Below are 56,803 nucleotides of genomic sequence, written 5' to 3'. Positions count from 1 at the left end.
AGCTCACCTTGAGCCGCGCCAATAAATCGGTCCGCATGTTCGAGCATGTGGTCGGCCGTCTTGCCGGGGGCAGCCAGCCCGACGCCGCGATGGTCAACAGCATCGGCTATGTCATGCGCACGACAGCGGTCTATGGCAACGGGAAATTCGGCATCGGTGACCGTGACCGGCTGAGAGAAAGCGACGCCATGCCGGGGCCGTTTCAGGTGGAAATGCTCACCGTCTATCTGATCCGTCATTTCTCGCTTGAACTCATCGATCATCTGGCCCGGCACCGAGGCGGCGAGAAAGCCGTTCCCCTTGAGCGAAACCTGGCCCGCCATTTCGGTATCGGCAACGCCACCGGACTTGGCATGGCGCCGTTTCTTGTCAACCATCAGGCCCTTTTGCATCGCTGGATGCAGGCGCGGGAAACGGCCCTTGCCCGGGTGCTCAGCTTGCCGCAACTCGAGGCGGGCAAGGCAGAAGAGATTGCAGGCTACCTCGCCCGGGCGCAGATCTATTGCGCGCAATGGCGAGTCGATGATGCCATTCAGGCAGCGCGTATCACCGAGCTTGAAGGCGATCTTGCCGCTATCGCCTCCTGGCTGGATGATCCGGCCTGGGCGGAGAGGGACTTCCCCCTCAAGGAGATGTTCGACCGGGTATCTTCGTCCTGTTCGGTGGAGGCAGAGGAGATGATGGTGTCGATCCTGCTTGAGCCCTTTGGCGAGATGATCGATGACCTCGGCGAAGAAATGGGCGCAAAAGAGCATATAAGCGTGCCGGTCACCGCTACGGTTGCGGCGGCAAGGGCTGCGCTTGAGGCGCATTACCGCTGGGCGCTTGATCTTGATCTCAATGATGCGGCGGCGGATACATTGTTCTGGTATGTCTCGGAGGCCAAGCTCGAACCCCGTCTTGGGCAGCGCCATGAAGAGGACGGCGCGGAAAGGGAGATGCCGTTCGATATTCCGCATCAGATCCAGCGTCTTGATGCTGATCTTAAGGCCGCTGACGAGACCGAGACCCTCGCCGCTTTCATGATGCGTCACCCCCGGCACCGGCATATGCTGCGCCGGGTCATGCAGACGGCCGAAACCCCCTATGGCGAGATCAGGGACAACCTGGTGGCGGCAACCACCCGCCCCATCGACATGCTGCGCTGCAAGCTGAGTTTCTTCGGGGCATCGAAATTCGATCCGAAATCAGATCTGTGGACGCGCATCTCGCTGTTTCAGGGTGCCCCGCTTGCCGACGAGCTGAACGGCGCTGGTGCGGATAACTGGCTTCTGGCAACGATCAGCACTGACCGATGACATGATCTGCCTGTCCCGAAACGAAATTCGTGCCGAATGCGAAAAGGCCCTGCGCGGTGCTGGCCTGCCCTGGGGGCTTGCCCGCGATGGCGGCATCATGGCCTCCTGGCTCGGTGGCATGGGGCTGCCTTTTCTCGGCGCGATCAACCGCGCGGCCGAAACGGTTCTCCGCCATGGAGAATGCGCAGGTGATATCAATGCCATCTCCCGCGCGGCGGGCCCCGTGCCTGCGCCTGCCTATGGGCTTGTTCTGGCCGAACAGGTTGCCGCTGCCGGCACGAGCTGGACAGGGGGTGTCATTGCCCCCAGATATCTGCTGGCCAGCATCGCGATCCTGGCAAGAGAACAGGGTATCGGGCTCAAGATTTCAAGCCGCGGAACGCTGATGGCGTGGGCTGTGGCAGACCAGATTCATGCCCGAAAAGAGGGCTGGCAGGACGGGGAATATACCCTTGAGCGTATTGACGCGGAAGGATCATCGCAAGAGAGATTTCCCCCGGATCTGACCCGGCTTGGGGCGTATCCGGATATGACCGCCACGGTGCCCGACGCCTGCTGGCGGCAGCTCGGCCTCTACGCCAAGGAAACCTATGTGCCGGAAACCGAAGAAAAACGAGCCCGCGGCGCCGGGGCCGGGAATATCGATAATTCGTGAATTTTATGGCTCAAGCCGCAGGTATTCAGGTCACGGGGCAGTCGCCGAGATCAGGCCAGGCGCTGGTCCGCCGCCGCCAGATCAAGGGTGAAAAGCCTGCCGCCTGCCGGCGGAGATGCGCTGCATCCGGCCAGCCGCAGGGCCATCCACAGGGTGGCCTGATTGCTTGAGATGACGGGGCGGCCAAGGCGATCTTCCAGCGCCGGGATGACCGAGACCGCCGGCAGGGCGGTACAGGAGAGAAACATCGCCTCCGCCTCCGGATGGCAGGCATTTACCGCCGCCTCGATCAGCGCCGCTCTCTCCACCCGTGCAATGTCGACATCATGGCTGATGCCAAGGCAGTGATGACTTATGATACGGACCCCCTGGCGGTCAAAATAGGTTGCAACCTCTTGGCTTGCCGCCGCCGGATAGGGGGTCAACAGGCTGAGTTTTTCAACGTTCAGCGCGCGCATCGCGGCCAGCGCGGCGCGGGCAGGATTGGTGGTGACCGTGCCGGGCTTGCCCTTGTCGAGGGCCGCATCGATGCCTTCATCGCCGATGGTGGCTGACGCCGCCGTGCAGCCATAACACAGCGCATCGAGATCTTCCCCCGGCAGGATAAGCGCCGCCGCCGCCGCGATATCCGGCTCCATGCGGCGCAGATTTTCCACGGTCACGGGATTGATGAACTCCACACGGCTGACATAAAGCCCGACATCCTCATGGGGCAGAAGGCGGGCGAAATCGACTTCGATCATGTGATCGGTCGAAAGCGCAACAAGCCCGATACGATATTTCACAGGACCGCTGCCCAGGCGAACCTGATCCCCGATATCCACCGCATCCGGCACAGATAGAGCCATGGCTGACCTCATTCACGTAATCTTGAACTATTTCAGATCAATCACGCTTGGCAGTCAACCGGAATTGAGATAAGATGATTTCCGTTCACAGCGTCGGCTGGGAGAGAGTGGCAAAAGCCACCGCCGAAGGAGCAACCGCCCCGGAAACTCTCAGGCAAAGCGTACTAGTCGATCAGAACACTCTGGAAAGAGGCTGGAAAAGGTCCACCGAAGGGGAAAGTCCGACGCCGACGATCAGTCGGCAGGATGAATATCTCAGGTTCCGCGACAGAGGGGGCATTGCATCCATCGGGATGCAATGATTTCGTTTGTTCTGGGGGACCAAACTAATGACCGCATCTTTGCAGCCGAGCAGGACGGCACTCCACGACTGGCACCAGAAACATGGTGGCAGGCTGGTGGATTTTGCCGGCTGGATGCTGCCTGTCCAGTACAAGGACGGGATCAAGGCTGAACATCTCGCCACCCGCCAGTCGGCGGGGCTGTTCGATATCTCGCATATGGGGCAGGCAATCATCCGGGCCGGGGCCGGGATCGATGCTGCCGCCACCTTCCTTGAGACTATACTGCCGCTTGATACAGGGACGCTTGCTTCGGGGCGGACGCGATATAGCGTCATCCTTGATGAGAAGGGCGGCATCCTCGATGATCTGATGGTCAGCCGGGCTGAAGATCATTTCTTTCTGGTGGTCAATGCCGCAAGGGCGGAACATGATCTGACCTGGATCCGCGAACGGCTTCCTGCCGGGGTGACGCTCGAGCCGCTCAAGGCAAGATCGATGCTGGCCCTGCAAGGGCCTGAGGCGGGGGATGTCATGGCCAGGCTGATACCAGAGACCGATGGCATGATCTTCATGGATTTCATGCAAACGGACTGGCAGGGGCATGCCCTGACCTTGTGCCGGAGCGGCTATACCGGCGAGGACGGGTTTGAGATCGGCCTGCCCGATGCCGCGGTGGAAGCTTTTGCCGATATGCTGATGGCGGATGAACGTGTCGCTGCCGCTGGTCTCGGGGCGCGGGATTCGCTGAGGCTCGAGGCAGGTCTGCCGCTCTGGGGCCATGATATCGACGAGACCACAACGCCGGTTGCCGCCGATCTCGGCTTTGCCATCAACAAGCGGCGGCGGCAGGAGGGCGGCTACCCTGGGGCCGGGGTGGTCAATCCGGAATTCGATACCCCGCCCGGCCGGAAACGGGTCGGCCTCATCGGGGAGACGCGCCAGCCCGTCCGGGAGGGTGCGCCGCTCATCCATGATGGCCGAAAGGTGGGCACGGTTACCTCCGGCGGGTTCAGCCCGTCGCTCGAGGTGCCGGTTGCCATGGGATATGTCGAACGCGAGATGGCAATACCCGGAACTATCATCAACGCGGATGTCCGGGGCAGAATGGTGCCGATGCGCCTTGCTGATCTGCCCCTGGTTCCGCATCGATATAAAAGGCGGTAGCAGGCAACTGATACCGGAAGAAAGAAGACTGAAATGCAAACTGCACCAAGGTAATGGAGGGAGAGAGCCATGAAAAAATATGCAGAAACACATGAATGGATTGACAATGCCAGCGGCGAGGTCGGTATCACGGCCCATGCGATCGAGCTTTTGGGGGATATCGTTTTTCTCGAACTGCCGGAAGTCGGCCGCAGTGTCACCAAAGGCGACGGGGTGGCGGTGATCGAATCGGTCAAAGCCGCATCGGATATCTATGCGCCGGTTTCAGGTGAAGTGGTGGCGGTCAACAGCGATGCCGCCGACAACCCGGAAAGCCTCGGGGACAATCCCGAAACCTGGCTTTTCAAGATCGCGATTGCCGATGAAGGTGATCTCGACGGCCTGATGGATGAGAATGCCTATACCGCGTCTCTTGACGCGTAAGGAGGCGGTGATGACAGAAATATCGATGTTCCGTGATCGTCATATCGGGCCTTCTGCCCGGGATGTCGAAACGCTCCTTGGCGTGGTTGGATATCCGTCGATGGAAGCGCTGATTGATGCGGTGGTGCCGTCCCGGATCCGGCGTCACGATGCGATGCCTATTCCGGCCGCTCTCAGCGAAGAAGAGGCGCTGGAAAAGATCGCCGGATATGCCGCGCGCAACAAGGTGGTCACCTCCATGATCGGGATGGGGTATTACGGCACCCATACGCCGAACGTCATCCTCCGCAACGTGCTTGAAAACCCGGCCTGGTATACCGCCTATACACCCTACCAGCCCGAGATCAGCCAGGGTCGGCTTGAGGCATTGCTCAATTTCCAGACGATGGTGGCTGACCTGACCGGAATGGATGTCGCCAATGCCTCGATGCTCGATGAGGCGACAGCGGTGGCCGAAGCCGTGGTCATGGCGCACCGGTTCTCCGGGGGCGGCAACACGGTGATGGTGGACCCCGACACCCATCCGCAGACGGTGGCGGTCCTGAAGACGAGGCTTGAGCCGCTCGGCATTTCCATCGCCGAGGGCACGGCCGGGGATATTCTGCCCGAGGGGCTGAGCGCCGTGGTGGTGCAGTATCCCGGATCAAGTGGTGCCATCCGCGACATTTCGGCCGAGATTGACGCGATCCATGAAGCCGGCAGCCTTGTGGTGGTGGCAACCGATCTTCTGGCGCTTACGCTTCTCACCCCGCCGGGGGAGATGGGGGCGGATATCGTGGTCGGCTCCACCCAGCGTTTCGGTGTTCCGATGGGATTCGGCGGCCCGCATGCCGCCTTTCTTGCAACGCGGGAGAAATTCCAGCGCCGCATGCCCGGCCGTCTTGTCGGCGTGTCCGTCGATACCCAGGGCCGCCCGGCCTATCGGCTTGCCCTGCAGACACGGGAGCAGCATATCCGCCGGGAAAAGGCGACGTCGAATATCTGCACCGCGCAGGTGCTGCTGGCGGTCATGGCCGGTCTCTACGCGGTATGGCACGGCGCCGACGGGCTGAAAGCGATCGCCGGGCGCGTCCATGACCTGACCTCACGCCTTGCGGCCGGGCTCACGGCATCCGGCCACCGGCTCCGGCATCAGGCGTTCTTTGACACGCTGATGGTGGAAACAGGCGCGAAGACCGATGCCGTCATGGCTGAGGCACTGGCCGCCGGGTTCAATCTGCGCAAAACCAACGGCGCGGTGGGGATCAGCCTTGATGAAACCACCAGCCTTGATGACTGCGAGCGGCTGCTGGCGGTGTTCGGCGCCGAGATGCCGGCCGCGGCAGCGATGGCCCTGCCGTCGGCGCTACGGCGGCGGTCGCAAATTCTGGCCCATCCGGTTTTCAGCCGCTATCGTTCCGAAACCGAAATGCTCCGCTATCTCCGGCGCATGGCGGATAAGGACCTGGCGCTTGACCGGACCATGATCCCGCTTGGCTCCTGCACGATGAAACTCAATGCCACGGCAGAGATGATCCCCATCACCTGGCCCGGATTCGGCCAGTTGCATCCCTTCGCGCCGGAAGATCAGGCCGAAGGCTACAGGGATCTTGTCAGGGAGCTGGAAAACTGGCTTTGTGCGGCAACGGGATATGATGCGATGTCGCTTCAGCCCAATGCCGGCTCCCAAGGGGAATTTGCCGGGCTGATGGCGATCCGTGCCTGGCACCGGTCCCGTGACGAAGGGCATCGCAATGTCTGTCTTATTCCGGCCTCGGCCCATGGCACCAATCCGGCCTCCGCGGCGATGGCCGGCATGAAGGTCGTGGTGGTGGACTGTGATGGCGATGGCAATGTCGATCTCGAGGATCTCAACGCCAGAGCGGACGAGCACGCGGATAACCTGGCCGCGCTCATGGTGACCTATCCTTCCACCCATGGCGTGTTCGAGGAGGCCATCCGCGATATCTGCCAGATCATTCATGATCGGGGCGGGCAGGTCTATGTGGACGGGGCGAATCTCAATGCGCTGGTCGGGCTTGCATCCCTGCCCGGGTTCGGTGCGGATGTCAGCCATCTCAACCTGCACAAGACTTTCTGCATTCCCCATGGCGGCGGCGGCCCCGGCGTCGGCCCGATCGGGGTGGCCAAGCACCTGGCGCCGTTTCTGCCCGGCCATCCGCTGACCGGGGAAAGCGCGGTCTCGGCCGCGCCCGAAGGCAGTGCCAGCATTCTGCCGATTTCATGGATGTATATCGCCATGATGGGGGCGGAAGGGCTGAAAGAGGCATCCAGCGTGGCGATCCTGAGCGCCAATTACATTGCCGCCCGGCTCAAGGAGTATTACCCGGTGCTCTACACGGGCAAGAACGGGCTGGTGGCCCATGAGTGCATTATCGATATCCGTTCAATCAAGGACGAAACCGGCATTTCCAACGAGGATATCGCCAAGCGCCTGATGGATTACGGGTTTCATGCGCCGACCATGTCCTTTCCGGTTGCCGGTACGCTGATGATCGAGCCGACGGAATCGGAATCTCTTCATGAACTGGACCGGTTCTGTGATGCCATGATCGCCATTCATGGAGAGATCGACCAGGTACGCAAAGGCGTCTGGCCAAAGGACAACAACCCGCTTGTCCACGCGCCGCATACAGCCGAAGCGGTGACCGATGCCGCCTGGGACAGACCCTATAGCCGGCAACTCGGGGCATTCCCCGCCGGAATGGCGGATAAATACTGGCCGCCGGTAAGCCGAATCGACAATGTCTGGGGGGACCGCAACCTGCATTGCTCCTGCCCATCGGTGGATGAATGGAAGGATGTTGCCGAATAAATCAGGTTTTTGAAGCCTGATCGGCTCGATTCCACCCCAAATCAAGTCTTTTGCAGCCATTTGCGGCAAACATGTTTGCGTTTTGGCATGCAAAAGATTTGACGTGGCCACAGAATGCTACATATTTATAGCTTGATTATGACGAGCTTTCGCTTGAATTCGGTAAGGTGATATTCCCTTGATGAAGACGGCTGGTTCAACATTACATGGTGCGGCATTGAGTGCTGCACGCAACTAAGGTGAGGAGAAAGACATGAAACGTCGTGACTTTATGACTAAGGCTGGTATTGGCGGGGTGGCAACAGCTACCGCGCTTGCTACGCCTGCTATTGCCCAGGATCGCATCGAGATCGCCATGGTATCCACCTGGCCACGCGACTTCCCGGGTCTCGGGACAGGCGCCCAGCGTTTTGCTGCCCGTCTTGGGGATGTATCCGATGGCCGCATCCAGGTAACCTACTATGCCGCGGGCGAACGTGTCGGGGCTTTCGACAGTTTCGATGAAGTCGCATCCGGCAACGCGCAAGCTTACCATGCCGCGGACTATTACTGGAAAGGCAAGCATCCGGGCTGGGCCTATTTCACCGCCGTGCCATTCGGGCTCAGCTACGTGGAAATGACGGCCTGGATTCACTGGATGGGTGGTCAGCAGCTCTGGGACGAACTGGCTGGCGAGTTTGGCCTCAAGTGTCTGGCCTGCGGCAATACCGGCGTTCAGTGGGGCGGCTGGTTCAACAAGGAAATCAACTCCGCCGACGATATCAAGGGCCTGAAGATGCGTATCCCGGGTCTTGGTGGTGACGTCATGGCCAAGCTTGGTGCCTCCCCTGTCTCCCTGCCGGGTGGCCAGATCTACGAAAACCTGGTTTCCGGCGCCATCGAGGCAACCGAATGGGTGGGCCCATGGAACGACGAAGCGATGAAGTTCTATGAAGCTGCCAAATACTACTACTATCCTGGCATGCATGAGCCGGCATCCCAGCTGGCCGCCGGCTTCAACGCATCGTTCTGGGGCACGCTCTCCGAGACCGATCAAAACCTGATCACGGCTGTCGCCCAGGCAGAGAACGACAACATCATGGCCGAGTACAACGCCAAGAACGGCGCGGCGCTCGAGCGTCTGGTCAATGATCAGGGTGTCGTTGTGCGTGAATTCAACGAAGACGTCTATGAAGCCTTTGGTCGCGGGTCGGCGGAAGTCTATGCCGAAGTGGTCGAGCATTCCGCTCTTGCTCGCCGCATCCACGAATCCATGGTTGCTGCACGCAAGACCGTTGGTGAATACCAGCAGCTCAACGACGTGGAATACGTCCTCAAGCGTAACGCGGTGCTTGAAGGCTAACACTACCGGAAAGGCGGGGTTACATGCCCCGCCTTTTTTCTGTTCTTTTCCAGAAGGCCCACCATGAGTGACCGTCAGTTCCTAAACCCCCTCGTTGTTCTGATTTGCCGGTTTGCCGGAATTGCCAGCGTCGGGCTGGCTCTTGCTTTTGTTGTGAACAACTTTCTGACCTATTCCTTTGGATTGCCCGGGATCGCGCCGACACTTGACAGCGCCGGGCTGTTTGGCCTTGACGCACCCAAAGGTGGTGCAAGTGGTGCCGGCTGGCTTCAGGTTCTGCTGGCGGCAGGTGCTGTTGCCGGCGCCGGATATTATGCTTTGCGTCGCGGATCGCTTGAGGCGGATGCAATCCGGATGGATGCGTTGTCTTCGGCTATCATCCGCATTGCCTTCTGGTCGGTGCTGCTGATCGGGGTGGCGGATGCGGTGCTTTCCTTTCTCCGGGTGGAGGATCTCCATACCGTGATGTTCGACAAGGATCTCGCCACCAAGATAGGCCTTTCCTCCTGGCGGGGGATGCATATTCATCTGCCTCTGATGGGGCTGGCGGTGCTGATCGGGCTCCGGGACAAATCGGTTTCGGTCGTCTGGCTGATTTTCCTTGTCGTGATTGCCGAGCTGCTGATTGTGCTGGCGCGCTTCATCTTCGCCTATGAGCAGACTTTCATGGGTGATCTGGTCCGGTTCTGGTATGCGTCGCTGTTTCTTTTTGCCAGTGCCTATACGCTGAAAGAAGAAGGCCATGTCCGGGTGGACGTGATTTTCGCCGCTTTCCGTGAACGCACGAAAGCCTGGGTCAATGCCACCGGAACGCTGTTCTTCGGCATCCCGCTCTGCTGGATGATCCTGACGCGCGGGCTTGCCGGGAAATCAAGTCTGATCAACAGCCCGATGCTGAATTTTGAAACCTCGATGAGCGGGTTCGGCATGTATGTCAAATACCTGATGGCATCCTTCCTGCTTGTCTTCGCCTTGTCGATGCTGGCGCAGTTCACCAGTTACTTCTTTCATGCCCTTTCGGTCATGAACAGGACTGACCCTGACGCCGCTGCCGATCCAGAGGGGGCCTAAGCCGTGGAACTTCTATTTCTGGCCATTCTTTTTCTGACCATGATGTATGCCCTCGGCTCGGGCTATCCGGTGGCCTTTGCCCTGCCGGGCTCGGCGATCCTGACGATCCTGCTCGCCGGTGCGGCGGGATACATGTTTGCCGGGGATTCGGGTGCGTATTTCACCCAGGACGGACCCTGGGAATGGCTCACCGCAGGGGTCACCAATTTCAGGGGCATTTACTGGGAGGTGGAGCGAGATACGCTGATTGCCATTCCGCTTTTCATCTTCATGGGTATCATGCTGCAACGCTCTCGGATTGCGGAAGATCTTCTGGTCACCATGGCCCAGCTCTTCGGGCCGATACCGGGCGGGCTCGGGATTTCGGTTGTCTTTGTGGGGGCGCTTCTTGCCGCTACCACGGGGATTGTCGGGGCGACGGTTGTCGCGATGGGGCTGATCTCCCTGCCGGCCATGCTGCGCAACAATTACTCAAAACCTCTTGCCACGGGGACGATCTGTGCCTCGGGCACGCTTGGTCAGATCATTCCGCCATCGATCGTGCTGATCATTCTGGCAGACCAGCTGGCCAGCGCTGCCGATCAGGCCGCCTCGGAACGCAAGTCGCTCTATAAGGAAGCCACGGGCGAATTTTCGATGCCGTCAAGCCTCGATATTGTGTCCACCAGCGCTGGCGACATGTTCCTCGGCGCGTTTCTGCCCGGGCTTGTGCTGGTCGGGCTTTACATGGCCTATATCCTGATCTCGGCGCTGATCAAACCGTCCACCGCGCCGGCTGTGCCTTATGACGGCAAACTCCTCGAGCGGGCGTTTCTTACCAAGGTGATGCTTGCGCTGGTGCCGCCGCTGGTGCTGATCTTTGCCGTGCTGGGTTCAATCATTGCCGGTATTGCCACCGTCAACCAGGCCGGCGCCATCGGCGCCATCGGCGCGACAATCATGGCAGGATACCGGTTGCGTGAAGGCGAGAAAGACGCCTATTACCCGGCCATTCTTTCCATTGTCTCACTGGTTGCGATCCTTGTTCTTTTGAACATGTTCAACCTCAATATCCGGACGATCGAGACCGGCGTCGATAAACTCGGTATCTTCCTCGCTATTGTTGCGGTGGCCGGATTTGTGGTGTCCGTGGGCTGGTCGTTCTGGCGCACCTTCAAGATCGAGGACACGCTCAACGGGGTGATGGTGGAAAGCGCCAAGACCACCTCGATGGTCTTTATCATCCTTCTTGGTGCCGCGATGCTGACCGCCGCCTTCCGCGGCTTTGGCGGGGAGGAGATCGTCAAGCATTTCCTCACCGGCCTGCCGGGGGGATTCTGGTCTCAGTTCATCGTCGTCATGCTGGTGATTTTCCTGCTCGGGTTCTTCCTCGATTTCATCGAGATTGCCGTGGTGGTGGTGCCGATTGTCTCCCCCATTCTGCTGGCAGATCCATCATCGAACGTGACGGCGGTATGGCTCGGGGTGATGATCGGCCTCAACATCCAGACATCCTTCCTGACCCCGCCTTTCGGCTTTGCGCTCTTCTACCTGCGCGGGGTGGCATCGAGCGCGGTCCGCACCCTCGATATCTATAAAGGTGTGGTGCCGTTTATCGCGCTCCAGCTGCTGGGGCTGACCATTGTCGGTTTCTACCCGCCGCTGGTGAATTTTCTGCCGGTCCGCACCTACCTGACCAGCGAGACCGCGCCGCCACCGAAAAACCCGCGGCTGCAGGCATGTCTTGAGGATTATCTCTTTTCCTATTACACCGAAGAACGGGCGGAAATCGAAGCCATGGCCGCCAGGGTCACGGCGCTTGATCTCGACGCATTGCCAGCCGGGGTGCGCCGCCAGATCAATGGAACGGTTGACGTTGTCAACGGTGTCTTCGGCCAGATCGAGGCGATCCGTGCGGCTGAAGCTGAACTTGAGCGGGCATCGGTTGAATATCGCCCCGTGCATGGAATGGTCCGGGACATCGAGCGTGACATCCGCCGCCTGAACCGTGAGATCACCACCCTTGGCAAGGATATCCGCGGGCTCGACAGCGAAGAAGACAAGGCGGCCATGCAGGCGAAGATCGACGCGCTCGAAATCGAGGTCGAAGAGATGAAAGCGCAGATCCCGGCGGAATGGAAAAGCGTCAACAAATCCTACAAAACCTTGCAGAAAGCGCTGGAAAAGGAGCAGAACAGCTACCGGCGCGGGGTAGACGATGCCTATAGTGAACTTATTGATGTCATTACCACCCTGAAGGACGCCGATGCGCTGGCCGGCCTGCGGCCCATGCTGGAGGCGCTGCCTGCCCTGATCACGGATGACGGCCCCCATGACGAGGCGCGTGACGCGATCAAGGATGCGATATCGGCGCTGCGCGAAGTTGCGGGGACGGATGAGATCGTCTCCAAACTCGAGGGGGCAACAAAAGACATCAGAAAGCGCAAGCCCAAGCCCGCGAAAGCCAGAAAGTCGCTGAGCTCGGCGATGAAAGAATTTGAGAAGGATCTCAAGGGACGTCAGGCTGGCGTGGCGATGCTGCCCGAACTCGAAAGGTTTGAAGCGGATATCCGGAACAATATCGGGCTGAGACAGCAGGACCGCCTGACCAAGGAGCAGGCGTCGGCGATTTCAGGATGTCTTGCGCAGCACCGGAATATATCGCTTAACTTCTAAGGCCGACCCGGCGCAGGCTGCTCTCATAATCCTCGCGGTTGAGGTAGCAGCCTGCCATCTTGCGGTGACCGCGGAACGCGGCGCGGCCATGAAGGATCCGCCAGTTGTCAAAGATCAGCATCTGGCCGGGGGAAAGGACCTGACGCCACTGCATGTCGGGATCGTTGGCTTTCTGGTCAAAGAGACGGCTGGCGGCGTAGAACCCGGCCATATCCGCATCATTGAGCCGGAACGGAGCCCGGTCATAGTTGTTGAAGGTCACCTGCGCCAGCTCGCCGCGCGCATCGTGCCGGAAAACAGGTCGTTCCGCGCGCAGAACAACCCCGTCGCCAATATACTGCCCCGGAACATTGATGCGGCTGAGATCCGCCAGCGCCTCAGGGGCGTTTTCCTGCATCCACCGATAGATGGCGAACCCGTCCACCATGATTGAATCCCCGCCTTCGGCATCGTATTCGCAGCAGAGCAGGAGCTGAAGCCCCGGCGCATCATGGCTGTAGGTGCCATCGGTATGGGGGCGGAGCTCTTTCGGCGTATAGGCGCTGTCATCCATGCCTTCATTGGCGGCAAATTCCCAGAGCCCCCCGAAGATCGTCTCACGCACATAGCCGATGGCATGGGCAACCGCGGCGACGCTTTCCTGCCCGACAGGGACATTGTCCAGCACGGCAAAGCCATGGGTATGGATGGTTTCCAGAAGCCTTTTCCGGCCATCATCGGTGAGGGAGGAATTGCTCGTGATCTCCTGCCATGGAACGAGCAGGCCCTTGCGGTCAGCCGTGCCGGCATCCCAGATATGGCGCGGGGCGGAAAGATCGGTTTCGGCCCGGGCAAAGCGGTAGAGAAAACTTGCGGGATAAGAGATCGGTCCGCGCTGATCAGGCCAGGACATCATCAGATTGCTGCCATCGGCATCGAGCTGCACGTCGGACGGGCTGATATCCGGATCCGCCGCGGCGGTGAAAAATTCCCGCTGGTGACTGCGATGATCCCAGCTTTCGTCATCCTGGGCGTGGTCACGCAACCAGAAAAAGGGAAAGCCGGATGATGTGGCATCGTCAAAGGTAAGATGAACAGCGCCGTCCTCTGTTCTGGCGTCGATCAATTTGGTCATTCGTCTCTCCATAACCTCTTTGCGGTCTGCCCCTGAGCATGGCGCAAAAGAACCCCATCTGGCAAGCCCGCACCCGGGCGGGGTGATTTTTTTTGCACCCGGCCCCCATTCTGCTACCATAGAGGGAGAAACGAAGGAGGCCGCCATGCCCAAGACCGAAACCATCACCTTCATGAACCGGGAGGGTGTTCCCCTGGCAGCCCGGCTCGACTACGCCCTTGGTGCGCATCGCGGCTGGGCGGTTTTTGCCCATTGTTTCACCTGTTCCAAGGACAGCCTCGCCGCTGCCCGCGTTGCCCAGTATCTGGCCATGGAGGGGATTGGCGTCCTGCGCCTTGATTTTACCGGCCTCGGGCAATCCGAAGGAAGTTTTGAAGATACCGGATTTACCGCCAATATCGATGATATCGTGGCGGCGGCGGCGTGGCTTGAGGATAATTACGCGGCGCCTGATCTCTTGATCGGCCATAGCCTGGGCGGCGCGGCGGTGCTGGCCGCGGCGGCTTCAGTTCCGTCGGTCCGCGGCGTCGCAACCATTGGAGCACCGGCGGACCCGGCGCATGTCCGCCATCTTTTCGCAGATGCGATCCCGGCGATTGAGGCTATCGGCATTGCCGAGGTTGTGATCGGCGGGCGTCCCATCCGGATCGGCAAGTCTTTTGTCGATGATCTGCTGGCACAGGATGCTCCGGCTGTTCTTGCCCGGCTTCAGGCCGATCTTCTGGTGATGCATGCGCCGGAGGACGAGATCGTGAAGATCGACAACGCAACCCGGATATTCGCCGCGGCAAGACATCCGAAATCGTTCGTCTCCCTTGATACGGCGGATCACCTGCTGACCCGCAAAAAGGACAGCGCCTTTGCGGCAAAAGTGATCGCGGCCTGGGCCTCGCGCTGCCTTGGTGATGAACTGGGGGGCGATGAAGCGGGGCGCGCCGGATCAGATCCGGAGGCTGTTCTTGTCCGGTCGAGTCCGGACGGGATTTTCGCCCATGATATCAGCATCGGCACGCATCGGCTTCGCGTCGATGAACCCGCGCGCATAACCGGCGGGCTTGACAGCGGACCTGCGCCTTATGATTTTCTCAAGGCCGGGCTTGGGGCATGTACCGCCATCACGATCAGGCTGGTTGCCCAGCGCAAGGGATGGCCGCTCGAAAATTGCGAGGTTGAGGTGCTCCACCGCAAGGAAGGCGAAGGCAAGGAGAAAAAAGATATCTTCAGTCGCAGGCTGGTGCTTGAAGGGGCGCTTGATGAAAGCCAGCGGGACTATCTTTTTGATATTGCCAATAAATGCCCGGTACATCGGACCCTGGAGGCGGAAGCTGATATCGAGACCGAACTTCAGTAAGAGGACACATTTAACAATTGACGCCGGTGAAATTTCACCTAGCGTAAACGGAAATGATCCTGAAATGAGGTGGTGAGATGAATTCCATCCATATGCGCGACCAGCGCAAGATTGATCCCTCCCGTCCGGCGGCCTCGGCGGCCCTCATGCCCGATGGATCCCCGCGGGATAATGACCGTATCGAGATCGGGCCGACGCCTCTTGCCTTTGCGGAATGGGAAGAAGCCGGGCTGACCGCACCTGACCTTGTGGGCCTGCGGCAGTTCCATCTTGACCGTATTCTCGCCCAGCTGCATCAGCATGACCTGGCTGGCGTGCTGCTGTTCGACCCCCTCAATATCCGCTATGCCACCGATTCTACCAATATGCAGCTCTGGAACACCCATAACCCGTTCCGCGCCTGTCTGGTCACGGCGGACGGATATATGATTCTGTGGGATTACAAGAACTCTCCCTTTCTAGCGGCGCATAACCCGCTGGTGCAGGAAGTCCGCTCCGGCGCGTCGATGTTCTATTTCGCCAATGGCGACAGGACCGCCGTCGCCGCCCGTGATTTCGCCGCCGAGATACGTTCGCTCCTCCGTGAGCGGGCAGGGGAAAACACCCGTCTTGCCGTGGACAAAATCATGGTTGCCGGGCTCCGCGCCCTTGAAGCCGAAGGGCTGACGGTTGAAGAAGGCGAAGTCGTGATGGAGCATGCCCGCGTCATCAAGGGCAAGGATGATATCCTTGCCATGCGCTGCGCGATGCATGCCTGCGAGCAATCGGTCCATGCCATGGAAGCCGCCGCTGCCCCGGGCATGACCGAAGACGATATCTGGTCCTATCTGCATGCGGAAAATATCCGCCGTGGGGGTGAGTGGATCGAAACCCGCCTTCTGGCCTCCGGCCCGCGCACCAATCCGTGGTTTCAGGAATGTGGCCCGCGGGTGGTGCAGAATAACGAGATTCTGGCCTTTGATACCGATCTGGTGGGGTGCTATGGCATCTGTTCGGATATCTCCCGGACCTGGTTTCTGGGCGACGGCGCGCCGAGCGCCGAGATGATCGAAGACTACCGCCTTGCCCATGAGCATATCCAGACGAATATGGAGATGCTGAAACCCGGGGTGACGTTCACCGAGCTGACCCATAACGGGCATCATCTGCCGGCGCTCTACCAGAAGCAGAAATATTCCTGCAAGTTCCATGGCGTCGGGCTGTGCGATGAATGGCCGCTGATCGCCTATCCCGACCAGTTCGTCGACGGCGCGTTTGATCATGAGCTCAAGCCCGGGATGGTGCTCTGCGTCGAGGCGCTGGTCAGCCGCGAGGGCGGGGAGTTTTCCATCAAGCTTGAAGATCAGGTGCTGATCACTGAGGACGGGTATGAAAACCTCACCCGGTATCCGTTTGACGACCGCCTGATGGGCAGGTGATCAACGCCTCAAGGGCGGTCAGGTGATCATCCGGACCTTGCCGATATGCGGCAGGTTGCGGTTGTTCTCCGCGTAGTCGATGCCATAGCCGACCACGAATTCATCGGGGATTTCAAAACCTGTCCAGCGCACCTCGACCGCGACCTCGCGGCGGGAGGGCTTGTTGAGAAGGCAGCAGACCTCAAGGCTTCGGGGCTTGCGGGTGCCGAGAATGCTGAGCACCTGCGAAAGCGTGTAGCCGGTATCGACAATATCTTCAACCACCAGCACATCGACATCCTCCACCTCGCCATCCAGATCCTTGAGGATGCGCACCTCGCGGGATGAAACCATGCCATGGCCATAGCTCGATACCGTCATGAAATCGACTTCAACGGGCAGATCAAGGCGGCGCACCAGATCGGCGATGAACATGAAGGAGCCGCGCAATAGCCCCACCACCACCAGTTTCGGCGTGCCGCTGTAATGATGGTTGATCTCCCGCGCCATGGCGTTGACCCGGGCGGTGATCTGGCTTTCAGGGATGAGGATATCGATCTCGTAGTCGCTGGCCATGGTCCTTTATTGCTCCCTGAAAAAACGCATCGTCCCTCTTATACCAAAAGCGCGGCGGCGAAGCCATGCTTGAAAAGCCCGGGATGCTCCGGCACAATGCGGCAAGCCGTATCAGCAGCATAAATCGGAAAGGCGGAAAAGATGGCAAAGGTCGCGTTTATTGGTCTGGGTGTCATGGGCTATCCCATGGCAGGGCATCTCAAGGCGGCGGGGCATGACGTGACGGTCTATAACCGCACGGCGGCGAAGGCCGGGGCCTGGGCGGATGAACATGGCGGCAAGACGGCGGCGACACCGGCGGCGGCGGCGGCCGGGGCGGAATTCGTCTTTTCTTGCGTCGGCGCGGACAAGGACCTGCGTGAGGTGACCACCGGCCCGGACGGGGCGTTCGCGGCGATGGAGAAGGGCAGCATTTTCATCGACAATACCACCGCTTCGGCGGATGTCGCGCGGGAGCTTGCGGCTTCGGCTTCGGCGCTTGGCCTCGGTTTTATCGATGCGCCGGTCTCCGGCGGGCAGGCGGGGGCGGAAGGCGGCATCCTGACCGTCATGTGCGGCGGCGAGGCGGAAATCTTTGCCCGGGCCGAGCCGGTGATCCGCGCCTATGGCCGGACGGTGACGCATATCGGCGGCGCCGGGGCGGGCCAGCAGGCCAAGATGGTCAACCAGATCTGTATTGCGGGGCTGGTGCAGGGGCTTTCGGAGGCGCTGGATTTCGGGATGCGCGCGGGGCTTGATATGGAGGCGGTGCTTGATACGATTTCCGGCGGGGCGGCGCAATCATGGCAGATGGTCAATCGCGGCCGGACGATGGTGGCGGGTGAGTTCGATTTCGGCTTCGCGCTGGACTGGATGATCAAGGATCTGGGGATCTGCCTTGATGAGGCCGGGGAGAACGGGGCCGCGCTGCCGATCACGCGGCAGGTGCTGGAGTATTACAAGGAGCTTTCGGCCGCGGGCCATGGCCGCAACGATACCTCCGCGCTCATCCGGCGGCTGCGGTAGGGGGGTTACGCGTCTTCTTTTTCGGGAGGCGGCGTCGGGATGTTGATCCATTGCCTTGAATATCTTTGATCAGATTTGATGTATCTGGGGTGTATAGACCCGTCGCTTCCTTTTTCCCACCTATAGGCGTTGCAATCCATAAATGCTGGCGAGTCAAGATTTAGAGGTGGTTTGTCTTGATGGAAGGTTGCATCGTCCAGATACACAGATGCTGATACAAATTTTTTTTCAAACTTACAACCGGAGAGATCGGCGGATTGATATTTGGCTTGTATAATTCGACCATTATCTTTGATAAGGTTAACCATCTCGCCGGGTTCATCAGGGGCAACGTCGATGAATAAAGTGCCAAATTGAGTTCCGTTGAGATTGGTTAAAATAAATTTTGATCCAGTCAAATTTGCTATCTCAAAGGTTGCGTTTTCGAGATTTGCATAACTGAAATCCGTATTTGGGATATTTACGTTTTTAAACCGGCAAGATTCCATCTTTGCACTGCGAAAATCCAATCCCAGTGATGTTGTAATATTTTCAAAATACAGACCTCTGAAATCAAGTCGATTAAAGGGAATGTCCTCCCCTGACATTTCGGCCTTTTCTGCAACCTTGATAACGGCCTTGATTGCAAGTTCAGTATCCATATGTTTTGATCGTGGCCGTCGCGGGAGCAGGTTTCCTTTATCCTCGCTTTCACCTTCACCTTCTTTCTCATATCGAAGCTGGCATTTCTGGCAGATAAAATCATGAAGCATCCGGGCGATCAGTTTTCGTTGATCTTGTGATGATGTTTCGGCCAGATCTTCAAGCAAGCGCAACCCGGAAAGGCGCAAGGTGATGTGCTTCTTTTGAGCAAGAAGTTGTGCGCCACGCCCCAACCTTTCGTTGAAGAGTTGCTCATGGGCGTTTTCGGTCTGTTTTTGAAAAGTATTCTGGCGCTGTGTGGCAAGTATAAGGCCATAAAAACCGCCGATCAGACCAAGAGCAAGGATCGCCCCCCGCAGAATTTCAACATTCCCAGCCCCATCGCGCCACAGCCAGTCAGGTGGACAGGCAATCAAATACCAAGAAATGGCAGCTATAATTCCTGCGGCCAATGCCAAATAAAAAAGGGGTGAGTTGAGGCGCTTTTTCAGGTTCATACCAGTTCCATCTGTGTATCATGCCGGTGGCTGGCCTTGAGATAGGGATTTATCACGCTGGGCATGTTGGGTGACTGCCCGTCCAGCAATTCCCTGATCGTGATAATCTGGATGCGGGGGTATGAATTGCCGGTAAAGGTATCTTCCCATAATCCGAACTGGTTTGACGTTTCAATCATCCCCCTGGTCGGCGTGCGGAGAGTGATCAGCACGCCCATGTCCGCGTTGAATTTTGTGACAGCGCCTTCAAGTTCATTCACCATGGAAGGGGTGAGGGTTTGCCCGCCCTTGACGGAAATGATGCCGCGCTGGGGCCTGTCGTTATCACGGCTATAAAAGCGCAATTCTCCATCGCTGCCCCCGTCACCTCTCTGCCTGTCGTTGGGGCGGCCCCTGATCAGGCCAACCGCCCAGCGTTCAAATTCAAGGGGATCACGCCGGAACATTTTTTCCGCCCCGGCAAGGTCACGTGGAATGCCGGAAACCTCGATCTTGTCGAGCGCTTTCTTGCCATGGATGTTTTCCAGCCGTTCAAGGATCACATTGATGGCAAGGCAGGATATATCAATGCCGATCCAGCGCCGCCCGAGCGCTTCGGCCGCATCCACCGTTGTTCCGCAACCGCAGAAAGGATCAAGCACCACATCGCCTTCATTGCTGGAAGCGCTGATGATACGGTTCAATAATGCGAGCGGTTTCTGGGTCGGGTAGCCTAGGCGTTCCTTGGCTTGGGAATTAAGGGCGTTTATATCGGTCCAGACACTCATTGCGGTTTTTGTTGTATCATCTGCCGATAACCTTGCTCCAGTCGGGTTTGCGGCTCGGGCAATAGCCCCCTCGCCACGCCTTACTTGTAAGAGGTCATGGGCATAATTAAAGGTGTATTTTTCCCCCATAGCATAAAAAAGGATTGTGTCATGCTTCTTGGCATACCACCTTTTTGATCCTCCACCCGTTTGGTAATGCCAAATTATTTCATTGATAAAGTTAAGTTGCCCGAAAACAGCATCCATGATGATCTTCAGGTAGTGGCTGGCCTTGGGGTCGCAATGCAGATAGATGGAACCTGTTTGCTTAAGCACACGTTTCATCAGTATCAGCCGTTGCATCATGAAAAACAGGTAGGCCAGCATACCGCAGCGGCCGAGTATCTGCATCAGGGCTTCGGTGGTGTTGCCAAGGGTGCCGCCCCGCAACATCAGGTCAGAATACACGTCCTCATGATCCGGCCGCCAATACCATGTATCCGTGAAAGCCTGGATCTGCGCTGTATCTTCCCCCTGCTCGGCGCCGAACAGCATGTTGTAATTGGCGTTGGAATTGAACGGCGGATCAAGATAGATGAGATCAACCGAAGCATCAGGAATGGTGGGAAGAATATCAAGGCAATCGCCGTAATGGAGCGCATTGGGCTTCGCGTCGGGCATGGCCCTCTCCCTTATATGGCGGGATGGGCTTCCGGAACATCAATGGGGGAAGCGCGGAACAGAATGGCATCGCGCAGGTTATTCTTAAGGGGTAATCTCCCCTTTTCTCCGGGCCATGTCAACCATGAGGCGAGGGCAGGCTGCCAGCCATTGCCCCACCAAAAAAGGCGGCACGGATGCGCTGATATCCAGTACCGAATAAGATGGCGATCAGAAGGTGCCCGGGGCAGGAAAGGAAGGATCAGCATGATTGAAGTCATTGATCTTGACGTGATGCCACTGCTCTTGGTGGGTCATTGACAACGTGTTATTTTTCAACTTATATTATTAATACAGTGTTGCTCAAGCAACATAAGAGCGTGTTTAGACGCGGAAAAGCACAATTCATTTATATATGTTCTCCTTGACTGTGCGCAAAACCAATTTGGGAAACACAACCATGACACAGAAACTGAATACGGCTTCGGTGGCATATACGAAACTTCAAAACGGCCATGGTTTTCAAGCCGCAGACAAAAAGGCTGGATGGCTACTGGTAACTTCGCATGACTTGAACGACGCCATCGAAGAAGTCTCCCAGCAACTATCCGAGATTTTGGGCGGCAAGTGGTATCCGACAGAAGAAACCAAATCCTACCTGTTCAAGGGAGCAGATACCAAAGATATCAATATTGTCGGAACTCCATATTCTGGTTTTGCTGGAGTCATGTCTTGGACGTCTGACGCCGCATAGTGACATTCGAAGAATTGCGCGACATTTTCATTGCCCATGGCGCAAAGGAAATCGCCGAGCGAGATACTGGTGTGTTGATTGAATTCATGACCTATACATTGTTCATTGTTCGCCCGATGAATGGTATTCGCTACGACAATGACGAGCTTCGGCACAATCTTGCATCCTACCGTCATCAAACGGATGGAGAAGTCTATACAGATTACACGTCTATCTTCACCTGGAACGGAAACGACAAATAAAAGACGTGCCGCCTATTTGGGCGAACATTTCTTCTTAAAGGATTCCGTGTAATTGAAAAAGGCGGCATGGATGCGCCGCCTTTCGGCTTGTCTTTGATTGTCCATTTGTGGGATGGCCGCGCTCCTGTTCGAGGGAGGCGGCCAGGGTGCCTCAGATCTCGCCGAGGCAGACGTATTTCATCTCAAGGAAATCGTCGATCCCGTATTTCGAGCCCTCACGCCCGATCCCGGATTGCTTGACCCCGCCAAACGGCCCGATCTCATTGGAGAAAATACCCGTATTGACCGAAACAATCCCGTATTCGAGCGCCTCGGCAACTCGCCAGACGCGCGCCATATCCCGGGCGAAGAAATACCCCGCAAGGCCAAAGATCGTATCATTGGCCATGGCAACCACCTGCTCTTCGGTCTCAAACCGGAAGAGCGGCGCCACCGGGCCGAAGGTCTCTTCGGTGAAGATCTGCATGTCGGTGGTCATGCCGGTGAGCACCGTCGGCGTGAAGAAGGTGAGCCCGAGATCATGCCTGCCGCCGCCGGTGGTGGCTTGCGCCCCCTTGCCCAGCGCGTCGGCAACATGACGTTCAACCTTGGCCAGCCCCTGCGCATCAATCAGCGGGCCGGTGGAAACACCATCCTCGGCGCCGTTGCCGACCTTCATGGCGCTGACCTTCTCCGTCAGCGCGGCGGCGAAATCATCATAGATCCCCACCTGCACAAAGATCCGGTTGGCGCAGACACATGTCTGGCCCGCGTTGCGGAATTTCGAGGCCAGCGTCTCCCGCACGGCGACCTCGATATCGGCATCATCAAAGATGATCAGCGGGGCATTGCCGCCAAGCTCAAGACTGACTTTCTTGATCGTATCCGCGGATTGCTTCATCAGGATGCGGCCGACTTCCGTCGAGCCGGTGAAAGTCACCTTGCGGACAATCGGGTTGGTGGTCAGCTCAAGCCCCATGGCCGGCGCATCCATGCCGTTGACGATGTTGATCACCCCGGCGGGAAGACCCGCGCGATCCGCCAGCTCCGCCAGCGCCAGCGCCGACAGAGGCGTCTGTTCCGCGGGCTTGAGCACCACCGCGCAACCGGCGGCAATCGCCGGCGCGATCTTGCGGGTGATCATCGCGTTGGGGAAATTCCACGGGGTGATCGCCCCGACCACGCCGATGGGCTGCTTGAGCACCATCAGGCGCTTATCGGTCATGTGAGGCTGAAGGATATCACCAGTGATGCGGCGGCCTTCTTCGGCAAACCAGTCAATGAACGAGGCACCATAGGCCACCTCGCCCCGGGCCTCGGCCAGCGGCTTGCCCATTTCAGCGGTGATGATCTGCGCCAGATCTTCCTGATTTTCCATGATCAGGTTGAACCAGCCGCGCATCAGCATGGCCCTGTCCTTGGCGGTGCGGGCGGCCCATTCCTTCTGGGCGGCGGCGGCCCTGTCGATGGCCTGGCGGATTGTTTCGGCGCCATGATCGGCGATATCCGCGAGTTTCTCGCCGGTGGCCGGGTTGTTGAGCGGGAAAGTCTTCCCGCCAGCGTCAAGCCATTCCCCGCCAACATAGCTGGCTGTTTTCAAAAGTGCCGTATCGTTCAGTTTCATGGAGAGTCTCCTTCAGGAACGCAAGATCAACAAAGAGCAGAGGGGAGGGAGAACTCCCCCCTTGAAGTCCGGGTATCGGCGGCGCCTACATGCGCGAGGCAACATTTTCCCAGTTGACCAGATTGTCGAGGAAATTGGTCAGATAGGCAGGACGTTTGTTGCGGAAATCAATATAGTAGGAATGCTCCCACACATCGCAGCCAAGAAGAGTCTTCTGGCCGAAGCAGAGCGGGTTGACGCCGTTTTCGGTCTTGGTCACCTTGAGGCTGCCGTCCTTATCCTGAACAAGCCAGCACCAGCCTGAACCGAACTGGCCCGCACCGGCGGCACAGAAGGCTTCCTTGAAGGCATCGACCGAGCCGAAATTGTCCACCAGTGCCTTTTCAAGCTCGGATGGCATGGCGCGGCCTTCGGGGCCCATCATTTCCCAGAACTGGATGTGGTTCCAGTGCTGCGAGGCGTTGTTGAAAAGACCGGACTGGACCAGCGCGCCAGCATCATAGGTGGCGGCGACGATCTCTTCGAGGGATTTGCCTTCATGCCCGGAGCCTTCAAGCAGTTTGTTGCCGTTATCGACATACGCCTTGTGGTGCAGGTCGTGATGGAATTCCAGGGTTTCCTTGCTCATGCCGCCGGCGGCCAGCGCATCGTAAGCATAAGGAAGATCGGGGAGTTCAAAAGCCATAGCATTTTCCTTGTGTTGGGTCTCTTATGTTTAAGGGGATGACCTGATGGCCATGTGTCTTCTCAATATATATGGGGAAACAGGCCACAGGAAAAGGGGCGTTTCTTTATTTCGCCGCAATCTGGAAGACTTTTTGCCTCTTTTTGCGGAAATAATGATACTTGATCTTCCATAAACTTTCCTGTCTGAAAGGATATAAAATGCCGATACTGGTTCTTGCGCTGGGGCTGTTTCTCTTCCCGACCGAAGAGATGAAGGAATTCAGCAAGCACAGCAACGGAATGGCCGAATACAGGTTCGTGGCGGCGAAAACCTGTGATACCGGGCTGAGGGATACGGGCTTTGCGTTTGCGCCCTCAGGGAATGTCTACCTCAAGCAGGTGAACACCGACGGCACCATCGCGCCTGAAGTCTGCCGTGAGGCTTCTTCTAAATAAGGGCAGGCTGGCTTTGTCGCTTGGCTATTTCGGCCCCTGGGACATTCGGGCAACCCGGAGGCGAAGTGCATTGAGGCGGATGAAACCATGCGCATCCGCCTGATTGTAATCGGCCGTGCCATCTTCAAACGTCACCAGATCGGGATGATAGAGTGAGTGGGGTGATTTCCGCCCGGTCACGATAACATTGCCCTTGTAGAGTTTGAGCCTCACCGTGCCGGTCACCATGCCCTGGGTCGCGTCGATGGCTTTCTGCAGCATCTCACGTTCAGGATCAAACCAGAAGCCGTTATAGACAAGCTCGGCGTAGCGGGGCATGAGGGAATCCTTGGCATGGGCGGCGCCGCGGTCAAGGGTGATCGATTCCATGGCCCGCCGGGCTTTCAGCAGGATCGTGCCGCCCGGGGTTTCATAAACGCCGCGGGATTTCATCCCGACAAAACGGTTTTCCACGAGGTCAACCCGGCCAATGCCGTTCTTCCCGCCAAGGGTGTTCAGCGCCTCGAGCAGGGTTGCCGGCGACATGGTCTGGCCGTTGACGGCAACCGGGTCTCCACCGGCAAAATCAATGGTGATTTCGGTGGGCGTATCGGGGGCCTCCATGGGTGAGACCGTGCGGCTGAAGACATATTCTTCGGGTTCAACCCACGGGTCCTCGAGCACCTTGCCTTCGGCTGAGATATGCAGCAGATTGGCATCGACGCTGAAAGGCGCTTCGCCGCGTTTATCAAGGGGTATCTTGATCTGATGGTTTTCAGCGTATTCGATCAGCCGGGTGCGCGAGGTCAGATCCCATTCCCGCCATGGCGCGATGACCTTGATGCCAGGCTCAAGCGCGTAATAGCCAAGCTCGAATCTCACCTGATCATTGCCCTTGCCGGTGGCCCCGTGGCTGACGGCATCGGCGCCGACTTCGCGGGCAATCTCAATCTGCCGCCTGGCAATCAGCGGCCGGGCGATGGAAGTTCCAAGGAGATATTCCCCTTCATAGAGCGCGTTGGCCCGGAACATGGGAAAGACGTAATCGCGGGTGAATTCCTCCCGAAGATCTTCGATATAGATCTCCTTGATGCCCATGGCTTCGGCCTTGGCGCGGGCAGGTTCAATATCCTCTCCCTGGCCGATATCGGCGGTGAATGTCACGACTTCAGCCTTGTGGGCGTCCTGAAGCCAGCGCAGGATTACGGATGTATCAAGCCCGCCGGAATAGGCAAGAACAACTTTTTTGGGTGCATCGGATCTCGTCATGCCGCTCGTATAGCCTGAACTTTGCCCTGTGGCAAGCATCAAGGATGAGAGTTATACACTCTCTTCACGCAGGACAGGACCGGGCTTGCGGCCAAGAGTCCGTGACGCGCCAACCAGCCCGAGCAGCACCGTCGCCGTCACCCCGCCAAGCGCGACGGCCGCCGCGAGATCCGGCGCAAAGACAAAATCGGCATCAAGAAATCCCCGGATCATCCCCCAGCTTGCGGCGGTGCCGATCCCGACGGCAACCAGCGCCGTCACCAGCCCGAGCAGGGCATATTCCAGAATATATGAAAAGAGAATAACCGGACGTGTCGCGCCCAGCACCTTGAGGATGATCGACGACTGGATGCGCCTCGCCTCGCTGGCGGCGACGGTGCCGGCAAGCACGGCAAAACCTGCCACAAGCGTGATCCCGGCGGTGATCTGGATGGCGGTTGAAACAAGGCCCAGGATGCGGCTGGCGGTTGCTGCCGCTTCCCTTACCGAAATCGAGGATACATTCGGCAGGAGGGCGGCAACGTCCCGGTCGATCGCAGCTTCGATGGCGCGATCATCTGTGCGCACCGTCGCCACCCAGTTATGCGGCGCCTGTTCGATCATGCCCGGGCTGAGGATGAAGACGAAATTCAGCCCGAAATTCTGCCATTCGATGGCGCGGCTGCTGGTGATGGTCGCAACCATGTCCCTGCCCGCGATATTGATATCCACCGTATCACCTATCTTGAGGCCGAAGGCTTCGAGCGCTTCGTCATCCATGGAGGTCTGGAGCGGGCCCGTGTAATCATCGGGCCACCACTGGCCCTTGACGATACGGGCGCCTTCCGGCGGCGGGCCCATCCAGGTAAGGCCGCGGTCACCACGCAGGATCCAGGCTTCCGATGAGGGCGCGTCGATCTTTTCGGCCGGCACACCGGCAAGCGCCGTAATCCGCCCGCGCACAAGAGGTACCATCATCACGTGATCGCGTGGCACATGGGCGGTGGCGATGTCGAGAAACGCCTGCCGCTGATCTGGCTGGATATCGATAAAGAACCAGGCCGGGGCATCTCGCTCAAGCCGGTCGCTGATCTGGCTCCGCATGCTGTGCTCGGAAAGCGCAACCGCCACCAGCACCGCAAGCCCGAGACCGAAGGTGATGATGACGCTGCGGGTGGCATTGCCCGGGCGCACCAGGGCGGCAATCGCAAGACGAAGCGGGGTATGCGACGGCACCGGCAGGCGGCCTGAGAGGCGGATCACCGCCTCGCCCAGCAGTGCCAGGAGGCCAAGGCTCACCAGCACGCCAAGAATAAAGGCACCGGCCAGTTTGAGGCTGGTGGTAATCCACCCCGTCAGCAGCGCAAGGCCAAGGGTGGCAAGAGCAATCCCGGCAAGGTAGACCCCCTTTGGTCGGCCGGCGGGCGCCGCAATCAGTGTCCGGAAGAGCTGGGAGGGATTGACGTCACGCGCCTTGCCCAGCGGCCAAAGCGAAAAGGCAACCGCCGTCAGCAAGCCATAGGCGGCGGCGGCAAGCAGCGGGACCGGGTAGATGCCGGAGGCGATGGGCACGGCAATCCGGTCAGCAAGCAGGATCTGGGTTGCAAGCGGCGCCAGGATCGCGAGCATAAGGCCGATGCCGATGCCCAATGCCGTCAGCGCAAGCACCTGAAGAAAATAGACCCGGAAGATGAGCGCTGCCGGCGCACCAAGGCATTTCAGCGTGGCCAGAACCGGCATGCGGCTGCCAAGCCAGGCCCGGACCGCGGTGGAAACGCCAAGCCCGCCGATCAGGAGGGCGGTCAGGCTGACAAGGGTGAGAAAGGTTTCCGTTCGGGAAAGAAAGGATTCAAACCCGGCTGATCCCTGCCGATGGTGCCTGATGCGCACCAGACTGTTGCCGGCGGAATCGCCAAGTCTGTCCAGAACCGCCATATCGTCCTGCGGGGTTTCAAGCCGCAGCCTCTCCCGGTAGGTCAGAAGGGTGCCCGGCGCAAGCAGGCCGGTTTCCGCCAGGAAATCCCGATGGATGATCACCCGCGGGGCAAAGGCGCCAAAGCCAAGATTCTGATCCGGCTCGGAGATGAGGACCGCCCCGATACGCACATCGGTCATGCCAAGCCGGGCAATATCGCCGACCTTGAGCCCGAGAATGCGCAGCACCCCGGCGCTGGCCACAACCCCCGGGCGTCCATCCTGCCGCGCCAGCGCCTCAGCGAGCGGGATCGGCGGATCAAGCACCGGAGTGCCGAGAAGAGGCCAGTTGTCATCCACCGCCTTGAGACCTGTCAGACGGCGGATTGGCTGGCCATCCTTTTCGGCGGCAAGCATGGCCCGCATGTCGATCAGGCTTGAAACCGTCCCATGGGCCTGCATCTCGGCGCGCATTTCCGGCGGAACTTCACGCTGGGTGCTGCTGGCTTCGATATCACCGCCAAAGAGCGCCCGCGAATTGGCGCTGATCCCGGCGCGCATGGCATCGGCAATACTTCCCACCGCGCCGATCGCCGTTACGCCAAGGGTGAGGGCAATCAGAAAAACACGGAACCTGCCGAGACTGCCGCGCAATTCGCGCCGGGCAAGCGTGAAGGCAAGGCGAAAGGAAGACCCGGTCATCGCGCCGCCTTTTTCCGGCGACCGCTATCCGAGGCGATCCGGCCATCGGCAATGCGGATGATACGGCTGCATTGCCGGGCAAGGGTTTCATCATGGGTGATCAGCACCAGCGCGGTATGGTGCTTCTTGGCCATGGCAAGGATGAGGTTGATGATCTCACCTCCGGTGGCTTGATCGAGATTTCCCGTCGGCTCATCCGCAAGGAGGATTTGCGGCCGGGTCACGATAGCTCTTGCGATGGCGACACGCTGCTGCTCGCCGCCGGAAAGCTGATCGGGAAAATGATCAAGCCGGTGCCCGAGGCCGACTTCACGAAGCGCTTCTGCCGCAAGATCCACGGCCTCCGTATCGCCGTTGAGTTCAAGCGGCACGGCCACGTTTTCGAGCGCCGTCATCGAGGGGATCAGCCGGAACGCCTGAAAGACAATCCCGATATGGTCACGCCTGATCCGGGCCAGGCTGTCCTCGTTCGCACGGGCAAGATCATGGCCCGCCACCTGCACCTGACCTTTTGAGATGCCTTCAAGCCCGGCCATGACCATCATGGCGGTGGTTTTCCCGGCGCCGCTGGGGCCGAGCATGGCCACGGTTTCGCCCGCGCTGATCGAAAGCGAGAGATCGTTCAGGATCTCGACGGACCCGGCCCGGCTGGGCAGAGAAAGGGAAACCTGGTCAAGATTAATCATCTCGGCGGTTGAGGGGGAGGGCATTTGGGTGTATTCCTCAAGGCAGTCTGAAATATGGGTGCTGTTCTCAACTGGCCGAAAACAGCGATGCAACAAGTCGGTATTTGCCGCATCTGGGGTTTATATGGTGCCGCGCAGGCAAAAATGCAATTGGCTTTCCGGAGAACACTTTCTGCGGCGTTTTCTTCATGCGGTTGCGGGGCTTGCCGCCCTCATTCTGATGCCGGCCGCCGCCACGGCGGATAAGCCGCTCCGCCTGATGATCTTCGGTGACAGTCTGGTGGCGGGGTATGGCCTTGATCTCCCCGAAGCGTTTCCGGCCCAGCTTGAAAGGAAGCTCCGTGAAGCGGGGCAGGACGTCAAGGTCATCAATGCCGGGGTTTCAGGGGATACAACCGCAGGCGGGGCAAGCCGGATCGACTGGGCGCTCGGGGATGACCCTGATGCGGTCATGGTGGTGCTTGGCGGCAATGATGCCTTGCGCGGGCTGCCGCCGGAAGCGATGCGCGGCAATCTTGATCAGATCCTTGCCCGGATTCAGGCCAGGGGCCTGCCGGTGCTGCTGGCCGGGATGAAGGCGCCGCTCAATATGGGGCCGGAATACGGGGCGGATTTTGACGCCGCCTTCCGCGATGCGCTGGCCGATGCCGAAAGCCGTGGGGGCGTGGTGCTTTTCACCCCGTTCTTTCTCGACGGCGTGGCCCTTGATCCTGATCTCAATCAGGCCGATGGCATCCATCCCAATCCGGCAGGGGTTGCCGAGATTATCCGTCGTCTTTCACCGGTTATCGATGAGCTGATCAGGGCAGCCAGAACATGATCCGCCGGAAGGCCGCAAGCGGAAAGGAAAGGAGAAGGATATGCGAGGATATGCAGCGCTTGGCGTGGAAGGGGTGAGCAAGGCACGCAATGCTGGTGCCGTGATCCGCACGGCCCATGCCTTTGATGCGTCTTTTGCCTTTCTGGTGGGCGGCGACATGGACCGGCGTGAGATCAGCCAGGCCGATACATCCAACGCCATGGAGCAGATCCCGCTCTACACGTTTGACGGGGCGGCAGATTTCGCGCTGCCAAGAGGATGCCAGCTGGTCGGGGTCGAGATCACCGACGATGCCCATGATCTGCCGAGTTTCCGCCATCCACGCAAGGCGGCCTATATCCTTGGCTCGGAACGGGCCGGGCTGAGCGCCGAGATGCTCGATCTTTGTGATCATACGGTCAAAATTCCAACACGTTTCTCGCTTAATCTTGCGGTCGCAGGCGCGATGGTGCTCTATGACCGCATGCTGTCGCTTGACCGGTTTGCCCCGCGGCCCCTGATGCCGGGCGGCCCGCTGGAAGCCCTGCCTGAACCGGTGTTCGGGGAGCCTTTATGGAAGAAAAAGGCACGCCGACGCAAAAAAGAAACCGGCCGCACGGGATAGGGTTGCACTTTGCCCCCGATTCTGTGATTTTAGGCCTCAGTCAAGCGTTAGGGCATAAACGGAATGACAGACCTAAGGATGAATGGATGATGCAGATAAGGCGTATCTTCAACAACATTGATTTTCTCCGGATCTTCCGCCTTGGCCTGCTGGCGGCAATGCTGGCGGCAGGTATCCCGGCGCCGGTGCTGGCGCAGACCGGAGACCTGCTCAGCGAAAACGGGAACTGGCAGGCGTATCGGGCCGGAAAAGGCGAGAAGAAAGTCTGCTTCATCACCAGCCAGCCCACCAAATATGAAGGCCAGTACGACCGCAACAACCGGGGGGAGACACGGGTCTTTGTCACCCATCACAGCAGCAATGCCGATGAACGCGGGGTTGTCAGCACGGTGGCCGGGTATCGCTACAAGGAAGGCCGGGACGTCGTTTTCAACATCGATGGCAAGACATTCAACCTCTTCAGCGTCGATACAAGAGCCTGGGCAACCAAACCGCAGATGGACCAGCAGCTTGTCCGTGCGATGAAGCGCGGCAACAGCCTCAAGGTGACGGGGATTTCAAGCCTCGGCAACACGACGATTGATACATACTCGCTCAACGGCTTCACCGCGGCGATGAAGGTCATCGACAAGGCCTGCCCGTAACATGGCCGCAGGCGCACCCATGCCTGAGATCGCCATGCCGGAAGACCAGCCACGGCCGCTGGATATCCTCGGGATGACGCAGCCAAAGCTTGAGGAGGCGATCCGCGCCGAAGGCCTGCCTGCTTTTCGTGCCCGGCAGATCTGGCGCTGGGTCTGGCGTCATGGCGTCACCCGTTTTGACGATATGACGGATCTTGCCCGCCCGGTGCGTGAAATGCTCAGCCAGAAGTTTCATGTCTCCCGCCCGCGGGTGAGCCGCCGCCTTCAATCCAGCGACGGAACCATCAAATGGCTCTTGCGCTTTCCGGACGGGAATGAGGCGGAGACCGTCTATATTCCCGAAGAGGATCGCGGCACGTTGTGCATTTCCTCACAGGTGGGCTGTACCCTGACCTGCACGTTCTGCCATACCGGCACCCAGAAACTTGTCCGCAATCTTACGGTTGCCGAGATAACCGGCCAGATCATGCTGGCCATGGACGAACTCGGGGACTGGCCTGCGGGCAAGGAAGACCGCCGGCTGACCAATATCGTGCTGATGGGCATGGGTGAGCCGCTCTTTAACTACGACCATGTTGCCGATGCCATGCGCATTGCCATGAGCGGCGAGGGGATCGGACTTTCAAAACGCCGGATCACGCTGTCCACTTCTGGCGTGGTGCCGGAAATCGCCCGTTGCGGCAACGAGCTCGGGGTCAATCTCGCGATTTCCCTGCATGCGGTCCGGGATGAGCTCAGGGATGAGCTGGTGCCGATCAATCGCAAATATCCGCTTGAGATCCTGATCGATGCCTGCCGGAATTATCCCGGCCTTTCCAATGCCCGACGGATTACCTGGGAATATGTCATGCTCGACGGCGTCAATGACAGCGATGACGATGCGAGGGCACTCATCCGGCTGATCCGCGGCATTCCGTCAAAGATCAACCTGATCCCGTTCAATCCCTGGCCGGGCTCCCACCACCGGTGCTCGACGCCGGAACGGATAGAAAAATTTGCCTCCCTGGTGCTCAAGGCCGGGTATGCAAGCCCGGTCCGGACACCGCGGGGGCAGGATATTCTGGCGGCTTGCGGCCAGCTCAAATCCGCTTCCGAACGCGCCCGCCGGCAAAGCACAAGAATACTGCCGGCATCTTGAAACTTGCGCGGGCAATCGTTACATTAGAATCGTTTAGGAGTATTGGGAGATAACTCATGCAAGATCCACGTTTCATCAACCCTTCAGTCGCGGCATCCGCAGAAGTTGATGCCGGGCTCCGCGCCTATATGCTCGGTGTGTATAACTACATGACGACGGCGCTTGCGGTGACCGGGCTTTTCGCCTTCGGCACCAAGATGCTTGCGGTAACAACCGGCCCGGATGGCGCCATGTACCTCACGGCTTTTGGCAGCATGATTTTCAATTCACCGCTTATGTGGGTAATCGCGCTGGCGCCGATTGCCATGGTGTTCTGGCTTTCCATGCGCGTGCATGCCATGTCGGTGATCAAGGCCCAGACCGTATTCTATATCTTTGCGGGGCTGATGGGCATGTCGCTTGCGTCGGTTCTGCTTGTCTATACAGGCGAAAGCGTGGCGCGGGCATTCTTTGTCACCGCCGGTGCCTTTGCGGGGCTGAGCCTTTATGGCTACACCACCAAGCGCAACCTCGGTCCGATGGGGGCTTTCCTGATCATGGGGCTCATCGGCCTGATCCTGGCAAGCCTGGTCAATCTGTTTGTCCAGTCCCAGGGCATGGAGTTCATGATTTCCGTGATTGGTGTGCTGCTTTTCGCCGGGCTGACCGCCTATGACACCCAGCGTATCAAATCGATGTATCTGGTGACGGACAGCTATGCCGATGCCCAGCGTAAATCCATCCATGGTGCGCTGTCGCTTTATCTTGATTTCATCAACATGTTCCTGATGCTGCTGCGTCTTTTCGGCAATCGCGAATAGCCGCAGGATCATTCAAGACAATATGGCGCCCGGGGGGGAATCTCCCGGGCGTTTTTCATTGACTCCAGAGCCGGTCCAGATGCCGCCCCAGCACCGCATTGCCGATGCCGTGAAGCCCGATATTCCGCACCCGTGCCAGGGGCCCCTCTAGCGAAAAGAGATCACCTGCCCGCCGCGCATCCCGGGTGATACCGCTGAGTTGCCGGACGCGTTCGGCTGACCAGGCGCTGAACACAGGTTGCAGATCATCGCCGGGGGAGATGTGTTCAAGCCGCCGCACCATGGCGGCGGCATCGATCAGCGACTGGCCCGCGCCCTGCGCCAGATGCGGCGGCATCGGGTGGGCGGCGTCACCGGCCAGTATCACCCGGCCGCGCTGCCAGGTATCGAGCAAGGGCCAGTCCATCAGCGGCTGGGCAAAGGATGCCTCAAGCGCATCGGCGGCCGGGGCCAGACGCTGCTGCCGGGTCAGCATCCGTGCGGCCTCCTCAACCGCCCTTGATGACGGTGATGTCATGACCACCAGATTGATATCCTCCCCATCAAGCGGGTAATGGACGATATGCCCACCTCTGCCCAGCCAGACATTCGTTGCCCGCCCCGCAAGCCCAGGTGCTTGCGCTTTATTGAGCACCATCCGGAAGGCAAGGCGTCGTGGTTGCGGCTGAGGCGTGCCGCCTGCCTCGACATATTGGCGGCTTATGCCGGCGGCGCCGTCGGCCCCGATCAGCCATGCCGCCTTGACGGCTCGGCCATCGTCCAGGGCGGCTTCGGCGTGATCGCTCTTCTGGGTGATCCGGTGAACGGTACCTGTCAGAATCTCGACCCGGCCGGTGGCCTCAACGGCTTTGGCGAGGGTTTCGATCAGCCGTGCCCGACGCATGCTGGCATAGAAATGCCGCCCGGGGCGATCATTAAGAGGCAGGGAGACCAGCGTTATCCCATTTTCCAGCGACAGAAGGCGCATCATCATGAGCGGCGTTGCCATGGCTTCCAGATCTTCCCGAACCCCAAGGCCGGCAAGAGCAGACCAGGTGTTGGGTGCCATCTGGACACCGCCGGGAACAGCGCCGCGGCCGGAGGAAATCAGCTGCAACTCATGGCCCTTGCGGGCAAAGGCCAACGCCATGGCGTATCCGGCAATGCCATCGCCGATAATGGCAAGAGGGGTGATCGATGTCTTTCTTCTGGCAGGCATGAGATTCCAATCCGTAGCTGATCACCAAACCTAGCGAAATCCAGGTGACAGGCAAAGGCTTTATGCCATAATGGAAATCTTACCTGCCGTTTTTCCGGATTGGCCAGATGCCGACTTATTTTTTCCCTTCGATTTTCGTTGTGCTCTGGGCCAGCGCTTTTGTCTCCGCCAAATACGGGCTGACCGATGCCGGGCCGTTCAGTTATCTCTTTACACGTTTCGCGATCGTCGCGGCGCTGTTTGCGGTGATGGCGCTGGTGATGCGTTCTGCCTGGCCTGACCGCCGCACACTCATCCCCACCGCCATCGCGGGTTGCCTGATGCATGGGGTCTATCTGGGCGGGGTGTTTTTCGCCATTTCTATCGGCACGCCTGCAGGAATTTCAGCGCTGGTCGTTTCCATCCAGCCGGTGATTACCTGCATGATCGCCCTTGCCGCGCTCAAGGAAGATATCCGCCCTGTTCAGTGGCTCGGGATCGTGCTCGGCATGATCGGGGTGCTGATCGTTGTCTGGCCGAGGCTTGGCGGGGAAGTGCCGGGATGGGGGTTTTTCTCTTGTGTTGTCGGTGTCGCCGCCATGTCCGTCGGCACGATCATGCAGAAACGATATGCCCAGGAGGTGGATCTTGTGTCCAGCAACGTGATACATGCCGTGGCGGCGGCTTTATTCTACGGGCTCTTGCTGCTGACGGTGGAGAGCTATCATCTTGAATGGACGATGCCGGTAACCTTGTCGATGATCTGGATCATCAGCATGGTGTCCATCGGGGCGGTTACTATTCTGATGTATCTGATCCGGATCGGGAAAATGGCGGCGACATCAAGCCTGTTCTTTCTGGTGCCGCCGGTTTCCGCCATCATGGGGTATTTCGCCTTTGGCGAGACACTCGGGCCGATCGGGATTGCCGGTGTCGCTACGGCCTGCGCGGGTGTCTGGCTGGTCAACAGGCCGGAAAGCAGGTAGACTCCCATCCATGACGGAACCTGATCTCACCCCACGGCGCAAGGGTTCTGCATCAGCAGAAGCTCAACATGATGGCCCGAGATGCCTTTTCTGCGGCCAGCCCGAACAACTTGTATGGGTGCATGGCCACGGGCAATGCGCGTTTTGCGGCGTCAATGCCATGCCCTGCTGCGATGGCGCGAGTTGCGAGCCTTCACCTCCCCGATAGGAGGATGCGCAGAAGAGCCTGCTTGCGCGGCGGTGGCACCGCCCCCCTGGAAATGGTCAGATCCGGCCAACCGGATGCGACGTCGCACCAGCTTTCCCGGCCATCACGGCAAGCCAGTCATGGGCGATATTCGCCGCCGCCATGGCCGTGACATCGGCGTGATCATAGGCTGGCGACACTTCGACAAGATCAAAACCGATCATGTTGAGCGGCGCAAGCCCGCGGATCAGCTCAAGCGCTTGCCAGGTGGCAAGCCCGCCGGGAACCGGTGTTCCCGTCCCCGGGGCGAAAGCCGGATCAAGGCAGTCGATATCGAAACTGATATAGCAGGGCGCATCGCCGACACGTTCCAGAATGGCGTTGAGGGTGGCATCTATCCCGTTGCGATGAACCCAAGGGCTGGTGAGGATTTCAAAACCATGATCGCTGTCGTTATAGGATCTGAGCCCGACCTGGATCGATTTGTCCACCTTGAGAAGGCCGTCCTCCTTGGCATGCAGGAACATCGAGCCGTGATTGAGGGTCGAGCCGCCATCATCCCAGGTATCGCAATGGGCGTCAAACTGCACCAGTGCCACCGGGCCATGCAACTCGGCATGGGCGCGGATGAGCGGATTCGAGACGAAATGATCGCCGCCGAAGGTCAGCATCTTTGCGCCAGAGCCGAGAATGTGACGCGCGTGGCGGGTGATGGTCTCCGGTATCGAAGACGGATCGTGCGGGTCAAGGGCGCAGTCGCCGTAATCGACCACGGCCAGCGTGTCAAAGATATCAAAGCCGAAAGGAAAAGCCTTGAGGCTGGCAAGTTCGGTGGAAGCGCTGCGGATCGCCCTTGGCCCGAACCGGCATCCCGGCCGATTGGTCACGGCCCCGTCAAAGGGAATGCCGCTCACCGCGATATCCACGCCCCGAAGGTCGCGGGTGTATTTGCGGCGCAGAAAGCTGAGCGCGCCGGCATAGGTCATCTCATGCAGCGTTCCTTTGATCTCGTCGCGCAGAAACGCCGCGTCACTGTTGAAATAATCAACCGGCATCAGGATCTCCCCAGGGTTTTGAGCGTATCGTCAAGGGCGGCGCGGGTAATGCTGATCACCCGATCAATGTCATCGCGGGTGAAGGTCAGGGGTGGCGAGAGGATCATGCCGTCGCGCACCGCCCGCATCATCATCCCCCGGGCGATGGCGTGGTCACGGCAGATGATGCCGGTCTGGCCCTCGTTTTCGAACATTTCCGGCCCGTTTTTATCGGCCACGAGTTCGATCGCTCCCAGAAGGCCGAAGCTTCGGGTTTCCCCGACCAGCGGATGATCATCAAGTCGTGAAAGCGCTTCGGCAAGATAGGGGCCGGTATCCTCCCGCACCCGTGTGATGAGGCCTTCACGTTCGATCAGATCAAGATTGGCCAGCGCCACCGCGGCGGCAACGGGATGCCCCGAATAGGTGAAGCCGTGATAGAATTCACCCCCATCCTCAATGAGCCTTCTTGAGACACGATCGCCGACCAGCACGGCCGACATGGGCATATAGCCCGAGGTCAGCCCCTTGGCCGTCGCCATGAGATCGGGTTCAAGCCCCATGGTCTGGCTGGCAAACCACTGGCCGGTACGGCCATATCCGGTGATGACTTCATCGGCAACGAAGAGAATGTCATGTTTGCGGCAGATGGCCTGGATATGATCAAAATACCCGGCCGGCGGAATGATGACGCCGCCTGCGCCCTGCACGGGTTCGGCGATAAAGGCGGCGATGTTGTCGCTGCCCGTTGCCAGAATCTCCGCTTCAAGCCAGGACGCGGCGGTCTCGGCAAAGGTGGCGTCGTCCATATTGCCCTGGTAGAGGAAACCGTAAGGCGGCTTGATATGCCGGAAATCAGGCAGGCGGGCCGCCTGGGCGTGCATGCCGCTCATCCCGCCCATACTGGCGGCAACAGTGGTCGAGCCATGGTAGCCATAATTACGGCTGATGATCACCTGTTTTTCCGGGCGGCCTTCAAGTGCCCAGTAGTGCCGGATCATCCGGACGATCGTATCATTGGCCTCGGATCCTGAATTGGCGAAAAAGACATGATCAAGTCCGGCAGGTGAGATCTCGGCCAGCCGTTCCGCGAGTTCGGCTGCCGGGGCGTTGCTGGTCTTGAAGAAGGTGTTGTAATAGGGGAGTTTGCGAAGCTGTTCGGTTGCCGCCTCGATCAGTTCGGTGCGGCCATAGCCGACATTGACGCACCAGAGACCGGCCATGGCATCCAGAATGCGGTTGCCGTCACTGTCGATGATATCGTGACCTTCGGCATGGGTGATGATGCGGGTGCCTTCCTTCTTCATGGACTTGTAGTCGGTAAAGGGATGAAGATGATGGCTGATATCGATATCGGACAGGGTTGGGCTGATGTCGTTCATGATTATACCGTTTGTCTTGTTGTTTTGATATATCACTATAAGATGAATCTGGTTCAACGCCTAGAGATTGTGAAGGAATGATTATGTCGTCGGCTCTGGATACCCCTCGTGATATTCGTGCATCTTTCCCCGGACTCGAAACCGTCACGGCGATGTTTGCCGACAGCAACGGCATCATGCGGGGCAAGATCCTGCCGGCAGCGGGGCTTGAAAAGCTCTATGCCGAGGGGGTGTATCTGCCCGCCAGTGTCTTCGGCACTGATGCCACGGGCGAATCGGTTGCCTCAACCGGTCTCGTCTGGGAGACAGGGGACAAGGATTTCCCCTGGCATGTCATCCCCGGCACCTTCCATGCCCTGCCCGGAACGGACGGGCGCGAAGCCGGGGTGATGATCCAGATGATGACCGATGATGGCGCGCCGCATCCTCTTGATCCGCGCAGTATTCTTGATCGTGCCCTCGGGATGCTGGCTGATCAGGGGATATATCCGGTGATTGCCCCTGAACTTGAGTTTTATCTCATTGATCCGGCCACCGATGAAACCGGCATGGGCAGGCCGGCAATCGTCCCTGCCCAGGGGCAGGGGCAACCCACCAACCAGATTTACGGCATCGATGCCTATGATGAATTCAAGCCGGTTATCGAAGCCATCAAGGCGGCCTGCCAGGATATTGCCGTTGGCGCCGATACGGCGATCGCCGAATATGGACGCGGCCAGTTTGAAATCAACCTCACCCATCGTGATGATGCGCTGAGGGCCTGCGATGAGGCGGTTCTGCTGCGCAGGCTTGCCCGGCTGGTGGCGCGCCAGCACGGGCTTGATGTGACATTCATGGGCAAGCCTTTTGCCGATGACACAGGTTCGGGCTTTCACCTGCATGCCAGTCTCTGGGATGCCGAGGGCGGCAATCTTTTGCGTGAAGATGACGGCAAGAGTGCCGACAGCAGCCCAAATCTTCGCCATGCGGCGGGGGGCATGGGGCATTTTCTGGGTGACAGCATGGCGGTGTTCTCTCCCAATGCCAATGCCTGGCGACGTATTCAGCCGGGCCATTACGCGCCGATTGACCGAAGCTGGGGCGAAAACAACCGCACCGTAAGTTTCCGCATCCCGCCCGGAAGCCCGCAATCAAGGCGGCTCGAACATCGCTGCGGCAGCGCCGATGTGAACCCCTACCTTGCCACGACGCTTATCCTCGGCGCGATGGCCGAAGGCATGGCGGCCAGGATCACGCCGCCGCCGATCACCACGGGCAATGCCTATGCGACGCCGGACCGCGACGGCCTGCCAGCAACATGGGCCGAAGCCAATGCCTGCTTCCGCGAGAGCGCCTTCATCGGCCGCTGGCTCGGGGAGGAATATCGTCATGTTTACGCGGAGACCAAGGAATATGAACGCCTGACGTTCAACAGCACGGTCACGCCACTCGAATGGGCCTGGTACCGATAATGGCCCAATCTCCATCTTCGATCTATGCGGATACCATTGACCTCGGGCAACCTTATCCGCCACCAGAAGGGGACCAGCAGGTGGATGTCGCCGTGGTGGGGGGCGGTTTCACCGGCGTATCCACGGCGCTCAATCTCCGCGAGAGAGGCTACCGCGTCCATCTCTATGAAGCCGAACGGATAGGCTATGGAGCTTCCGGCCGGAATGGCGGCCAGCTCTGTCAGGGCTGGACCACGGATTTTGCCAAGATCGCCAGGCGTATCCCGCCGCAGCAACGGCGCATGGCCTGGGAGGTGGGGATGCTGGGCAGGGAGATCGTGATCGATCGCTGCCGGCGTCATAACATCGATGCTGATCTTAAATTCGGGTATCTGCATGCGGCCCTGCACCGCCGCCAGCTCGACGAGCTCAACGCCATGCAGAAGGAATGGGAAGACGAAGGCTATGAAGGGCTGACCTTTCTTGCGGACAAGGAGGCGCTTGCCCCCCATATCGCCAGTGATGCCTATATTGGCGGTCTTCATGATGCGCATTCTGGGCATCTTCAGCCGCTCAAATATCTCCATGGGCTGGCGCGGGCGGCGGTTGAGGCCGGGGTCATCATTCACGAAGGCTGCCGCATCACGCGCATCACCCCGGGGCAAGGCGGCAAGCCGGCCAGACTTGAGCATGACGGCGGGGTGATCAGCGCCGACAGGCTGGTGCTGGCGGGCAACGCCTATCTCGGCAAGACGGCGCCGCGCCTCATGGATCAGCGAATCGCGCCGGTGACATCGGCGATCATTGCAACGGCGCCGCTCAGCCCTAATCTTGCCCATACGCTTCTGCCGGGCCAGATTGCCGTGGCGGATTGCAATACGGCGCTCAACTATTTCCGTATCGATGCCGATGGCCGCATGCTCTTTGGCGGCAGGGCTTCGTATCTTGCCCAGGAAAGTGGCGCGATCCGGGCCGATCTGTCCCGGCGCATGACCTCGGTCTTTCCGGCGCTTTCCGGGGTGGAGATCGACAGCGCCTGGTCCGGCCGGATCGGGATTACGGTGGATCGCATTCCCCATTTCGGCAAGATCGGCGAGACCACCTGGTTTGTGCAGGGGTTTTCCGGTCATGGCGTTGCGTTTACCGGGGTGGCGGCGTTGATTCTCGCCGAAGCCATCGATGGCGATACGGGCAGATTCGATACATTTGCCGCAATCCGGCATTTGCCCTTTCCCGGCGGGATTTTCAGAACACCGGCGCTGGCGCTCGGCATGGCCTGGTTCAAGCTGAGAGACAAGCTCAGGATTTAGCCTGCAAGCCCGAGCAGACGTTCAAGTTTCCGGCGGGCAATCTGCTCGTCTTCCCCCCAGGCAATCGTGCCGCCAAGACGGCCTTTTTCATCATAGAGAAACACCGTTGCCGTGTGATCCATGGTGTAGTCGCCGCCATCGAGCGTGACTTTTTCGGCGTAGATCCCGAAGGCTTTCAGCATCGCGTTGATCTCATCGGGCGGGCCGGTCAACCCGATGGCGCCGGGATTGATGGCGTCGATATATTCTTTCAGCACCGGGGCGGAGTCACGTGCCGGATCGACGGTCACAAACACCACCTGAAGCGGGGCGGCGGCGGGGCCGATGGCGCTGATCTGCTGGCTCAGGCTGTAGAGTGTGGCAGGGCAGACTTCGGGGCAATGGGTAAAGCCGAAAAACAGCGCCGTTGGACGGCCGATGAAATCGGTGTTGCGCCGGGTTCCGCCGGAGGTGGCGGCAAGATCGAAACTGACGGTATCAAGCCCGGGGAAGGTCGAGGTGACCGTGCGGCGCGCCACCTGATCCGAAAGAAACCCGATGAGCAGGGCCGCTACAAGAAAGGCCCCGATCCCGGCGCTGATGCTGATGGTGGTTCTGGTCCGCTTGGAAAGTGGCATGCTCTGGCTCCGTCTGCCCGCATTTCATACACGTCTGATCCTGCCGGTATCAAGCGGGGATTTGTCGCGGGCTTTCAAGGTAATCCTGATCTTGCCTCGGGAGGTGAAGGTGCTAGTCTTGAGGCATGAGCAAAACAGCTTTCATTTTCGGGCTTGGGTTTTCGGGCAAGGTGCTGGCGCGGCATCTCCTGAGGCTCGGCTATGCGGTGCGGGGAACCCGGCGTTCCATCGATGAAGAGATGCCCGGCGTCAGCCTTTTCCCTTTCGCCGATGATGCGCCGCTGGCCGATGCGGCGGCGGCGTTCGAGGGCGTCACCCATGTGATTTCCACCATTGCGGTGATCGGCGGCAGTGACCCGGTCTTGCGCCATCATGGTGATGCGATCCGCAAACTCGGATGCTGGGCGGGGTATGTCTCGGCCACCAGCGTCTATAGCGAAGCCGATGGCGGCTGGGTCACCGAGGACAGCCCCGCGGATCCGGTGACCAAACGTGGCCAGTTTCGGCGCGAGGCGGAAATCGCCTGGCAGGATCAGCTCAAGGCCGAGGTCTTCCGCGCTGCCGGTATTTACGGCCCCGGCCGCTCACCTTTCCGCGATCTGCTCGAAGGCAGGGGGCGTATCATCCTCAAGCCCGGGCATCAGTTCAACCGGATCCATGTCGAGGATATGGGGCGGGTCATCGCTGCCGCGATGGAGAAGCCCGAGGCCGGGCGTATACTCAATCTTGCCGATGGATCACCTTGCGAGGCCGGTGACGTCATCCGGTATGCGGCGGATCTTCTGGCGGTGCCGGCGCCGGTGCCGGTGCCTTTTGCCGAGGCTGAACTCAGCCCCATGGCGCGGAGTTTCTACGCAACATCCCGCCGGGTCGACAGCAGCAAGATCGGCCGGGAGCTCGGGGTTGAGCTTCTCTACCCTGACTATCGCCATGGCATGCGTGCCGTGCTCGCCGAAGAACGCAAAGAAGGCCTTCTGCCCCATCAGGATGAATTCGAGGGAGGATTTTGACCATGCTGCTTGATCCCATGCGCCGCGCCAGCCAGGCTGACCACAGCCCATGCGTCGGCCATTGCACCTATGATGCGGGTGGGCACTGCCTGTCGTGCCGACGCCACGAAGAGGAAGTGGGGATCTGGCGTGACGCCTCACCGGATGACCGGCTCAGGATCTGGTCGAGGCTGCCCGGGGAAATCGATGCGGCGGGACGTGATATGATGCGACTTCCCCTTGACAGCGAGGATATCGCCGCGCTTGCCCTTGAGATGCTTGCCGATGGCGGTGCCTGGGTGATGGGGGTTGCGGGTTTCTGGCTTGCCGCCGATACGCCTTCCGGCGCAGCTCAGGCCGTCAGCCGCTGCGGTTCAACCCGGATCAGCCTTGATCTTTCGGGCAAGATCCGGGCGCTTGCCTGGGCCCGGGGTGATCGAAAACTCGCCGATGGCGTGGGCGGCCTGCCGATTGTGCTGGTGACGCCAAGGGGCAGGGTGGACCTGCCCTCTTGTCATGAGGAAACGGGGCTTGAGGATGGGCGCGTTGATCTCGGGCTTGGTCTTGCCTCGGCCCGGGTGCTGAAGAACAGGGACAAGCTGGAAGTTGAAACCGGCTTTGCCCATGGCATAACATCATTGAAACCTGATGGGGCCTTTGGCTGGTCGGCGGTACCCGAAGGCCTCAGGCTGAATGAAAGCTATGCCCTTGGCGCGATACTGCTCCCCCGGGGCGAGGCGCCGCTCACCTAGGCGGAATCAGGGGGGCGGCTTTTGGGGCGGCTTTGGGGTTCAGGGTCAGATCTTGCCTTCGGTGATCATTTGCCGGAGTTCAAATTTCTGCAACTTGCCGGTGGCGGTTTTCGGGATAGTGCCGAAGATGATCTGCTTGGGGCGCTTGAACCCGGCCAGATGCTCACGGGTGAAGGCGATCAGCTCTTCCTCGGTGATGGTCGCGCCGTCCTTGAGCTCGACAAAGGCGCAAGGGACTTCGCCCCATTTCTCATCCGGTTTGGCCACCACGGCGGCAATGGCGACGGCGGGATGCCGGTGCAGCACGCCCTCGATTTCCACCGAAGAGATATTCTCCCCGCCTGAGATGATGATGTCCTTGAGCCGGTCCTTGATTTCAATATAGCCATCGGGATGCATGACGGCGAGGTCGCCGGAATGAAAATAGCCGCCGGCAAACGCCTCCTCCGTGGCATCGGGGTTTTTCAGATACCCTTTCATCACCGTATTGCTCCTGAGCCCGATCTCACCGATGGTCTTGCCATCCCGGGGGACAGGCCTGCCGCTTTCCGGATCAACCACTACGGCATCTTCGGTCAGCGTCATGGCGACGCCCTGCCTTGCCTTGATGGTGGCGCGTTCGCCGAAGGATACCTCATCCCAGTCCTCGTTCCAGACGCACATCACCGTATGGCCATAGGTTTCAGTCAGCCCGTAGACCTGGGTGACGTTAAAGCCGAGGGCCTCAATGGATTCCAGAATTGCGGCAGGGGGCGGGGCGCCCGCGGTCATGACCTCAACCGTGTGATTGAAGGGCAGGCGGTCTTCTTCGGCGGCATTGACGATCATGCCGAGCACGATCGGCGCGCCGCCGAAATGGCTGACCCCATGGTCGGCGATGGCGTCATAGATCGCTCTTGCGGTGATGGCCCTGGTGCAGACGATCGTTCCGGCAAGCGCGGTGACCGCCCAGACATGGCCCCAGCCGTTGCAGTGAAACAGCGGCACGATATAGAGATAACGCAGATGCTGGCGCATGCCCCAGTCGGCGATCGTCCCCATGGTCATCAGGTGCGAGCCGCGGTGATGATAGACAACGCCCTTGGGCCTGCCGCTGGTGCCGGACGTGTAGTTCAGCGCCATTGCATCCCACTCATCCCGGGGCAGGCGCCATTCATAGTCGGCGCTACCGCCTGCAAGGAGATCTTCATAGGTCATCTTGCCCTGGCACCGGCTTTCGCCGTCATTTTCACTGTCGTCAATGTCGATGACGGTGATGCCGTGATCGGGGCCGAGAATTTCAAGCGCCTTTGATGCGGTATCGGCAAAGGCGATGTCGACAAGAAGGCACCTGGCTTCGCCATGATCAAGGATATAGGCAATGGTTTCCGGATCAAGGCGAACATTGATGGTGTTGAGCACCGCTCCCGTCGCCGCGATGCCGTAATGGCATTCCACCATCTCAGGTGTATTCAGCGCCATCACCGCGACCGTATCGCCATGGCCGATGCCAAGGGTTTCAAGGCCCGAGGCAAGCCGCCGGCAACGTTCAAAGACTTCGGCCCAGGTATAGCGGCGGCGGCCATGGATCACTGCGGTCCGGTTCGGGAAGAGGCCAGCTGTCCGGCGGATGAAGGTCAGGGGCGAGAGAGGAACAAAATTCGCATCAACTTTGGCAAAGGCATCGTATTTGTCGGTCATCTCATATCCTCCCTTGTCGTTTATTCTCTTTGGTATCCTAATTTCTCAACATGGTTCCGGTTTCAAGCATGGCAACAATGCGCGCTTCGGTTTCAACGGTCCGGGCAAGGTTGATAAACGCTTCACGTTCGCGGGCGAAGAGATCGTCCTCGCTTGCCGGAAGGCTGCCGCTGCCATCATGGGCGACAATGCTCCCCACCGCCATCGCCACGGTCTTGTCATGGGGGAAGAACAGCCCGTCCCTGATCCCCTTGTCCATGAAAGTGGCCATTTCTTCAAGGAGGCCATCACCGGGAAGCTCGAATTGAGGCGGGGCTGGCGGGGCATATCCACCGGAACGCATCGCCCTGATTTCAGCAATAGCCGTCGTCATCAGCTTGTCCCGGTTCATGACGCTCTTATCCCGATCATTGAGAAAATACATCATCGATGCGCTGAGCTCCGGGCTGGTGCCGGTCCGGGCATAGCCGATCTGCATCCAGGTGTTCCAGGCGGCCTTGCGCCAGTCGCCCGTCGCTGCATGCCAGCGGCTGAGGGTTTCCTTGACGCCACCACCGCCGGGCACAACGCCAACCGCCGCCTCAACCAGCCCCATGACGATATTGCCATGGGCGATCACTTTGTCGGCATGAGCCACGACTTCATACCCGCCGCCGAGAGTAAGCCCGGATGGTGCGGCGACAACCGGCACCGGCGCGTAACGCAGGGCCTTGACGGCATCCTGAAAGCGGATCAGAAACCGGTCTATCCCTGTCCAGTCCTTTGCCCGTATCAGCGCCAGCACGCCGTTGAGGTCAACGCCGGCGGAAAAATGCTGGGCATCGTTGTGAATGATGATCCCCTTGCCATGGTCGCGCGCCGCCGCGGCGACGATTTCCATGGACGCATCGGTCAGGGCATTGGCCTTGGAGTGGAATTCCACCAGCCGGAGATCACCTTCAAGGGCAAAAAGGCTGGCTGCCGCGTTGCTCGCCATCGGCTCAAGGCATTGCCTCATCATATGAAAGCGGATGGTGCCTTCCGGCAGGTTGACCGGCCCGAGGACGCCAGGTCTGGCAGGATCATCGAAACGCCGCACCTGAAGCGTCTTGCCGCTGGCATTGTAAAAACTCTCACCATGATTGAGCACGGCCGGAATTTCGCCCCCGGTTTCCGTGATCATCTCCTTGAGCGTTTCCGCGCCGATGGCATCGATCATCTCAAACGGACCGCGGACCCAGTTAAAGCCGAGTTTCATGGCATCATCGATATCCTGGGGCGAGGTGGTCACATCAGGGATGAGGCTGGCGGCATAGCCCAGCACCCGGGCCAGCACGCGCCGGCAGAAACGTGTCTCTGCCGTATCATCGTCATCGGTTGAGGTGATCAGATCATCAAGGGGCTCACCATGTTCGGCAAGAGTTCTCGCCGCGCGTTCCGCCTTGGCGGGCAGGCCGGGAATACGGGGGCGAAGCTCACCAGTCAGGATATCGACGGCCATCTCGGCGCCATCTTCATCAAGGCGGTAGAAGCCGCCCTTGCCTTTGTCGCCGGTATATCCATTGCCGATCATCCGGCTGACAAGCCCGCCAAGCGGGTTGTTGCCACCAGACGCATGAAAGGCATCACCATCTGGCAGGATCACCCCGAGGGTCTTGACCACATCGGCCATCAGATCAATGCCGATCAGGTCATAAAGCCCGAAAATGCCTGTTTTCGGAATCCCCATCGGGCGGCCCATGAGGGCATCGGCCACTTCGATGGCAAGCCCCTGGCGATGCGCTTCGTCCATCCCCACCTGAAGCGCGTAGACGCCAACGCGGTTGCCGAGAAAACCGGGCGTATCGCGGCAGGCGACCACACCCTTGCCGAGAATGCGATCGTTGTAATCGGCAAGCCTGGCCATGATGACGGGATCGGTATCCGCACCTTCAACAAGTTCGAGAAGCCGCATATACCGCACCGGGTTGAAGTAATGGGTGATGGCAAAACGGCGGCGGAAGGATTGCGGCATGTCTTCGACAAGAAGCCGGATCGGGATGGTCGAGGTGTTGGACGTCACCACGCAGTCATCGCGGATCACGGCATCCAATCTGGTATAGAGATCTTTCTTGATATCGAGACGTTCGACCACCGCTTCGATGATCCAGTCGCAGGTGGCGAGTTTGTCAAAATCATCGCGGATATTGCCGATGCTGATTTTCTCTGCCCGCGATTTATGCATCAGCGCCGGCGGATCAGATCTGAGAAGCCGTTCCACGGCGGCGCGGGCGGCACCGTTCGGATCATCGTCGCGCGGCAGATCAAGGAGCAGCACGTCATGGCCGGCATTGGCGATCTGGCCGGCGATGCCGCTGCCCATCGTGCCGGCACCGATAACAGCTATTCGGGAAAAGGGAACATCATCTGCCATGGAAATCACCGAAATTTTAATCCTGTCTAGTCGAGAAAAAATGGACGCAAGGCGGCATTGGTTTCAACCGATTTTTCGCTCTGCAGAAAATGACCGGCATCGGGGATGACCGTAACCCGGCACTCGGGCAGGGCCTCGCCAAGTTCAAGGCCGAATTTCTTCGGCACCATCCGGTCACGTTCGGCGAGTATCAAGAGAACCGGGCAGTTGATCGCCGCCGCCGCTTCCTTGCCCGCGGTGTAGGTATTGCAGGCCAGAAGATCCGTGAGCAAAACCCCGGGCCTGTTCTGGCCCATGACCTGATTGCCGAAAAGAAGATGGCTCTGCCCCGGGACGGTGTGATCATGCCGGTGGCCTTCGGTTGCGTGACTCCAGGAGACCATGAAGCGGAACGCCTTGTGTTCGGCATCGCGGGCCATGTCGAGGAGGGGCTCGGCAACCGGAATGGCGTGGGCGCTGCCGATAAGGGCCAGTTTGAGGGTGCGGCCGGGATGCCGCCGCGCCACTTCAAGGGCAATCAGCCCGCCCTGGGAATGACCGATGATGATGGCTTTCCCGACGCCGACGGCATCGAGAAGAGCCGTGCACCAGTCAGCCATTTCCTCAATGCTCGCAAGCGCTTCGCCGCCGGAAAGGTTGTGCCCGGGCAGGTCCGGTGCCAGCACGGACCAGCCGCGATTGGCAAAAAACCGGGCCTGAAGCAACCAGGAGAGATGACTCTGGCCACTGCCATGGATGAAAAGCAGCACGCGGCCGGCAGGGTCAAAGGGACGCCCGCCGGTGGAAACGAAAATATCGGCGCCATCTACTTCAACACGCATCAGCTTGTTCCCTTGACCCGGCTTGCGGCCTTGAGGCCCTTATTCATGTCGGCGATGATATCGTCGATATCTTCAAGGCCGACGGAAATCCGGACCAGATCATCGGTCAGGCCCGCGGCACGCATGGCGTTTTCATCCAGATGCGAATGGGTGGTGCTGCCCGGATGGATCACCAGCGTCTTGGCATCGCCGACATTGGCCAGATGTGATGCCAGTTCGACATTCTCGATGAAAGCCCTGCCGCCGTCACGCCCGCCCTTGACGCCGATGGCGATGATCGATCCTGCCCCTTTCGGCATCAGGCGCGCGGCCACTTCGTGATCCGGGTGATCGGCAAGAAGCGGATGCTTGACCCAGGACACCTGCTCATGCGAGGTGAGAAAATCAAGCAGTCGGGACGTGTTTTCCATATGGCGCTGCATCCGGAGCGGCAGGGTTTCTATACCCTGAAGAAGATGAAAGGCATTCATCGGCGCAAGACAGGGGCCGATATTGTACATCCCTTCGGTCCGCACCCGGGTGGAAAAGGCAAGCGGCCCGAACTCTTCCCAGAGATTGACATTCTGGAAAGCGAAATGAGGTTTGGTCAGGGTCGGGAATTTGTCGTTCTGGCCCCAGTCGAAATTGCCGCCATCGATGATACCGCCGCCGAGGGCGATGCCATGCCCGCCCATCCATTTCGTCAGGGAATGGATGACGATATTGGCGCCATGCTCGATCGGCTTGATCAGCCACGGGGTGTTGAACGTGCCGTCGATCACCAGCGGGATGCCGGCCTTGCCGGTGATTTCCGCCACTGCCGGAATGTCCATCACGTCCATCCCCGGATTGCCGATGACCTCGCCAAAGACCATCTTGGTATTGGGTTTTATCGCATCCCGGATGGCGGCGGGGTCGTTCGGCGCAACAAAACTTGCCGTGATCCCGTACCGGCCGAGCGTATGCTGAAAGAGGTTGATATTCGCGCCATACATCTGCGATGAGGCAACAATGTGATCACCTTGCGATGTCAACGCCAGCACGGTGAGGAAGAGCGCCGCCATGCCCGATGAGACCGCCACCGCCGCCACGCCGCCATCCAGCGCCGCCAGGCGTTGTTCCAGCACCGCCACGGTGGGGTTGGTCAGGCGTGAGTAGATATGGCCGCCAACTTCCATATTGAAGAGGGCCGAGGCCTGTTCGGTACTCTCAAAAAGATAGGATGTCGTCTGGTGGATGGGCACGGCCCTTGAACCATGACGGTCATCCGGAGACTGCCCGGCATGGAGGCTTAGGGTGTCGAATTTATAGTCTGTCATGAGGTTCGGTTGATCCTTCTGCCTGTCTCAGGTCTCTTTGCGAAAGGGTAAACTGGTGGGCCGGGCGTTGCGTGCGCCATCATCGCCCATGACCACAAGCCCGCCTTCGGCTTCGGCGGCCTCAACGGTAATGAGCGCGGTTGCAATATTCCATTCCAGCCGCGGCGAATAGGCGGCGGCCGACGCAAAGCCGACATCAACGCCATCACGGGTAATGCGCCAGGGATGGCTGTTGGTGGATGTGAGCGGTGCCCCGTCCATGATGACGCCGCAGAAGCGTCGTTTCGGCCCTTCGGCCGTGATCTTGCGCAGCGCCTCTTTGCCGATGAAATCGACCTCCTGTTCAAGGTCGATGAATTTGCCGAGCCCCATCTCAAACGGGTTGGAATGATCATCGGTATCGGCGCCAACCGAAATCAGCCCGCTTTCGACGCGTTCGATATAGTTCGGCGCGCCGGGCCCGATGCCGAAAGGCTGGCCGGCTTCGGCCACCTTCGCCCAGAGCGCATCTCCCTTGCTGCCATCAAGAAGATAGAATTCAAACCCGCCCTGCTTGCTCCAGCCGGAGCGGGCGACAAGCAAAGGGATGCCGTCAAGCACGGTGTCCCTGAAGCCGAAATACCTGATCTCACGGACCCAGTCCCCAAGCATACTTGCAACCAGATCTTCGGCTTTCGGTCCCTGAATGGCCAGGGGCGACGCATCGGGTTCGGTCACCCGGACATCGAGACCGAGGCCGATGGCCACGCCTTCGGCCCAGTATTTCATATCGGTATCGGCGATCGAAAGCCAGACTTCGTCCTCGTCGATCTTGAGCAGGACCGGATCATTGATCAGCGTGCCGATGGAATTGCATATCGGCACATATTTCCCCATCCCCCATTTCAATGTATCGAGATTGCGCGGCGTCAGCAGTCTTGCAAGGGTGACGGCATCAGGCCCCTTGAGCGAGACCTGACGTTCGGCGGCAACATCCCACATCGAGACGCCATGGATCAGCCGGTCGTATTCCGCCGCAAGATCACCATAGGTTACCGGCATATACATGTGGTTGTAGGTGGTGAAATGCGTCACCCCCGCCTTGACGGTGCTGTTGAAGAAAGGGGATTTGCGAATTCGCGGCCCAAGAGCAATGCCAAAACTCATCTGTTATTATCCTGTCCAGAAGAAGGTTGAATTATCCGGCGCAACAAAACCGGTTCAAGCTGAAGGGTTCACCAGCACCCGTCCCCGCACCTTGCCGTTTAGAATTGACCGGCCAAGGTCCATCATGTCTTCAAGTCTGGCTTCGGTCACCATCGCGGAAAGCTTGTCTTTGGGTATCCAGGAGGCGGCGTTCTTCCAGCCCTTGACGCGGTTATCATAGGGCTGGGCAACGCTGTCAATCCCCAGGAGGTTTACGCCACGAAGAATGAAAGGCAGGACATTGGTGTTGATCTCAATCCCGCTGGCATTGCCGATGGCCGCAACCGACGCGCCATAGGCCATCTGGCCCAGCACCCGCGAAAGAGTGACGCCGCCAACATTGTCGATGCATCCGGCCCAGGTGGCGCTTTCCATCGGTTTCGTTGTCGGCTCGGAAAGATCTTCACGGGGCACGATCCGGCTGGCGCCAAGACCGGTCAGGTAGTCGGCGGTTTCGGGGCGGCCGGTGACCGCCGCAACGCTGTAGCCGCGTGCCGCCAGCATGGCGACGGCAAGCGAGCCGACACCGCCGGCAGCGCCGGTGACCAGCACCTCACCCTTTTCAGGGGAAAGCCCGTGGTCTTCGATCGCCATGAGCGCAAGGACGGCGGAAAATCCGGCCGTGCCGATGGACATGGCTTCACGTGTTGTCAGGCCATCGGGCAGGGGCACGCACCAGTCTGCCTTGACGCGGGCACGTTCGGCGTAGCCGCCCCACCAGATCTCCCCGAAGCGCCAGCCGGTGACAAGCACGCTGTCGCCTTCCCTGTAGCGTTCATCGCCGGAGGAAAGCACGGTGCCGGCAACATCAACCCCGGGCACATGCGGGTAATCACGGACCAGGCGGCCGCCGCCGGTCATGCAGAGCCCGTCCTTGAAATTCAGATTGGAATATTCAACGGCGATCAGCACCTCGCCTTCGGCGGGCAGGTCTGCCTCCGTGATCATCTGAACGGATCCATCTACCTTGCCATCCTCATCCCGGGTAACCACAAGCGCGCGAAAGGTCATCTTCTTCTCCTGACATGTCGTTGCGATGCCCATACTACACATGCACCATGCGGGAGTTAAAGCCCAAATTAATGCGGCATGAACATTCTTGCGCCGAGGATGAGGCCGATCAGCATCAACATAGAGCCGATGCCGAGCTCGATTTTCTGCTGGTGGCGCTCAAGGCGTGCCAGCAGGGGCGGAAAGGCAATGATCACGGCGATGAGCAGATACCAGCCCGTATCGATCAGCCAGGCAAGGGCCGTCATGCCCGCCCGGGTCGCCATGCTCTGACCCTGATCGAGGAACTGGCTGAATATCGCCAGAAAGAAAGCCGCAATCTTGGGGTTGAGAAAAACGATCATGAACCCGTCGATGCCATGGGTCTTCAGCGGCAGAGATTTTCGGGCGCCGCCGTCTTGGCTTTCCATCCCGGCGGTTGCGGCAAGGCCTGCGCGTATCATCTGGCCCGCGATCCAGAGAAGAAAGATGGCTCCGGCGGCCTGCAGCACGGTGAAGAGCATGGGCGCGATGAGCAGGGCCGCGCCGAGACCGGCGGCCACACTCCCGGCATAGAGCAGAATCCCGGCGCCATGGGCGAGGCCGAACACCATGCCGGCAATCCTGCCATCACGCAACACGCTGCGGATCAGCAGGGCGAGGCTAGGGCCAGGGCTGGCGGCGCCGGCAAGACAGGTCAGGGCAAGCAATCCCCAATCGGCAACATTCATCTCCACCTCCGCTCGGACAAGCCAGCATGGCGCAAACCCGCTTCGCCGTCCATATCAAGCATCATATGCGATATGGTGACCTCTCTTGTTGACACGCATTCCCGTTCCCGTCAGCCTTGGAGGGCATGAGAATCGGATGAGGCCAGGGGGAGAGGATCAATGTTTGACGGGTTCAGATCGGAACGCATAGAGGTGAGTGATGGTGAGATGTTCTGCCGGATCAAGGGTGATGGCCCGCCGTTGCTGTTGATCCATGGCCATCCCCAGACCCATGTGATGTGGCACCGGACCGCGCCGGCGCTGGCGGAGCAATATACCGTCATTGCCGCCGATATCCGCGGTTGCGGCGACAGCATGGTGCCGCCGAGCGATGCCACGCATTACCCCTATTCAAAACGCCAGATGGCCATCGACATGGTGGAGATGATGGAGGCGCTCGGCTTTCCAAGATTTCTGCTCGCAGGGCATGACCGTGGCGGCCGGGTGGCGCATCGGCTGGTCCGTGATCATCGCGGCCGGGTGCCGGCATTCTCGGTGCTTGATATCTGCCCGACGCTCGATATGTATGAAGACACCGATCAGGATTTCGCCACGGCGTATTTTCACTGGTTCTTTCTGATCCAGCCCTATGACCTGCCTGAACGCATGATCCTGGCCGATCCAAGGGCATGGATGGATGCCTGCCTGCAGAAATGGTCCGGCGGTTTTGCTTTCGGTGCGGCGGAGGAGGCCTATCTTGCGGCGTTTGCGCCGCCGGAAAAAGTCCACGCAACCTGCGAAGACTACCGCGCTGCCAGCACGATTGATCTGGTTCATGACCGCGAGGATAGAGAAAGGCCGGTGGATATCCCGCTTCATGTGCTGTGGGGGGAGCGTGGCGTCGTCGGCCGCAAGTGGGATCCGGTCGCTGTCTGGCAGCGCTACACCTCGGCAGAAGTTTCGGGCCGGGCGATGCCCACAGGCCATTTCATCCCCGAAGAAGATCCGGACGGGACGGTGGCCGAACTGCTTGAATTTTTCGGCAACCAGCCGCAACCTTGAAAAAAGATCAAAAAACATCTGGCAAGGCGAGATCGGTCATGCCAGTCTTGGGGAAAATATCTGAATAGTCGGGAGGATAATGATGAAAACGCGTGCCGCGGTCGCTTTCGAAGCAGGAAAGCCGCTTGAAATTGTAGAGGTTGATCTCGAAGGTCCGAAAGCCGGAGAAGTGCTGGTGGAAATCAAGGCAACCGGCATTTGCCATACGGATGAATTCACTCTTTCCGGTGCTGACCCGGAAGGGATTTTCCCGGCGATCCTGGGGCATGAGGGCGCCGGGGTCGTGGTCGATGTCGGCCCGGGGGTCACGTCGCTCAGGAAAGGTGACCATGTGATACCGCTCTACACGCCTGAATGCCGGGAATGTGAGTATTGCCTCAACCCGAAAACAAATCTCTGTCAGGCTATCCGCACCACCCAGGGCCAGGGGCTGATGCCTGACGGCACGTCACGCTTTTCGCTCGATGGCAAGCCGATCTACCATTATATGGGCACCTCGACCTTCGCCAATCACACGGTTCTGCCTGAAATCGCGCTGGCCAAGATCAATCCGGACGCGCCCTTTGACAAGGTTTGCTATATCGGCTGCGGGGTCACCACGGGCATCGGGGCGGTGATCAATACCGCCAAGGCCGAACCCGGATGCAACGCTGTTGTCTTCGGGCTTGGCGGCATCGGGCTCAATGTTATTCAGGGGCTTCGTCTTGCCGGGGCAAACATGATTGTCGGGGTTGACCTCAACCCGGAAAAGAAGGGCTGGGGCGAACGGTTCGGCATGACGCATTTCGTCAACCCGGCTGAAATCGACGGCGATCTGGTGGCGCATCTGGTGGAGCTAACCGGCGGCGGGGCGGATTATTCCTTTGAATGTATCGGCAATACCAATGTCATGCGCGCCGCCCTCGAATGCTGCCACAAGGGCTGGGGCGAGTCGATCATCATCGGCGTCGCCGGGGCCGGGCAGGAGATCAGCACACGGCCGTTCCAGCTGGTCACCGGACGGGTCTGGCGCGGGACTGCCTTTGGCGGTGCCAGGGGCCGTACGGATGTGCCGAAGATCGTCGACTGGTACATGGACGGCAAGATCGAGATCGATCCGATGATCACCCATACCATGCCGCTTGAAGAGATCAACACGGCGTTTGACCTGATGCACGAAGGCGAGAGCATCCGTTCCGTGGTCATTTTCTAGGGAGAGGTGATGGAAATCCTTGTTGATACGGCGCTGCATGGCGGCCGGCATGTAGTTGTCCGCCATGCCAGTTCGGCGACCGGATGCGATATGGAATTTGCGCTCTTTATCCCTGCGGGTGAAGGGCCGTTCCCTTGTCTTAACTATCTTTCCGGGCTGACCTGCACCTGGGAGAACGCCGCCACCAAGGCCGGGGCACAGGCCTATGCCGCCCGGGCCGGGATGGTGCTGGTTTTCCCCGACACGTCGCCAAGGGGGAAGGATGTGGCCGATGACGAGGCGTTCTCCCTCGGGCAGGGGGCCGGCTTCTACATGACGGCAACCTCGGCGCCATGGGCACCGCATTACGCCATGGATCAATATGTCACCAACGAGCTGCCTGGGCTGGTCGCGGATCTGGCCCCGGTCGATGTCAACCGGACGGGGATCACCGGGCATTCCATGGGCGGGCATGGCGCCTTGACCCTGGCGATGAAAAACCCGGGGCAGTACCGCTCGGTTTCGGCCTTCGCGCCGATTGCCTCCCTGATGCAGGTGCCCTGGGGGCAGGTCGCGCTCAAGGCCTATCGCGGGGATGATCCTGAAAGCCACGCGCTCTACGATGCCGCGGCGCTGATCGAAAGCCATGGCTGGTCGGGGCCGATGCTGGTTGATCAGGGGGCGGATGATCCGTTCCTTGAAGAGCATCTTCGCCCTGGGCTTCTTGTCGAGGCGGCGGAAAGGGCAGGGGTTGACCTCAGCCTCAGGATGCAGCCGGGATATGACCATTCCTACTGGTTTGTTTCAAGCTTCATCAAGGATCATATCGACTGGCATATGGCGCATCTGCGGTAAGGGATGATGGAAAGCTTCGATTATATCGTCATCGGATCAGGTTCGGCTGGTTCGGCGCTGGCGTACCGGCTGGGCGAGGATGGCCGCAACCGCGTGCTGGTGCTGGAATTCGGCGGCAGCGATGCCGGACCGTTCATCCAGATGCCGGCGGCGCTGTCCTACCCGATGAACATGAAAACCTATGACTGGGAATACCTCGCCGAGCCGGAGGAAAGCCTTGGCGGGCGGCGGCTTGTCTGCCCGCGCGGCAAGGTCATTGGCGGGTCTTCCTCGATCAACGGGATGATTTATGTGCGCGGCAACCCCGGTGACTACGCCCATTGGGAAGAAAGCGGCGCCAAAGGCTGGAACTATGCCGATGTGCTGCCGTATTTTCAGCGCATGGAACATGCCCATGAAGGCGATGACGGGTTCCGCGGCCGCAAAGGCCCGCTGCATATCACCCGGGGCAAGCGGGACAACCCGCTCCATGATGCCTTTGTCCGGGCCGCCGAAGAGGCAGGCTACACCGCCACCACGGATTACAACGGGTTCCGCCAGGAAGGGTTTGGGGCAGCGGATATGACGGTCTGGAAGGGGCGGCGCTGGTCGGCGGCCAATGCCTATCTCAAACCTGCGATGCGGCGCGGCAATCTGCGGCTGATCACAAGGGCGCGGGTGGAGCGTATCCTTTTTGACGGTCTCCGGGCGGTCGGGGTCCGCTTTCATCATCGCGGCCAGATCCATGAAATGCGCGCGGAACGTGAGGTCATATGCGCCGCAGGCGCCATCAACTCCCCGCAGATTCTGCAGCGCTCGGGGATCGGCCCCGGTGAGCTGCTCCGTTCCCACGGGATTACGCCGGTGGTGGCGCGGGAAGGGGTTGGCGCCAATCTGCAGGATCACCTTGAGGTTTATTTTCAGGTTGCCTGCCTGCAGCCGATCACGCTCTATAAATATCTCAATCTTTTCTCCAAGGCGAGGATCGGGCTTGAATGGCTTTTGACGAAATCCGGCCCGGGCGCAACCAACCATTTTGAGACGCTCGGCTTCATCCGCTCGGCGGCGGGGATAGCTTATCCGGATATCCAGTATCATTTCCTGCCGGTGGCCATCCGCTACGATGGCACGGCACCGGCCGAGGGCCATGGCTTTCAGCTCCATGTCGGGCCGATGCGGTCAAAATCCCGCGGCCATGTGCGGATCCGTTCGGCAAGGGCGGAAGACGCGCCGGAGATCAGGTTCAACTACATGAGCCACCCCGATGACTGGGTGGAATTCCGCCGCTGTATCCGGCTCAGCCGTGAGATCCTGCACCAGAAGGCGATGGATCCGTTCCGGGGCAGGGAAATTCAGCCAGGTGACGAGGCCACCTCGGATGAGGCCATCGACGCCTTTATCCGTGACCATGCCGAAAGCGCCTATCACCCCTGCGGCACGATGCGGATGGGGCAGGCCGATGACGCGATGGCGGTGGTGGACCCGGAATGCCGGGTGATCGGGGTTGAAGGGCTGAGGGTGGCGGACAGTTCCATCTTCCCGCGTATCACCAATGGCAATCTCAACGCGCCGTCGATCATGACCGGGGAGAAGGCGGCTGATCACATCCTCGGGCGGGCGCCGCTCCCCCGGGCGAACCTCACGGCCTTCGAGCATCCCGACTGGCAGACGAAACAGCGCTAGGGGCAGTCCGCCGCGGGGGCTATTTTCTCTTTCTGGTTTCGGGTTGCCGGAAAAATCCTTTCATCGTCCGGGATGGGTCATCTGCCTTTTTGCCCTTGCGCAACTCCATCAGCAATTCCGGGGGGCCATAGGCCGTCCATGACTTCATGAATTCTTCGATGAGCCGTTTTTCTTCATTATTCAATGCGTTACCGTGGAAATCCCACCGGAAGGAGAATTCAACGATGCTGAGCCGGTGATAGAATTCCTTCAGGATCAGGGCGTTGTCGCGGGCTTCGATGAGCAGGCGAATACCCCAGATCACCGGAAAGGTG

General features: G+C 59.5%; 51 protein-coding genes and 1 riboswitch (2 of these 52 only partly in view). Of the genes, 29 read left to right on the top strand and 22 right to left on the bottom strand.

From position 1 onward, the window contains the following. Both AB8880_10155 and AB8880_10150 read left to right on the top strand, forming a co-directional pair. Positions 1-1,298 carry the 3' portion of a hypothetical protein gene (locus AB8880_10155; protein XDZ65283.1) on the top strand. It extends 517 nt beyond the left edge of the window, so the window shows 1,298 of its 1,815 coding nt (coding positions 518-1,815); its start codon lies beyond the left edge, outside the window; its stop codon occupies positions 1,296-1,298. Beyond that, positions 1,255-1,953 (top strand): DUF3726 domain-containing protein, encoded by a 699-nt coding sequence (locus AB8880_10150; GenBank protein ID XDZ65282.1) that lies wholly within the window; start codon positions 1,255-1,257, stop codon positions 1,951-1,953. Before AB8880_10155 ends, AB8880_10150 begins: the two co-directional genes overlap by 44 nt. A 50-nt stretch (positions 1,954-2,003) precedes the next feature. Here the strand turns inward: AB8880_10150 and AB8880_10145 are convergent, their stop codons facing one another. Next, positions 2,004-2,801, bottom strand: coding sequence for an ectoine utilization protein EutA (locus tag AB8880_10145; protein ID XDZ65281.1), 798 nt, complete (start codon positions 2,799-2,801; stop codon positions 2,004-2,006). Between the two features lie 88 nt (positions 2,802-2,889). Beyond that, positions 2,890-2,978, top strand: a riboswitch (glycine riboswitch). Between the two features lie 152 nt (positions 2,979-3,130). On the opposite strand from AB8880_10145, the gene gcvT reads away from it, so the two are divergent. From gcvT to AB8880_10115, 6 genes are all read left to right on the top strand, one after another. After that, complete coding sequence (gcvT, locus tag AB8880_10140; protein ID XDZ65280.1) at positions 3,131-4,249, top strand: glycine cleavage system aminomethyltransferase GcvT; 1,119 nt, start codon at positions 3,131-3,133, stop codon at positions 4,247-4,249. Positions 4,250-4,318: 69 nt separating this feature from the next. Next, positions 4,319-4,672, top strand: a complete 354-nt coding sequence (gene gcvH / locus AB8880_10135; protein ID XDZ65279.1) for a glycine cleavage system protein GcvH — start codon at positions 4,319-4,321, stop codon at positions 4,670-4,672. A gap of 10 nt (positions 4,673-4,682) precedes the next feature. Beyond that, positions 4,683-7,487, top strand: coding sequence for an aminomethyl-transferring glycine dehydrogenase (gene gcvP, locus AB8880_10130; GenBank protein XDZ65278.1), 2,805 nt, complete (start codon positions 4,683-4,685; stop codon positions 7,485-7,487). A 253-nt stretch (positions 7,488-7,740) separates the two neighbouring features. After that, on the top strand, positions 7,741-8,829 hold the full coding sequence (locus AB8880_10125; GenBank protein XDZ65277.1) for a TRAP transporter substrate-binding protein: 1,089 nt from the start codon (positions 7,741-7,743) through the stop codon (positions 8,827-8,829). Positions 8,830-8,892: 63 nt separating this feature from the next. Continuing rightward, complete coding sequence (locus tag AB8880_10120; GenBank protein XDZ65276.1) at positions 8,893-9,900, top strand: TRAP transporter small permease subunit; 1,008 nt, start codon at positions 8,893-8,895, stop codon at positions 9,898-9,900. Positions 9,901-9,903: 3 nt separating this feature from the next. Then, positions 9,904-12,555 (top strand): TRAP transporter large permease subunit, encoded by a 2,652-nt coding sequence (locus AB8880_10115; protein ID XDZ65275.1) that lies wholly within the window; start codon positions 9,904-9,906, stop codon positions 12,553-12,555. On the opposite strand, the gene AB8880_10110 is transcribed toward AB8880_10115, so the two are convergent. After that, positions 12,545-13,669, bottom strand: coding sequence for a TauD/TfdA family dioxygenase (locus tag AB8880_10110; protein ID XDZ65274.1), 1,125 nt, complete (start codon positions 13,667-13,669; stop codon positions 12,545-12,547). The genes AB8880_10115 and AB8880_10110 overlap by 11 nt on opposite strands. A 145-nt stretch (positions 13,670-13,814) precedes the next feature. Between AB8880_10110 and AB8880_10105 the strand changes: the two genes are divergently transcribed. Together AB8880_10105 and dddP are read left to right on the top strand one after the other, a co-directional pair. Beyond that, positions 13,815-15,020, top strand: a complete 1,206-nt coding sequence (locus tag AB8880_10105; GenBank protein ID XDZ65273.1) for an alpha/beta fold hydrolase — start codon at positions 13,815-13,817, stop codon at positions 15,018-15,020. A gap of 77 nt (positions 15,021-15,097) precedes the next feature. Next, positions 15,098-16,438, top strand: a complete 1,341-nt coding sequence (gene dddP, locus AB8880_10100; GenBank protein ID XDZ65272.1) for a dimethylsulfonioproprionate lyase DddP — start codon at positions 15,098-15,100, stop codon at positions 16,436-16,438. An 18-nt stretch (positions 16,439-16,456) separates the two neighbouring features. On the opposite strand, the gene hpt is transcribed toward dddP, so the two are convergent. Next, positions 16,457-16,993 (bottom strand): hypoxanthine phosphoribosyltransferase, encoded by a 537-nt coding sequence (gene hpt / locus AB8880_10095; GenBank protein ID XDZ65271.1) that lies wholly within the window; start codon positions 16,991-16,993, stop codon positions 16,457-16,459. 141 nt (positions 16,994-17,134) lie between these two features. Between hpt and AB8880_10090 the strand changes: the two genes are divergently transcribed. Beyond that, positions 17,135-17,998 carry an NAD(P)-dependent oxidoreductase gene (locus tag AB8880_10090; GenBank protein XDZ65270.1) on the top strand — a complete coding sequence of 288 codons (864 nt, stop codon included), beginning with the start codon at positions 17,135-17,137 and terminating at the stop codon, positions 17,996-17,998. Between the two features lie 5 nt (positions 17,999-18,003). Here AB8880_10090 and AB8880_10085 read toward each other — a convergent pair whose 3' ends face one another. After that, on the bottom strand, positions 18,004-19,137 hold the full coding sequence (locus tag AB8880_10085) for a pentapeptide repeat-containing protein (GenBank protein XDZ65269.1): 1,134 nt from the start codon (positions 19,135-19,137) through the stop codon (positions 18,004-18,006). Further along, positions 19,134-20,564: a DNA methyltransferase gene (locus AB8880_10080; protein ID XDZ65268.1), complete on the bottom strand. Its 1,431-nt coding sequence runs from the start codon at positions 20,562-20,564 to the stop codon at positions 19,134-19,136. The genes AB8880_10085 and AB8880_10080 overlap by 4 nt, the downstream gene beginning before the upstream one ends. 439 nt (positions 20,565-21,003) lie before the next feature. Here AB8880_10080 and AB8880_10075 point away from each other — a divergent pair, with 439 nt between their 5' ends. Continuing rightward, positions 21,004-21,297, top strand: coding sequence for a hypothetical protein (locus AB8880_10075; GenBank protein XDZ65267.1), 294 nt, complete (start codon positions 21,004-21,006; stop codon positions 21,295-21,297). Beyond that, positions 21,297-21,539 (top strand): hypothetical protein, encoded by a 243-nt coding sequence (locus AB8880_10070; protein ID XDZ65266.1) that lies wholly within the window; start codon positions 21,297-21,299, stop codon positions 21,537-21,539. Before AB8880_10075 ends, AB8880_10070 begins: the two co-directional genes overlap by 1 nt. Positions 21,540-21,690: 151 nt before the next feature. Here the strand turns inward: AB8880_10070 and AB8880_10065 are convergent, their stop codons facing one another. Together AB8880_10065 and AB8880_10060 are read right to left on the bottom strand one after the other, a co-directional pair. Next, complete coding sequence (locus tag AB8880_10065; protein XDZ65265.1) at positions 21,691-23,142, bottom strand: NAD-dependent succinate-semialdehyde dehydrogenase; 1,452 nt, start codon at positions 23,140-23,142, stop codon at positions 21,691-21,693. A gap of 85 nt (positions 23,143-23,227) precedes the next feature. After that, positions 23,228-23,827 carry a superoxide dismutase gene (locus tag AB8880_10060; GenBank protein XDZ65264.1) on the bottom strand — a complete coding sequence of 200 codons (600 nt, stop codon included), beginning with the start codon at positions 23,825-23,827 and terminating at the stop codon, positions 23,228-23,230. Positions 23,828-24,027: 200 nt separating this feature from the next. Here AB8880_10060 and AB8880_10055 point away from each other — a divergent pair, with 200 nt between their 5' ends. Then, positions 24,028-24,264 (top strand): hypothetical protein, encoded by a 237-nt coding sequence (locus tag AB8880_10055; GenBank protein ID XDZ65263.1) that lies wholly within the window; start codon positions 24,028-24,030, stop codon positions 24,262-24,264. A 24-nt stretch (positions 24,265-24,288) separates the two neighbouring features. On the opposite strand, the gene AB8880_10050 is transcribed toward AB8880_10055, so the two are convergent. From AB8880_10050 to AB8880_10040, 3 genes are read right to left on the bottom strand one after another with little or no spacing between them, the layout of a single operon-like run. Continuing rightward, entirely contained in the window at positions 24,289-25,512 is a 1,224-nt protein-coding gene (locus AB8880_10050) for an argininosuccinate synthase (protein XDZ65262.1), read from the bottom strand. A gap of 51 nt (positions 25,513-25,563) precedes the next feature. After that, entirely contained in the window at positions 25,564-28,107 is a 2,544-nt protein-coding gene (locus AB8880_10045; GenBank protein XDZ65261.1) for an ABC transporter permease, read from the bottom strand. Continuing rightward, positions 28,104-28,817 (bottom strand): ABC transporter ATP-binding protein, encoded by a 714-nt coding sequence (locus tag AB8880_10040; protein XDZ65260.1) that lies wholly within the window; start codon positions 28,815-28,817, stop codon positions 28,104-28,106. The genes AB8880_10045 and AB8880_10040 overlap by 4 nt, the downstream gene beginning before the upstream one ends. A gap of 4 nt (positions 28,818-28,821) precedes the next feature. Between AB8880_10040 and AB8880_10035 the strand changes: the two genes are divergently transcribed. From AB8880_10035 to AB8880_10015, 5 genes are all read left to right on the top strand, one after another. Then, positions 28,822-29,613 (top strand): arylesterase, encoded by a 792-nt coding sequence (locus AB8880_10035; GenBank protein ID XDZ65259.1) that lies wholly within the window; start codon positions 28,822-28,824, stop codon positions 29,611-29,613. A gap of 40 nt (positions 29,614-29,653) precedes the next feature. Then, complete coding sequence (locus tag AB8880_10030; GenBank protein ID XDZ65258.1) at positions 29,654-30,217, top strand: RNA methyltransferase; 564 nt, start codon at positions 29,654-29,656, stop codon at positions 30,215-30,217. Between the two features lie 86 nt (positions 30,218-30,303). Further along, positions 30,304-30,861, top strand: a complete 558-nt coding sequence (locus AB8880_10025; GenBank protein ID XDZ65257.1) for an invasion associated locus B family protein — start codon at positions 30,304-30,306, stop codon at positions 30,859-30,861. A gap of 19 nt (positions 30,862-30,880) precedes the next feature. Further along, positions 30,881-31,999 (top strand): 23S rRNA (adenine(2503)-C(2))-methyltransferase RlmN, encoded by a 1,119-nt coding sequence (gene rlmN, locus AB8880_10020; GenBank protein XDZ65256.1) that lies wholly within the window; start codon positions 30,881-30,883, stop codon positions 31,997-31,999. 56 nt (positions 32,000-32,055) lie between these two features. Further along, the gene (locus tag AB8880_10015; GenBank protein ID XDZ65255.1) at positions 32,056-32,799 is read left to right on the top strand and encodes a Bax inhibitor-1/YccA family protein; all 744 of its coding nucleotides are present in this window, start codon (positions 32,056-32,058) and stop codon (positions 32,797-32,799) included. A gap of 55 nt (positions 32,800-32,854) precedes the next feature. Here the strand turns inward: AB8880_10015 and AB8880_10010 are convergent, their stop codons facing one another. Continuing rightward, entirely contained in the window at positions 32,855-33,997 is a 1,143-nt protein-coding gene (locus AB8880_10010) for an FAD-dependent monooxygenase (protein ID XDZ65254.1), read from the bottom strand. 107 nt (positions 33,998-34,104) lie between these two features. On the opposite strand from AB8880_10010, the gene AB8880_10005 reads away from it, so the two are divergent. Both AB8880_10005 and AB8880_10000 read left to right on the top strand, forming a co-directional pair. Continuing rightward, positions 34,105-34,962, top strand: coding sequence for a DMT family transporter (locus AB8880_10005; GenBank protein XDZ65253.1), 858 nt, complete (start codon positions 34,105-34,107; stop codon positions 34,960-34,962). Positions 34,963-34,972: 10 nt separating this feature from the next. Beyond that, the gene (locus tag AB8880_10000; GenBank protein XDZ65252.1) at positions 34,973-35,170 is read left to right on the top strand and encodes a hypothetical protein; all 198 of its coding nucleotides are present in this window, start codon (positions 34,973-34,975) and stop codon (positions 35,168-35,170) included. A gap of 56 nt (positions 35,171-35,226) precedes the next feature. Here the strand turns inward: AB8880_10000 and speB are convergent, their stop codons facing one another. After that, a complete protein-coding gene (gene speB, locus AB8880_09995; protein ID XDZ65251.1) occupies positions 35,227-36,204 on the bottom strand; it encodes an agmatinase in 978 nt (325 codons plus the stop codon). Beyond that, positions 36,204-37,565: an aminotransferase gene (locus AB8880_09990; GenBank protein ID XDZ65250.1), complete on the bottom strand. Its 1,362-nt coding sequence runs from the start codon at positions 37,563-37,565 to the stop codon at positions 36,204-36,206. The genes speB and AB8880_09990 overlap by 1 nt, the downstream gene beginning before the upstream one ends. Before the next feature lie 83 nt (positions 37,566-37,648). Here AB8880_09990 and AB8880_09985 point away from each other — a divergent pair, with 83 nt between their 5' ends. Then, complete coding sequence (locus tag AB8880_09985) at positions 37,649-39,016, top strand: glutamine synthetase family protein (GenBank protein XDZ65249.1); 1,368 nt, start codon at positions 37,649-37,651, stop codon at positions 39,014-39,016. Next, entirely contained in the window at positions 39,016-40,305 is a 1,290-nt protein-coding gene (locus AB8880_09980) for an NAD(P)/FAD-dependent oxidoreductase (protein ID XDZ65248.1), read from the top strand. The genes AB8880_09985 and AB8880_09980 overlap by 1 nt, the downstream gene beginning before the upstream one ends. On the opposite strand, the gene AB8880_09975 is transcribed toward AB8880_09980, so the two are convergent. Then, positions 40,302-40,922: an SCO family protein gene (locus AB8880_09975; protein XDZ65247.1), complete on the bottom strand. Its 621-nt coding sequence runs from the start codon at positions 40,920-40,922 to the stop codon at positions 40,302-40,304. The genes AB8880_09980 and AB8880_09975 overlap by 4 nt on opposite strands. A gap of 125 nt (positions 40,923-41,047) precedes the next feature. Between AB8880_09975 and AB8880_09970 the strand changes: the two genes are divergently transcribed. Together AB8880_09970 and AB8880_09965 are read left to right on the top strand one after the other, a co-directional pair. After that, complete coding sequence (locus tag AB8880_09970) at positions 41,048-41,932, top strand: SDR family oxidoreductase (GenBank protein ID XDZ65246.1); 885 nt, start codon at positions 41,048-41,050, stop codon at positions 41,930-41,932. A gap of 2 nt (positions 41,933-41,934) precedes the next feature. After that, positions 41,935-42,663: a DUF1289 domain-containing protein gene (locus tag AB8880_09965; protein ID XDZ65245.1), complete on the top strand. Its 729-nt coding sequence runs from the start codon at positions 41,935-41,937 to the stop codon at positions 42,661-42,663. A gap of 45 nt (positions 42,664-42,708) precedes the next feature. Here AB8880_09965 and AB8880_09960 read toward each other — a convergent pair whose 3' ends face one another. The 7 genes from AB8880_09960 to AB8880_09930 form a co-directional block, all read right to left on the bottom strand. Further along, positions 42,709-44,343: an AMP-binding protein gene (locus tag AB8880_09960; protein ID XDZ65244.1), complete on the bottom strand. Its 1,635-nt coding sequence runs from the start codon at positions 44,341-44,343 to the stop codon at positions 42,709-42,711. A gap of 37 nt (positions 44,344-44,380) precedes the next feature. Beyond that, positions 44,381-46,735: a 3-hydroxyacyl-CoA dehydrogenase NAD-binding domain-containing protein gene (locus tag AB8880_09955; protein XDZ65243.1), complete on the bottom strand. Its 2,355-nt coding sequence runs from the start codon at positions 46,733-46,735 to the stop codon at positions 44,381-44,383. A 26-nt stretch (positions 46,736-46,761) separates the two neighbouring features. After that, positions 46,762-47,556 carry an alpha/beta fold hydrolase gene (locus tag AB8880_09950; GenBank protein XDZ65242.1) on the bottom strand — a complete coding sequence of 265 codons (795 nt, stop codon included), beginning with the start codon at positions 47,554-47,556 and terminating at the stop codon, positions 46,762-46,764. Further along, positions 47,556-48,854 (bottom strand): O-acetylhomoserine aminocarboxypropyltransferase, encoded by a 1,299-nt coding sequence (locus tag AB8880_09945; protein XDZ65241.1) that lies wholly within the window; start codon positions 48,852-48,854, stop codon positions 47,556-47,558. Before AB8880_09945 ends, AB8880_09950 begins: the two co-directional genes overlap by 1 nt. Before the next feature lie 27 nt (positions 48,855-48,881). Further along, positions 48,882-50,000, bottom strand: coding sequence for a glycine cleavage T C-terminal barrel domain-containing protein (locus tag AB8880_09940; GenBank protein XDZ65240.1), 1,119 nt, complete (start codon positions 49,998-50,000; stop codon positions 48,882-48,884). 54 nt (positions 50,001-50,054) lie between these two features. After that, complete coding sequence (locus tag AB8880_09935; protein ID XDZ65239.1) at positions 50,055-51,050, bottom strand: acryloyl-CoA reductase; 996 nt, start codon at positions 51,048-51,050, stop codon at positions 50,055-50,057. A gap of 68 nt (positions 51,051-51,118) precedes the next feature. After that, positions 51,119-51,760 (bottom strand): LysE family translocator, encoded by a 642-nt coding sequence (locus AB8880_09930; protein ID XDZ65238.1) that lies wholly within the window; start codon positions 51,758-51,760, stop codon positions 51,119-51,121. 159 nt (positions 51,761-51,919) lie between these two features. Here AB8880_09930 and AB8880_09925 point away from each other — a divergent pair, with 159 nt between their 5' ends. From AB8880_09925 to betA, 4 genes are all read left to right on the top strand, one after another. After that, the gene (locus AB8880_09925) at positions 51,920-52,801 is read left to right on the top strand and encodes an alpha/beta fold hydrolase (protein ID XDZ65237.1); all 882 of its coding nucleotides are present in this window, start codon (positions 51,920-51,922) and stop codon (positions 52,799-52,801) included. Between the two features lie 82 nt (positions 52,802-52,883). After that, complete coding sequence (locus AB8880_09920) at positions 52,884-53,993, top strand: S-(hydroxymethyl)glutathione dehydrogenase/class III alcohol dehydrogenase (GenBank protein XDZ67057.1); 1,110 nt, start codon at positions 52,884-52,886, stop codon at positions 53,991-53,993. 9 nt (positions 53,994-54,002) lie between these two features. Then, positions 54,003-54,827: an S-formylglutathione hydrolase gene (fghA, locus tag AB8880_09915; protein XDZ65236.1), complete on the top strand. Its 825-nt coding sequence runs from the start codon at positions 54,003-54,005 to the stop codon at positions 54,825-54,827. A 3-nt stretch (positions 54,828-54,830) separates the two neighbouring features. Next, positions 54,831-56,489: a choline dehydrogenase gene (gene betA / locus AB8880_09910; protein ID XDZ65235.1), complete on the top strand. Its 1,659-nt coding sequence runs from the start codon at positions 54,831-54,833 to the stop codon at positions 56,487-56,489. A gap of 19 nt (positions 56,490-56,508) precedes the next feature. On the opposite strand, the gene AB8880_09905 is transcribed toward betA, so the two are convergent. Then, positions 56,509-56,803, bottom strand: the 3' portion of a protein-coding gene (locus tag AB8880_09905) for a tetratricopeptide repeat protein (GenBank protein ID XDZ65234.1). 1,361 nt of this gene lie beyond the right edge of the window; 295 of the gene's 1,656 nt are visible here — the last part of the coding sequence; its start codon lies beyond the right edge, outside the window; it ends in the stop codon at positions 56,509-56,511.

This window comes from Alphaproteobacteria bacterium LSUCC0684 (assembly GCA_041228335.1).
In the GTDB taxonomy this organism is placed as follows: domain Bacteria; phylum Pseudomonadota; class Alphaproteobacteria; order Puniceispirillales; family UBA1172.
Note: the sequence above shows the minus strand (reverse complement) of the source record. Positions and strands in the feature narration are given on the sequence as shown.

What these genes read in the sequence shown, in the direction of transcription:
- AB8880_10145 (XDZ65281.1), bottom strand. Translation starts at nt 2,801, where the DNA reads ATGGCTCTATCTGTGCCGGATGCGGTGGATATCGGGGATCAGGTTCGC.
- gcvT (XDZ65280.1), top strand. Translation starts at nt 3,131, where the DNA reads ATGACCGCATCTTTGCAGCCGAGCAGGACGGCACTCCACGACTGGCAC.
- gcvH (XDZ65279.1), top strand. Translation starts at nt 4,319, where the DNA reads ATGAAAAAATATGCAGAAACACATGAATGGATTGACAATGCCAGCGGC.
- gcvP (XDZ65278.1), top strand. Translation starts at nt 4,683, where the DNA reads ATGACAGAAATATCGATGTTCCGTGATCGTCATATCGGGCCTTCTGCC.
- AB8880_10125 (XDZ65277.1), top strand. Translation starts at nt 7,741, where the DNA reads ATGAAACGTCGTGACTTTATGACTAAGGCTGGTATTGGCGGGGTGGCA.
- AB8880_10120 (XDZ65276.1), top strand. Translation starts at nt 8,893, where the DNA reads ATGAGTGACCGTCAGTTCCTAAACCCCCTCGTTGTTCTGATTTGCCGG.
- AB8880_10110 (XDZ65274.1), bottom strand. Translation starts at nt 13,669, where the DNA reads ATGACCAAATTGATCGACGCCAGAACAGAGGACGGCGCTGTTCATCTT.
- AB8880_10105 (XDZ65273.1), top strand. Translation starts at nt 13,815, where the DNA reads ATGCCCAAGACCGAAACCATCACCTTCATGAACCGGGAGGGTGTTCCC.
- dddP (XDZ65272.1), top strand. Translation starts at nt 15,098, where the DNA reads ATGAATTCCATCCATATGCGCGACCAGCGCAAGATTGATCCCTCCCGT.
- hpt (XDZ65271.1), bottom strand. Translation starts at nt 16,993, where the DNA reads ATGGCCAGCGACTACGAGATCGATATCCTCATCCCTGAAAGCCAGATC.
- AB8880_10090 (XDZ65270.1), top strand. Translation starts at nt 17,135, where the DNA reads ATGGCAAAGGTCGCGTTTATTGGTCTGGGTGTCATGGGCTATCCCATG.
- AB8880_10085 (XDZ65269.1), bottom strand. Translation starts at nt 19,137, where the DNA reads ATGAACCTGAAAAAGCGCCTCAACTCACCCCTTTTTTATTTGGCATTG.
- AB8880_10080 (XDZ65268.1), bottom strand. Translation starts at nt 20,564, where the DNA reads ATGCCCGACGCGAAGCCCAATGCGCTCCATTACGGCGATTGCCTTGAT.
- AB8880_10075 (XDZ65267.1), top strand. Translation starts at nt 21,004, where the DNA reads ATGACACAGAAACTGAATACGGCTTCGGTGGCATATACGAAACTTCAA.
- AB8880_10065 (XDZ65265.1), bottom strand. Translation starts at nt 23,142, where the DNA reads ATGAAACTGAACGATACGGCACTTTTGAAAACAGCCAGCTATGTTGGC.
- AB8880_10060 (XDZ65264.1), bottom strand. Translation starts at nt 23,827, where the DNA reads ATGGCTTTTGAACTCCCCGATCTTCCTTATGCTTACGATGCGCTGGCC.
- AB8880_10055 (XDZ65263.1), top strand. Translation starts at nt 24,028, where the DNA reads ATGCCGATACTGGTTCTTGCGCTGGGGCTGTTTCTCTTCCCGACCGAA.
- AB8880_10050 (XDZ65262.1), bottom strand. Translation starts at nt 25,512, where the DNA reads ATGACGAGATCCGATGCACCCAAAAAAGTTGTTCTTGCCTATTCCGGC.
- AB8880_10045 (XDZ65261.1), bottom strand. Translation starts at nt 28,107, where the DNA reads ATGACCGGGTCTTCCTTTCGCCTTGCCTTCACGCTTGCCCGGCGCGAA.
- AB8880_10040 (XDZ65260.1), bottom strand. Translation starts at nt 28,817, where the DNA reads ATGCCCTCCCCCTCAACCGCCGAGATGATTAATCTTGACCAGGTTTCC.
- AB8880_10030 (XDZ65258.1), top strand. Translation starts at nt 29,654, where the DNA reads ATGCGAGGATATGCAGCGCTTGGCGTGGAAGGGGTGAGCAAGGCACGC.
- AB8880_10025 (XDZ65257.1), top strand. Translation starts at nt 30,304, where the DNA reads ATGATGCAGATAAGGCGTATCTTCAACAACATTGATTTTCTCCGGATC.
- rlmN (XDZ65256.1), top strand. Translation starts at nt 30,881, where the DNA reads ATGCCTGAGATCGCCATGCCGGAAGACCAGCCACGGCCGCTGGATATC.
- AB8880_10015 (XDZ65255.1), top strand. Translation starts at nt 32,056, where the DNA reads ATGCAAGATCCACGTTTCATCAACCCTTCAGTCGCGGCATCCGCAGAA.
- AB8880_10010 (XDZ65254.1), bottom strand. Translation starts at nt 33,997, where the DNA reads ATGCCTGCCAGAAGAAAGACATCGATCACCCCTCTTGCCATTATCGGC.
- AB8880_10005 (XDZ65253.1), top strand. Translation starts at nt 34,105, where the DNA reads ATGCCGACTTATTTTTTCCCTTCGATTTTCGTTGTGCTCTGGGCCAGC.
- AB8880_10000 (XDZ65252.1), top strand. Translation starts at nt 34,973, where the DNA reads ATGACGGAACCTGATCTCACCCCACGGCGCAAGGGTTCTGCATCAGCA.
- speB (XDZ65251.1), bottom strand. Translation starts at nt 36,204, where the DNA reads ATGCCGGTTGATTATTTCAACAGTGACGCGGCGTTTCTGCGCGACGAG.
- AB8880_09990 (XDZ65250.1), bottom strand. Translation starts at nt 37,565, where the DNA reads ATGAACGACATCAGCCCAACCCTGTCCGATATCGATATCAGCCATCAT.
- AB8880_09985 (XDZ65249.1), top strand. Translation starts at nt 37,649, where the DNA reads ATGTCGTCGGCTCTGGATACCCCTCGTGATATTCGTGCATCTTTCCCC.
- AB8880_09980 (XDZ65248.1), top strand. Translation starts at nt 39,016, where the DNA reads ATGGCCCAATCTCCATCTTCGATCTATGCGGATACCATTGACCTCGGG.
- AB8880_09975 (XDZ65247.1), bottom strand. Translation starts at nt 40,922, where the DNA reads ATGCCACTTTCCAAGCGGACCAGAACCACCATCAGCATCAGCGCCGGG.
- AB8880_09970 (XDZ65246.1), top strand. Translation starts at nt 41,048, where the DNA reads ATGAGCAAAACAGCTTTCATTTTCGGGCTTGGGTTTTCGGGCAAGGTG.
- AB8880_09965 (XDZ65245.1), top strand. Translation starts at nt 41,935, where the DNA reads ATGCTGCTTGATCCCATGCGCCGCGCCAGCCAGGCTGACCACAGCCCA.
- AB8880_09960 (XDZ65244.1), bottom strand. Translation starts at nt 44,343, where the DNA reads ATGACCGACAAATACGATGCCTTTGCCAAAGTTGATGCGAATTTTGTT.
- AB8880_09955 (XDZ65243.1), bottom strand. Translation starts at nt 46,735, where the DNA reads ATGGCAGATGATGTTCCCTTTTCCCGAATAGCTGTTATCGGTGCCGGC.
- AB8880_09950 (XDZ65242.1), bottom strand. Translation starts at nt 47,556, where the DNA reads ATGCGTGTTGAAGTAGATGGCGCCGATATTTTCGTTTCCACCGGCGGG.
- AB8880_09945 (XDZ65241.1), bottom strand. Translation starts at nt 48,854, where the DNA reads ATGACAGACTATAAATTCGACACCCTAAGCCTCCATGCCGGGCAGTCT.
- AB8880_09940 (XDZ65240.1), bottom strand. Translation starts at nt 50,000, where the DNA reads ATGAGTTTTGGCATTGCTCTTGGGCCGCGAATTCGCAAATCCCCTTTC.
- AB8880_09935 (XDZ65239.1), bottom strand. Translation starts at nt 51,050, where the DNA reads ATGACCTTTCGCGCGCTTGTGGTTACCCGGGATGAGGATGGCAAGGTA.
- AB8880_09930 (XDZ65238.1), bottom strand. Translation starts at nt 51,760, where the DNA reads ATGAATGTTGCCGATTGGGGATTGCTTGCCCTGACCTGTCTTGCCGGC.
- AB8880_09925 (XDZ65237.1), top strand. Translation starts at nt 51,920, where the DNA reads ATGTTTGACGGGTTCAGATCGGAACGCATAGAGGTGAGTGATGGTGAG.
- AB8880_09920 (XDZ67057.1), top strand. Translation starts at nt 52,884, where the DNA reads ATGAAAACGCGTGCCGCGGTCGCTTTCGAAGCAGGAAAGCCGCTTGAA.
- fghA (XDZ65236.1), top strand. Translation starts at nt 54,003, where the DNA reads ATGGAAATCCTTGTTGATACGGCGCTGCATGGCGGCCGGCATGTAGTT.
- betA (XDZ65235.1), top strand. Translation starts at nt 54,831, where the DNA reads ATGATGGAAAGCTTCGATTATATCGTCATCGGATCAGGTTCGGCTGGT.